General features: G+C 59.6%; 41 protein-coding genes, 1 tRNA gene and 8 pseudogenes. 19 read left to right on the forward strand and 31 right to left on the reverse strand.

Translation table 11 applies throughout. The features are described from left to right. On the reverse strand, positions 1–145 hold a 145-nt coding region (locus IVA78_RS25165), incomplete at its 3' end, for an Hpt domain-containing protein (protein ID WP_211407755.1). 199 nt (positions 146–344) lie between these two features. Continuing rightward, a complete protein-coding gene (locus tag IVA78_RS25170; protein WP_247418593.1) occupies positions 345–998 on the reverse strand; it encodes a histidine phosphotransferase family protein in 654 nt (217 codons plus the stop codon). A 203-nt stretch (positions 999–1,201) separates the two neighbouring features. Here IVA78_RS25170 and IVA78_RS25175 point away from each other — a divergent pair, with 203 nt between their 5' ends. Further along, positions 1,202–2,026, forward strand: a complete 825-nt coding sequence (locus IVA78_RS25175) for a 3'(2'),5'-bisphosphate nucleotidase CysQ (RefSeq protein WP_247468426.1) — start codon at positions 1,202–1,204, stop codon at positions 2,024–2,026. 7 nt (positions 2,027–2,033) lie between these two features. Here IVA78_RS25175 and IVA78_RS25180 read toward each other — a convergent pair whose 3' ends face one another. Beyond that, a complete protein-coding gene (locus IVA78_RS25180) occupies positions 2,034–2,528 on the reverse strand; it encodes a YHS domain-containing (seleno)protein (RefSeq protein WP_247418591.1) in 495 nt (164 codons plus the stop codon). 139 nt (positions 2,529–2,667) lie between these two features. On the opposite strand from IVA78_RS25180, the gene IVA78_RS25185 reads away from it, so the two are divergent. The 5 genes from IVA78_RS25185 to IVA78_RS25205 all read left to right on the forward strand — a co-directional run bounded on the left by IVA78_RS25185 (position 2,668) and on the right by IVA78_RS25205 (position 7,443). Further along, positions 2,668–3,273: a DUF1134 domain-containing protein gene (locus IVA78_RS25185; protein WP_247275792.1), complete on the forward strand. Its 606-nt coding sequence runs from the start codon at positions 2,668–2,670 to the stop codon at positions 3,271–3,273. Between the two features lie 118 nt (positions 3,274–3,391). After that, positions 3,392–4,690: a hypothetical protein gene (locus tag IVA78_RS25190; protein WP_247418590.1), complete on the forward strand. Its 1,299-nt coding sequence runs from the start codon at positions 3,392–3,394 to the stop codon at positions 4,688–4,690. Between the two features lie 157 nt (positions 4,691–4,847). Continuing rightward, positions 4,848–4,922 (forward strand) — tRNA-Val (locus IVA78_RS25195). Between the two features lie 1,403 nt (positions 4,923–6,325). Continuing rightward, positions 6,326–7,090, forward strand: coding sequence for an outer membrane beta-barrel protein (locus IVA78_RS25200; RefSeq protein WP_247275794.1), 765 nt, complete (start codon positions 6,326–6,328; stop codon positions 7,088–7,090). A gap of 62 nt (positions 7,091–7,152) precedes the next feature. Beyond that, positions 7,153–7,443 carry a putative addiction module antidote protein gene (locus IVA78_RS25205; RefSeq protein ID WP_247458913.1) on the forward strand — a complete coding sequence of 97 codons (291 nt, stop codon included), beginning with the start codon at positions 7,153–7,155 and terminating at the stop codon, positions 7,441–7,443. A gap of 918 nt (positions 7,444–8,361) precedes the next feature. Here the strand turns inward: IVA78_RS25205 and IVA78_RS25215 are convergent. The 4 genes and pseudogenes from IVA78_RS25215 to IVA78_RS25230 form a co-directional block, all read right to left on the reverse strand. Beyond that, on the reverse strand, positions 8,362–8,526 hold the full coding sequence (locus IVA78_RS25215; protein ID WP_247418597.1) for a hypothetical protein: 165 nt from the start codon (positions 8,524–8,526) through the stop codon (positions 8,362–8,364). Positions 8,527–8,646: 120 nt separating this feature from the next. After that, positions 8,647–9,316: pseudogene (locus tag IVA78_RS25220) on the reverse strand (DDE-type integrase/transposase/recombinase); the annotation flags it as partial. Positions 9,317–10,037: 721 nt separating this feature from the next. Further along, positions 10,038–12,422, reverse strand: coding sequence for a hypothetical protein (locus IVA78_RS25225; RefSeq protein WP_346275313.1), 2,385 nt, complete (start codon positions 12,420–12,422; stop codon positions 10,038–10,040). Between the two features lie 2,299 nt (positions 12,423–14,721). Continuing rightward, positions 14,722–15,105: a hypothetical protein gene (locus IVA78_RS25230; RefSeq protein ID WP_247275797.1), complete on the reverse strand. Its 384-nt coding sequence runs from the start codon at positions 15,103–15,105 to the stop codon at positions 14,722–14,724. A 407-nt stretch (positions 15,106–15,512) separates the two neighbouring features. On the opposite strand from IVA78_RS25230, the gene IVA78_RS25235 reads away from it, so the two are divergent. Genes IVA78_RS25235 through IVA78_RS25245 form a run of 3 tightly spaced genes read left to right on the forward strand, consistent with a single transcriptional unit; the run spans position 15,513 to position 18,370 of the window. Next, a complete protein-coding gene (locus IVA78_RS25235; RefSeq protein ID WP_247302568.1) occupies positions 15,513–16,247 on the forward strand; it encodes a response regulator transcription factor in 735 nt (244 codons plus the stop codon). Positions 16,248–16,275: 28 nt separating this feature from the next. Further along, positions 16,276–17,697, forward strand: a complete 1,422-nt coding sequence (locus IVA78_RS25240) for a type II and III secretion system protein family protein (protein ID WP_247275824.1) — start codon at positions 16,276–16,278, stop codon at positions 17,695–17,697. A gap of 10 nt (positions 17,698–17,707) precedes the next feature. Next, positions 17,708–18,370, forward strand: coding sequence for a CpaD family pilus assembly lipoprotein (locus IVA78_RS25245; RefSeq protein ID WP_247418588.1), 663 nt, complete (start codon positions 17,708–17,710; stop codon positions 18,368–18,370). Between the two features lie 43 nt (positions 18,371–18,413). Here IVA78_RS25245 and IVA78_RS25250 read toward each other — a convergent pair whose 3' ends face one another. From IVA78_RS25250 to IVA78_RS25300, 11 genes are all read right to left on the reverse strand, one after another. Then, positions 18,414–19,451, reverse strand: a complete 1,038-nt coding sequence (locus tag IVA78_RS25250) for an EscU/YscU/HrcU family type III secretion system export apparatus switch protein (RefSeq protein WP_247468430.1) — start codon at positions 19,449–19,451, stop codon at positions 18,414–18,416. Then, positions 19,448–20,269 carry a type III secretion system export apparatus subunit SctT gene (sctT, locus tag IVA78_RS25255; RefSeq protein WP_247418580.1) on the reverse strand — a complete coding sequence of 274 codons (822 nt, stop codon included), beginning with the start codon at positions 20,267–20,269 and terminating at the stop codon, positions 19,448–19,450. The genes IVA78_RS25250 and sctT overlap by 4 nt, the downstream gene beginning before the upstream one ends. 12 nt (positions 20,270–20,281) lie before the next feature. Beyond that, positions 20,282–20,557: an EscS/YscS/HrcS family type III secretion system export apparatus protein gene (locus tag IVA78_RS25260; protein ID WP_247275802.1), complete on the reverse strand. Its 276-nt coding sequence runs from the start codon at positions 20,555–20,557 to the stop codon at positions 20,282–20,284. Between the two features lie 2 nt (positions 20,558–20,559). Then, complete coding sequence (gene sctR / locus IVA78_RS25265) at positions 20,560–21,225, reverse strand: type III secretion system export apparatus subunit SctR (protein ID WP_247418578.1); 666 nt, start codon at positions 21,223–21,225, stop codon at positions 20,560–20,562. Continuing rightward, the gene (sctQ, locus tag IVA78_RS25270; protein ID WP_346015572.1) at positions 21,218–22,096 is read right to left on the reverse strand and encodes a type III secretion system cytoplasmic ring protein SctQ; all 879 of its coding nucleotides are present in this window, start codon (positions 22,094–22,096) and stop codon (positions 21,218–21,220) included. Before sctQ ends, sctR begins: the two co-directional genes overlap by 8 nt. 233 nt (positions 22,097–22,329) lie before the next feature. Then, positions 22,330–22,863 carry a hypothetical protein gene (locus tag IVA78_RS25275; protein WP_247418572.1) on the reverse strand — a complete coding sequence of 178 codons (534 nt, stop codon included), beginning with the start codon at positions 22,861–22,863 and terminating at the stop codon, positions 22,330–22,332. Continuing rightward, on the reverse strand, positions 22,839–24,107 hold the full coding sequence (sctN, locus tag IVA78_RS25280) for a type III secretion system ATPase SctN (RefSeq protein WP_346275314.1): 1,269 nt from the start codon (positions 24,105–24,107) through the stop codon (positions 22,839–22,841). Before sctN ends, IVA78_RS25275 begins: the two co-directional genes overlap by 25 nt. 89 nt (positions 24,108–24,196) lie before the next feature. Next, positions 24,197–24,817 carry a type III secretion system stator protein SctL gene (gene sctL, locus IVA78_RS25285; protein WP_247275807.1) on the reverse strand — a complete coding sequence of 207 codons (621 nt, stop codon included), beginning with the start codon at positions 24,815–24,817 and terminating at the stop codon, positions 24,197–24,199. Beyond that, positions 24,814–25,446 (reverse strand): nodulation protein NolU, encoded by a 633-nt coding sequence (locus IVA78_RS25290; RefSeq protein ID WP_247418570.1) that lies wholly within the window; start codon positions 25,444–25,446, stop codon positions 24,814–24,816. Before IVA78_RS25290 ends, sctL begins: the two co-directional genes overlap by 4 nt. Positions 25,447–25,459: 13 nt before the next feature. Beyond that, complete coding sequence (sctJ, locus tag IVA78_RS25295) at positions 25,460–26,326, reverse strand: type III secretion inner membrane ring lipoprotein SctJ (RefSeq protein WP_247418568.1); 867 nt, start codon at positions 26,324–26,326, stop codon at positions 25,460–25,462. A gap of 9 nt (positions 26,327–26,335) precedes the next feature. Next, positions 26,336–26,815, reverse strand: a complete 480-nt coding sequence (locus tag IVA78_RS25300) for a nodulation protein NolB (RefSeq protein WP_247418558.1) — start codon at positions 26,813–26,815, stop codon at positions 26,336–26,338. 185 nt (positions 26,816–27,000) lie between these two features. Here IVA78_RS25300 and IVA78_RS25305 point away from each other — a divergent pair, with 185 nt between their 5' ends. From IVA78_RS25305 to IVA78_RS25320, 4 genes and pseudogenes are all read left to right on the forward strand, one after another. Next, positions 27,001–27,696, forward strand: coding sequence for a nodulation protein NolW (locus tag IVA78_RS25305; RefSeq protein ID WP_247418557.1), 696 nt, complete (start codon positions 27,001–27,003; stop codon positions 27,694–27,696). A gap of 257 nt (positions 27,697–27,953) precedes the next feature. Beyond that, a pseudogene (locus tag IVA78_RS25310) lies at positions 27,954–28,239 on the forward strand (transposase); the annotation flags it as partial. A 44-nt stretch (positions 28,240–28,283) separates the two neighbouring features. Beyond that, positions 28,284–28,421, forward strand: a pseudogene (locus IVA78_RS25315) (transposase); the annotation flags it as partial. Positions 28,422–29,235: 814 nt separating this feature from the next. Then, positions 29,236–29,978, forward strand: a pseudogene (locus tag IVA78_RS25320) (ATP-binding protein). Between the two features lie 467 nt (positions 29,979–30,445). Here IVA78_RS25320 and IVA78_RS25325 read toward each other — a convergent pair. Beyond that, positions 30,446–30,802, reverse strand: a complete 357-nt coding sequence (locus tag IVA78_RS25325) for a transposase (RefSeq protein ID WP_247418552.1) — start codon at positions 30,800–30,802, stop codon at positions 30,446–30,448. Positions 30,803–30,962: 160 nt separating this feature from the next. Between IVA78_RS25325 and IVA78_RS25330 the strand changes: the two genes are divergently transcribed. Beyond that, a complete protein-coding gene (locus IVA78_RS25330; protein WP_247468434.1) occupies positions 30,963–33,404 on the forward strand; it encodes an NEL-type E3 ubiquitin ligase domain-containing protein in 2,442 nt (813 codons plus the stop codon). A gap of 1,305 nt (positions 33,405–34,709) precedes the next feature. Here the strand turns inward: IVA78_RS25330 and sctV are convergent. From sctV to IVA78_RS25360, 6 genes are all read right to left on the reverse strand, one after another. Further along, entirely contained in the window at positions 34,710–36,860 is a 2,151-nt protein-coding gene (gene sctV, locus IVA78_RS25335) for a type III secretion system export apparatus subunit SctV (protein WP_247468436.1), read from the reverse strand. Then, positions 36,841–37,284, reverse strand: a complete 444-nt coding sequence (locus IVA78_RS25340) for a histidine kinase (protein ID WP_247333091.1) — start codon at positions 37,282–37,284, stop codon at positions 36,841–36,843. Before IVA78_RS25340 ends, sctV begins: the two co-directional genes overlap by 20 nt. Positions 37,285–37,286: 2 nt before the next feature. Then, the gene (locus IVA78_RS25345) at positions 37,287–37,823 is read right to left on the reverse strand and encodes a hypothetical protein (protein ID WP_247418546.1); all 537 of its coding nucleotides are present in this window, start codon (positions 37,821–37,823) and stop codon (positions 37,287–37,289) included. 36 nt (positions 37,824–37,859) lie between these two features. Then, positions 37,860–38,750: a hypothetical protein gene (locus IVA78_RS25350; RefSeq protein WP_247275816.1), complete on the reverse strand. Its 891-nt coding sequence runs from the start codon at positions 38,748–38,750 to the stop codon at positions 37,860–37,862. 126 nt (positions 38,751–38,876) lie between these two features. Then, complete coding sequence (locus IVA78_RS25355) at positions 38,877–39,155, reverse strand: hypothetical protein (RefSeq protein ID WP_247418545.1); 279 nt, start codon at positions 39,153–39,155, stop codon at positions 38,877–38,879. A gap of 67 nt (positions 39,156–39,222) precedes the next feature. Further along, a complete protein-coding gene (locus IVA78_RS25360) occupies positions 39,223–39,408 on the reverse strand; it encodes a hypothetical protein (protein WP_247275818.1) in 186 nt (61 codons plus the stop codon). Between the two features lie 628 nt (positions 39,409–40,036). Between IVA78_RS25360 and IVA78_RS25365 the strand changes: the two genes are divergently transcribed. Both IVA78_RS25365 and IVA78_RS25370 read left to right on the forward strand, forming a co-directional pair. Further along, entirely contained in the window at positions 40,037–41,947 is a 1,911-nt protein-coding gene (locus IVA78_RS25365; RefSeq protein ID WP_247418540.1) for an HrpF/NolX family T3SS translocon protein, read from the forward strand. 248 nt (positions 41,948–42,195) lie between these two features. After that, positions 42,196–42,488 (forward strand): annotated as a pseudogene (locus IVA78_RS25370) (transposase); the annotation flags it as partial. A gap of 267 nt (positions 42,489–42,755) precedes the next feature. Here the strand turns inward: IVA78_RS25370 and IVA78_RS25375 are convergent. Next, a complete protein-coding gene (locus tag IVA78_RS25375; protein ID WP_247418538.1) occupies positions 42,756–42,995 on the reverse strand; it encodes a hypothetical protein in 240 nt (79 codons plus the stop codon). Between the two features lie 495 nt (positions 42,996–43,490). Then, a pseudogene (locus tag IVA78_RS25380) lies at positions 43,491–43,737 on the reverse strand (hypothetical protein); the annotation flags it as partial. A gap of 1,030 nt (positions 43,738–44,767) precedes the next feature. On the opposite strand from IVA78_RS25380, the gene IVA78_RS25385 reads away from it, so the two are divergent. Beyond that, positions 44,768–45,601 carry an effector protein NopP gene (locus tag IVA78_RS25385; protein WP_275974762.1) on the forward strand — a complete coding sequence of 278 codons (834 nt, stop codon included), beginning with the start codon at positions 44,768–44,770 and terminating at the stop codon, positions 45,599–45,601. A gap of 498 nt (positions 45,602–46,099) precedes the next feature. Here the strand turns inward: IVA78_RS25385 and IVA78_RS25390 are convergent. Then, positions 46,100–47,457: pseudogene (locus IVA78_RS25390) on the reverse strand (hypothetical protein); the annotation flags it as partial. Positions 47,458–49,476: 2,019 nt separating this feature from the next. Here IVA78_RS25390 and IVA78_RS25395 point away from each other — a divergent pair. Then, a pseudogene (locus tag IVA78_RS25395) lies at positions 49,477–49,829 on the forward strand (transposase); the annotation flags it as partial. Between the two features lie 2,304 nt (positions 49,830–52,133). On the opposite strand, the gene IVA78_RS25400 reads toward IVA78_RS25395, so the two are convergent. From IVA78_RS25400 to panB, 3 genes are all read right to left on the reverse strand, one after another. Continuing rightward, positions 52,134–53,270, reverse strand: a complete 1,137-nt coding sequence (locus tag IVA78_RS25400; protein ID WP_247302590.1) for an MFS transporter — start codon at positions 53,268–53,270, stop codon at positions 52,134–52,136. A gap of 1,107 nt (positions 53,271–54,377) precedes the next feature. Then, positions 54,378–55,229, reverse strand: coding sequence for a pantoate--beta-alanine ligase (gene panC, locus IVA78_RS25405; RefSeq protein ID WP_247468441.1), 852 nt, complete (start codon positions 55,227–55,229; stop codon positions 54,378–54,380). A 14-nt stretch (positions 55,230–55,243) separates the two neighbouring features. After that, positions 55,244–56,116, reverse strand: a complete 873-nt coding sequence (gene panB, locus IVA78_RS25410) for a 3-methyl-2-oxobutanoate hydroxymethyltransferase (RefSeq protein ID WP_247302516.1) — start codon at positions 56,114–56,116, stop codon at positions 55,244–55,246. A 1,157-nt stretch (positions 56,117–57,273) separates the two neighbouring features. On the opposite strand from panB, the gene IVA78_RS25415 reads away from it, so the two are divergent. After that, complete coding sequence (locus tag IVA78_RS25415) at positions 57,274–57,600, forward strand: Dabb family protein (protein ID WP_247468461.1); 327 nt, start codon at positions 57,274–57,276, stop codon at positions 57,598–57,600. The last annotated feature ends 71 nt before the right edge of the window (positions 57,601–57,671 follow it).

Raw genomic sequence — 57,671 nt, forward strand, 5'->3', positions numbered from 1 at the left:
TGCCCTTGATGGTGTGGACCAGGCGGAAGATGTTATCCAGGATCTTGGCGTTGTTCGGCTCCTGCTCGAACTTCACCAATTGATTGTCAACGGTGTCCAAGCTCTCGCTGGTCTCCGTCAAAAACTCCCGCAACAGATCATCCATGAAAAACAGGCCTTCATACAGGAAGGGCGCGCACGAGGCGTGATGCGCCATTTCGGAATGGGGCCAGCTTCACCGCAAAGCGTTTAATATTGGTTGAGTATGTGCAAAAGAACGGAACCAACAAAGAGATAAGGCGCTCCGGACAAGCCGAAGCGCCTCGTCAAGTTTGGATTAATATTCCGAGCGCGAAAGGGCGCGTTTACGAAGCGGTAACGGTGATGGCTTCGCCTTCCGGCGCGAGCTTCACGGTGAGCCCGCAGGCCTGCGCCAACAGCCGCGTATAATAAGGCTGGATCGCATGCGCATCCGCGGCAGGCCCGCGCTCGCCGCTCAGGAGCTCGGAGATGTTCTGCGGCAGGCGCGCATTGTGTCCCGTCGCGGTGATGCGGAAGCTCATCGTCTCGCCCTCGCCGATCGGATCGACCGTCAGCATGCCGCCGCGCGGGATCGTGTGCTGGGCAACCACCAGCATGTTGAGCAGGAGCTTGACGCGATTCTTCGGCAGCAGCAGCCGCGGCAGATTCCAGGTGATCGAGCACTTGCCGTCCTCGATATGGCCGCGCGCCATGGTCTGGGCATCACCGAGATCGATCTGTGCGCCGGAGGAGCCGGCGGCGCCGAAGGCAAGGCGGCAGAACTGGAGCCGGGCCGAGGCCGTCTTGGCGCTCTTGCGAATGAGGTCGAGCGCGAACTCGCGGTCCTCGGGCTTCGGATCGTCGTCGAGCACTTCGAGCCCGTTGACGATGGCGCCGACGGGGCTGATGAGATCGTGGCAGACCCGCGAGCACAACAGCGCTGCGAGTTCGAGCATATCGGGAGCAGTAGCGGTCGCGGGCGACGAGGCGTCAGACATATAATGGGGTCCTGGAGGGTTCCTGGAATGCACGGCGCTGGAGCCGCGAATCACGCATGCTTGACGGATGCTGCGGGTTCTAACATTCGCATGGCCGCGGCAGCTAGCTTGCGATCGATGAGAAGTGGCCATAAAGCCCCAACCGAATCAATCGGGGCGAATCAGTCGAGAAGGACGAAATTGCCGATGAATGAGGCATCCAGGTGAAGCGGATCATCGACGGCGCGGCCGCAACCGGCCTGATGGAGCCGCTCACCGCACTGGTGGTGAAGGCAGGCGAAGCGATCCTCGCCGTCAACCGTGCGGCGATGCGGGTCGAGGGCAAGCAGGACGGCTCGCCAGTCACCGAGGCCGACCTTGCCGCCGACCGCATCATTGCGGAGGGACTGGCGCAGCTTGCGGCCGACGTGCCGACCCTGTCGGAAGAACGGACCCAGTTCGCCTCGCCGCCGTTTCAGGGCAGCTTCTTCCTGATCGATCCGCTCGACGGCACCAAGGAATTCGTTGCCGGCCGCGACGAATTCACCGTCAACCTCGCCCTGGTGACTGAAGGCGTGCCGCTGCTCGGCATCGTCTCCGCGCCCGCGCTCGGCCTGCTCTGGCGCGGCGTCATCGGCCGCGGCGCCGAGCGCGTGAGCTTCGAGGGCACGACCATCGGCGCGCCCGAGCCAATTCACACCCGCAAGTTTCCGGCGCAGGGCGCGCCCTGGATCGCGGCGGTGAGCCGCTCGCACGGCGATCCGAGGAGCGAGGCGTTCATCGATGCCAGACCCAATGCCGTTCGAAAGACAGTCGGCTCGGCCGTGAAATTCGGCCGGATCGCGGAAGGCAGCGCCGACATCTATCCCCGCTTCGGACCGACCTCGGAATGGGACGTCGGGGCCGGCGCGGCGGTGGTAACCGCGGCCGGCGGCAGGGTGACCGACGGCAAGGGCGGCGAGCTCCGCTTCGGCCAGCGCAGCGACAGCGGCTTCATCATCCCGGAGTTCATTGCCTGGGGCGACCCGCAGGCGGTAGATCGCTCCTGACCCCTTGTTACTGGCCAAGCTCATCTTGGAGGGCGGGCCAGCGCTTGCCGACCTCATAGAGAAAGCGCTCCGGGTTGGTGACGAAGGCGTCGCGATTGGCTTCCCGGCTGAACAGATAGAGCCGCTGCGCCACGATCGCGAAGAAGCGGGGATTGCCGGCGACGACGACGCCGCGGGCGATATCGGCCGGATCATAGCCGCCGAATTGTGGTCCGTAGATTTCGGGATGGGACAGGAAGGAGGCCCGGTTGCCCTCGTTTCGAAAGCGCCAGACCGCGCCCCAGAGGTTCGCCTCGAACTGCGCCGTCCCTCGCACAGCCGCGCCATCGACGAAATAGGCGACGGGATCGAAGCCCTCGACGGCGACGCCGCTGAAGCGGTTGACGACGATCCGCTCGGTGGTGGCTGCCTCTGCGGGCAACCTCGGGCAGATGATCCAAATGCCCGCCAGCAGGCAGACGAGGCAAACGCGGCGGCCGATCAAGGCAATTCCGGGGCGCAAAGGGCTATCTTCCTGCCGTTGTGCCGTCATAGTTGCTGCGGATAACATCCGAGTCGAGGGGACATCCGGCGTAACCTAGAGCCGTGCCTGTTGGCGTCAGGTTAAGGAAGCGATCGGTTTCGATACCAGGGGTTCTTTTATGACTTTCGCATCACGCCTTGCTGCGCTCGCGCTCGCCGCGATGATCGGCTGGATCGTGCCGGCCTCCGCCCAGCAGGCGCCCCCGCCCAACCTGCCGCCGCCGCAGCGCGCCCCGACGCCCAACACCTATGGGCCGGACGAGCTCGTGACTGCGGGCCACCGCTTCTTCGGCAACGTCTCGCGCGGGCTCGCCTCGATCATCGAGAAAGCGGTCAGCCAATGGGGTCTGCCGAACGGCTACATTCTGGGTGAGGAAGGTTCCGGCGCTTTCGTCGCCGGCCTGCGCTACGGCGAAGGCACGCTCTACACCAAGAACGCCGGCGATCTGCGCGTCTATTGGCAGGGCCCCTCGCTCGGCTTCGATTGGGGCGGCGACGGCGCCCGCACCATGACGCTCGTCTATAACCTGCCCGCCACCAACGCGATCTACCAGCGCTTCGCCGGCCTCGACGGCTCGGCCTATATCATCGGCGGCTTCGGCATGACGGCGCTCACCGCCAACAACATCGTGCTGGTGCCGATCCGGTCCGGCCTCGGCCTGCGGCTCGGAGCCAATATCGGCTATCTCAAATTCACGCCGAATGCGACCTGGAACCCGTTCTAGGTCTCTTCTCCCAACTGGGTACGGATCAAGGTTAACGACAGAGCGGGGCTGGCTTTTTGCCGGCGCGCCATGCCATTGTCGTTGGTAAATTTTTCCTTAGCTCTGGGAGTTCTGGCCCATGGTCGAACCGATCATGTACCTGGCGATCGGTTTCCTGCTCTCGATGCTGTGCGGGCTTGCCATCGTGCCGCTGGTGCACAACCGCGCGGTGCGCCTGACCACGCGCCGGCTCGAGGCCGCCACCCCGCTCTCGATGGCCGAGATCCAGGCCGACAAGGACCAGCTCCGCGCCGAATTCGCCATGTCGGCGCGGCGGCTCGAGATGAGCGTCGAGCAGCTCAAGAACAAGACCACGAGCCAGCTCGCCGAACTCGGCAAGAAGAGCGACGCCATCAACCGCATGAAGATCGAGTTAGGGGAGAAGAACGCCACGATCTTCGCGCTGGAGGCGCGCGAGAGGGCGGTGAAGGAGCAGCTTCGCGCCACTGAGGAGGAGTTCAACGCCAAGACCGAGGCGCTGCGCGCCGCCGGGATTGCGCTGGCTGACAAGCAGGCCGAGCTTGCAAAGATCAACTCTGAATTGTCGGACCGCTCGATGATGGCGGAGAGCCGCCAGGTCGAGCTGGTCGCCGTGCGCGCGCAGATCGAGGAATTGAAGAACCGCGTCGGCGATGCCGAAAAGGAGTTTGCCGCGACGCAAGTGCGCCTGGCGCAGGAGCGGACCGAATCCGAGACCGCCTCGCGCGAACTCGCGGATGCCCGGGGCCGCGTCGAGAATCTGAGCCAGCGTGTCACCGAGCTCGATCGCCAGCTCATCGTGCAGGTCAAGGAGGCCGAGATGCTGTCGAGCCGCGTCGCCGACCTCGAGGGGCGCCTTGCCACCCAAGGCAAGCTGCTCGCCGAGCGCGACTATGAGAACAACCAGCTGCGCCAGGCCAACGAGAGCAATGAGCGCATCATCAAGGAGCTGCGCGTCGAGATCGCCGCCTTGAGCGGCGGCAAGTCGTCGGCCCCGTTCGAAGCGCTGCGCGCGGAAAAGACCGCGCTGGAGGAGCAGCTCCGCAGCGCGCGTGACGAGCGCGCCAGACTCCAGCGCGACATCAACGCGATCCAGCAGCAGGCGGAAAGCTCCTGGGCGACCGAGCGGATGGAGAACGCGCTGCTGCGCGAGCGCATCAACGACATCGCCGCCGAGGTCGCCAAGCTGGCGATGCAGCTCGAAGGCCCGAACTCGCCGATCGAGGCGCTGCTCGCGGCCGACGCCAGCCAGCCGGCCAAGCCGGCACCGCGCCCGGCCAACGATGCTGTGACCAACGGCGCGGCCACGGCCACCCTGCCCGAGGGCGGTGGAACGCTCGCCGAGCGCATCCGCGCCCTCCAGGCCCACGCCTCCCGCGCCCGCCAGCAGGGCGCCTAACCGGGCCGAAACCCGGCCTACCAGCGAATGGCATGGCTTGCGATAGGTTTTCCGGCCCTACGGCGCCTTGAAACTTGACACCTTCGGCCCGCACTTCTAAATCGCGGGCTCCAATGTGCCGGCCGGCCGCAAGTCCGGCCGCCTGCATGATGGTCCCGGGCGCATAGCTCAGCGGGAGAGCGTTCCCTTCACACGGGAGAGGTCCAAGGTTCGATCCCTTGTGCGCCCACCATTAATGCCTTGGAATCAGCCACTTAGCGACGCGGTTCTCCGAGTATGTGCCCCAAAAAAGCTGGGGCACAACAAGGGCACGAAGCGAGCAATGATGGCGCGACGGCCTCGGAGCGGCTCGGCTGCTCATCGTGCGACCGTCCGATGTTCTCGCCACCCAACCGATGTAGGCGACCTCGTTTGTCTCGATGCGCTCTTGTCTGCGACGTTCCTGCACTGTTTCTCTCTGCCTTTAGTGCTTCTCAGGCGGTGAGCGATCACTCTGCCGAGCAGCAGGACTTCGGCTGCGCGCCTAAAGAAAATCCCGCCAGCCACATAGGGCTGACGGGTTCTCGTTTGCCAGTGCGTATCCGCGGTACTCGTCACCCATCCGCGATGGCGCATCGTGCAGCCATAACGGTTGACGTTGGATTACCGCTCACGATCTTAGCGGCTTCGGTCGACGTCGTCCGTAAGACCGATGGCGACGGCAGACAAGTTGAAAGTATACACTTTCCGCCCCTCAAAAACCTCACCGAGCGGCGACGCAGGCCGCCGCGTAGTAGCTCGAAGCTCTTCAGAATCATGGACAGTCTCTGATTTGCGTTTGGGTTCTGCGAGCGCACGCAGCTGGCTGACCTCATCGGCCCGGATCTTCACTCGGGGGTCCCGGTGCCAGACATCTCGAATGCGGTTTTCGGACCAACTATCGAGCCTGCGGCTTAATCTGCGAAGCACAGCCTTCAGCGACTCGCCGGCATCGCTCGCCGGCCAACTTTCGCAGAAGGTCTGCGGCCTCGAGCAGAAGATGAAGCCAAGCCGGGCGCGACTGGCCCAGCTGATCGCTCGCCGCAGAAATGTCCGGGCCATAAAGGTCCTCGTCGAGGCGGACTGCACTGGCGGAGGTGCTCAATGCCGACGCGACCAGGCACGAAACACCATGTGCCCATTTCGATTTTAAAAATGTGATCCTCAACAGAGCGAGGACGTGGTGGCGAGCTTCAGGCGGATCGGCAGTCCGTCTGGATGGGGAAGCGTGTGGGCGCTCGACTGGATGAGGATTGTCTCCAATTGGAGACAAAATTACCGAGGGGATCGTCAGCCATACCGCGATCACCGGCATCCTAAGTACCTCGCAGATTATCGATTCCTAGTAGCTCGGTCGGAGAGCAAGCTACTGCGTGTCGTGGGCATGGAAACGAAGAACCCGATTCGCTGCGGGGCGTTTTTGCCCGCCCGCCTCCGATGTGCACGCCACCGGGATTTTACTCAACTATCTAATAACTATGAAGAATCCCGCCCGTCTTTGACCGCGAGTGTTGCAAGCCGGCTACAGCAACGTAGAGGCGAACGACGTACTCTTAATCGGGCACGGAGCCAAACGCATCCGATTCATTGAACTCGTATTTCTGGGGAGACACTCGCATGAAAAGGCTTTTAGCGGCTGCAGCCGGAACACTAACTCTGGGGCTGGTCGCTCCCGCCAGTGCGGCGGATCTGGCCGCGCGGCCATATACGAAGGCGCCTCCGATGATTGCTGCTGTTTACGACTGGAGCGGCTTTTACATCGGCATCAACGGCGGCGGCGGTTCAAGCCACAAGTGCTGGGATTTTGTGGATGCAGCCGGCATTTTCGGTGTCCCAGGCGCTCTGGTCGGCGAGGGTTGCCACAATGCTGTCGGGGGCACGGTCGGTGGTCAGATTGGCTATCGCTGGCAGTCGGCAAATTGGGTGTTCGGTTTCGAAGGCCAAGGCAACTGGGCTGACTTCAGAGGCGACAACACGAGCTTGGCGTTTGGCACTGATCGCAATCGCTCTCGCATCGACTCTTTTGGTCTGATTACCGGGCAGGTCGGTTACGCATGGAACAATGTTTTGTTCTACGTCAAGGGCGGCGCCGCGGTCGTCGGCGACAAGTATGATGTGTTTGATATTCCGACTGGCGCGCTCTTGTCGTCGGCGCGTGAAACCCGTTGGGGTGGCACCGTTGGCGCGGGCCTCGAGTATGGCTTTGCTCCGAACTGGTCGGTTGGCATCGAGTACAACCACATCTTCCTGGGCGATCGCACGATCGACTTCACCACGCCGGCTGGAGCCTTCGCAGGTAGCGACCGCATCCGCCAAGACGTTGACATGGGCTTGGTCCGCCTGAACTACAAGTTCGGCGGTCCGACGATCGCGAGGTACTGAGCAGCTTCATAAAAGAACAGGGGCCGGCTCTTAGAGCCGGCCATCTTCTTTGGAAGGCTCGAATGACAAAGACCTTCAGGCCAAACGTCCCTTCGCAGCTCGCCGTTGAGCTCAACGAGGCACTCGCTTCGGGTGAACCTCACACAATTTGCGGAGTATCGGGCAGGCACTCAGACAATTCAACATTTCAGAACTCTCAAAAAAAAACTGGACTGCAGCGTACAAGCATCTATCGCGCGTTCGGCGACCAACGGCTTCCGAATTTTTCAACAATTCTCAGTGTGCTCACCGCCATGGGCTTGCAGATCAAACTAGTTCCACGCACTGGCGGCAAGGGAGCGTCTAGGACATGATCAGGGCTCTCCAAAACAAGTTCAATCTCGACTGACGCGAGCCCGTTTCGGGAGAGCAAAAGCCCCGCCGGTTCGCGCTAGCGGGCCTGTGTGCTAGCAACTTGGCGTGCCGCGCGGATCGTGCGGAACGTCGCGGCACCGGCCGCAGGAGCTGTCATAAGGTAGCACCTGCGGCCTACATATCCGCGGGGGCTCGGACGCCGCCGCACCTGATGGAAGCCCGTTGTTCTCGTTTTGCGGAATGTTCTCATGCTGCCTCGGGTACTGGCCTGTTTCCGAGCACGGTGGCCTAGTTTGAAAATCACAGTGGCCTGATTTGAGGAACCGGCCCGGAACTTTCGCGTTTGAATTGCCGGTTACGTCATGGAGGAAGGCCATGGGAGCGCGCCGCCGATTTAGCCAGTCTTCGCCCTTGGAAGAACGACTTGCCGAAGAAGCGAAAAGCCTACGCGAGCAAGCCAAGAAGCTCCCGCATGGACCGCAGCGGGAAGCCTTACTGCGTAGAGCCCGACAAAACGAGGTTGGCGCTCACATGACCGAATGGCTTATGTCGCCCGGCTTGCAGCCGCCGGAGTAAAGCGTAAGATTCAGGTGATTTGCGAAACCAAATGGGGGGCAGCGTGACGGCGCCAGACCTCGTTTTCATAATCACCATGGTTGGATTGGGCGCTCTATCCACGGTCCTCGCGTATATGCTGGTGCTGAGCCTCTAAGGCGCCCGTAAATCTCCGAAATGGACAGAGAGTAACGCCGCCTCAGTTGGCGGGCCTGTTCTGCGGGTGCAGGTTCGCGCTGGCGGGCCTATCACCTCGTGCTCAAAGGTGACGCCCTCGGGATCGTTCTCATCGAGCCATGCCTGCGCAACCTCTTCGGTCGCGAAGACCTTCAGAACCTCGCCCTGATCGTAAATCCAAACGGTCATAATTCGCGCTCCGGGACGTCCGCTCTTGGTCTTGGATGCACGCGCGCGTCAACCAGGACCTCCGTGATGGCGTCGCGGAGGCTGTCCCGATCAAGGATCTGGATTTCAATGGTGGTTGCCGCGTCGCGCTCGCGCGTGAGATAGTCGGCCAGCGCCTTCATGGTGTCGTCGTAGCTCTGCTCGATCTGCTCGGCGGGGTGAGGCGAGCCATCTTCACGATCCTCCCGCGCTGGACTTCTTCTCCTCTTGCCGCTTCCATTTTTGGAGATAGCCCATGCGCGATCTGGCACTGAACCGAAGAAGGCACTTCTCAGGGTTTGAGAATCGGCGATAGCGCCTATCGCGGAGATCTCGCAGGAAATCGCAAAGGCTGGCTCGCGCGAAGCACGACGGAAGTCGGCAGTGACGGCTCCGGAATAGGGGACGTGGAAAAGGTTTGCGACCGGATCGTGAACTGACAGAAACCGCTGAGTCTGACGGGACGATTTAAGCCGCTTTATGATCCGCTCGCGTCGCGGGGTCGGCGGGTGAGAATTCTCAGCGCGGTGGTTGAGAGCTTTGTGGTGGCGATGGTCGATCGGTGTGAAAGCCCATCTCGCCCTTGGGTTGGTACGTGATCATGACGCGCGGCGGCGTGGCGCCGAATTTCAAGGCCTTCTTGAATAAGCCGCTGCGCAGCGCGCGAGTCTCTTCGGCGCTGGATTAAGACCTCGAGAACGAGCCCTTTCTGGTCAACAGCGCGCCAGAGCCAATGTTGTTCGGCCGCGTCGAGATAGCGATTTCGTTCAGATGCCATTTGTCGCCGCGCGCGGAGCGCGCTGGCGGATCCAAAAGGAGAACGCCTTGCCGAATTGGTTCCCCGCTGGCGCACGGTTTAATAGGTCACGACAATGCCGCGCGCCGCCAGCATTTCCTCGACAATGCGCGAGCTTAAGGAAACGGGAAATACATCCAAACGGCATAGCAGATCACTTCCGGTGGGAAACCATGACGGCGAGAAAGAACCCCGGGAGGTTGGCATGCCGCTCGTCTGCCCGCTCGGCCGCTCCAATTCGTTAATTTGACCGTGCCTTCTGCCCTCAACCCTCGGCTGCTCCGTCCTGTCAACGCCATGCAGCTGAAGCACTACACTCTTCACGTATTCAAACCGATGCGAACAATTGTTTTCGCGGCGTCTCCTTTCTTTGAGGTCAGCGACGACTCCTCATCTTGCCCCCGGAGTAGCGGAAAGGGCCGTCCACCCCAGCACGAGAGCCCGGTGCGGCTGGCCCGCACGCGTTTGGCCCTTTACACCGCATTTTGGTGCTCCGGGCCGGGAAGCCCAATCGTTGTGGGGCGCTAAGCACGGCGCCGCAGACACTTACCGAAGCGATCGGCGATGGGATCTCGAACACAAATGCGCAAAACTGCTTCATTCACGATCTGAAGCATAGCCGGGTCTTAGGCTATTCGGACCCGGCCATCGCAAGCGCGGCGACAAGCGCCGCGATGCTGTTTTTCAAGCGAAAGGAAGTCGGGGTCTCCACGCTCGCGATCGAATTTCAGTCGGACCCCGTTGTCGATCTGTTCGAGGAGCCCGCGCCGGCTTCGAGTTCATCGAGGATTTCCTCTCGGTGGCGGTCTGCTTGATGGTGTCACCACAGCGACGCTCTGGCGCGAGACACTCAGGTAACTACATCCTGAGGCGCGCGAACTGCATCGACGCGTGCTCCGCCTCGGGAAGGGAGTAGCCTGAGGCGATGCTCAACAACGACTTACAGAACGCAGGCGTGAGCTTGCCGCGGTGGATCACGACGTTCTCGTGCCCCGTGGCGGCTTGAGCGCTCTGCCATTGCCGATTGTAGCCGCGCTGTTCATGGGACTTCACGTGGCAAGCGGCGAAGTCGGCGACGCCCAGCGTGGCCAACTGCGAGGCACGTACCGGCAGCTTGGTATGGATGTGCACCCACATCGGATTTGGCGTCCTACCACTGCGCAGCGCCTTGGGCTGCAGCTTGATCTCGAACAGCGTCGCTGGCTCGATCTTCAAGGCTTGGGGTGAATACACAGACGCAAGTTCTTCGGCCGCCCGCAACTGTTCAAGGTACTTCTGCGACGGAAACGCATAGGTCTTCATGCAATCGATCGTGATCCCCGCCTTTTGCGCGTTCACTGAGTTTGCCTGTCCCTGAACCTCGGACAACATCGCCTTAAGCCGGACTATTTTGTTGTGCACTTCGGTCAATTGCGCAGGCTTGAGTAGGCCACGTCGGCGGGGCTCCTCCAGCGCGGCTACACAGGTCTTAATCTCGGTGGCCTGCGTCTGCAGGCGCTTAAGGACGAGATCCACGACGTGGTCGGCGTCCTCGGGCTTCATCTGGCGCGCTTGCGAGACGGCGCTTTGCTGAGCCGGCAGATCGAACTGCAGCAGCTCGTCCAATCGCTTGAGTAATCCCGTCAGTGCGTTCCTGGAGGGCGGAGCCTGCCACATCGCCAGGTGCCCGGTCGCCGATGATGACGCCCTCGCGCGTGCCTCCTCCGCACTCGCGAGTTTCTTCGTACCCAGATCCGAGAGTACGATAACCGTGGCAGCGTCGGGCCTGGCGAGCTGCGGCTCGCGCAGCCCGGCCGTCGAACTCCCCTCGCCTGCGGCCGGTGCGCGCTTGCCTTTCCCCTTCCTACGCGCCGCGTGGCTCTCAGCCGCTAAGTCGGTCTTTTCCGATATCGCAGTCTGGGCAGGCGGCTCCACTTGCGTCTTTGGCTGCACTGCCAATAGTCGCGTGACTTGATGCGCGGTGACCCATGCACCTTCCATGATCTGGTCCAACTGTTCCAATAGAAGGCCGGCATCCGTTCCAGCATCCCTTAGCGTGGCACCGATGCGTTCCACCCCTGAGGCCAATTCCGAATGCCGTTCCATGACTCCTTCCAGAACGGTGCAGTGCTCTGCGTCGAGTGGCTCTCCGTGCTCGTTCAGAACGGCTTTGTACGTCGAGTTGAATGCCGGAAAAGCATCCTGGATATAGGTCCCGAGCAGACGCACCCGCCCGTTCTCATCCATGAGGGCGTCCCTCACGGTTGGTTCAAACGTGCTCGCCTGAGACTCAATCAGAAGCTTCGCGAGCTTAATCCGCGCTTCCAGATACAAGCACCCATCATAAAGTGCCGAGCCGGTATGCAGGCGTAGTGCGGCCTCGATGGGCTTCCGCATCTCGGGCGTCGTGCTTGGCAACTTGGCAGTGGTCTCGCAGACGGACACCATCCGTTCCGAGCGTAACAGCTTCTTTCCCCACCACTCGATGACAGGCACATGGTCCTTCACCATACTGGAAGCCACTCGGCTCAACTGGTCGGGGGTAGCGTTGGATTTGATCCGCTGGAACAGGTCTGCCGAATTCTTTCTGCGCTCTTGCAAGTCGGAGATAATCGCTCTGCCCACAATCTTGCCTTGACGCCCCGCATCGAGCACGGCAGAGCAGCATTGACGGGCCTCAGCGTCGGACAGAATGATCGGCGCGACGGCCGGGCGCAGGCTCGCGTAGTACTCCAGAACTGCCGAGCCTGCTTTGACGAACCGATCGGCCAGCTCTAGCGCCTCCTCCGAGTTCTGGGCTTGCATGCCCGCATTACCGCAAGCGGCAAGTTCCTCACGCAGGCGGTCCATGTGTCGCCTTGCTGCGTTGATTTCTTCCTCTGACGAGGAAATGGAGACTGCCACACCGGAAGTTGGCTGGCTGGCGACCGGCGCCGTGTCTCCACCCTCCGACACTGAGGTAAAGCCGCGCCGCCGCGCAGTGACTGCACGTGGCGCAGCGGCTGCACGTGCCGCAGCGCCTAGGATTCGATCTGGGCCAACGGAGGGACCGGAAGACCTGTCGCCGAGGGCATCGTCGGCACCGCGCGCCGTGCTAGCGGAGGGCGTCCCTCTATCTTGGGGCCCAGAGCGCATCCGCTCCACAACGGAATCGAACGATTGACTGCCTTCCCCAGGGGCTAGACTTGAGTGCGAGCGTGAACTGCTCGATCCGGCTCCAGCATCTCCAGTGCGCGATCTTCCAGATCGGCCAATGCCCGTCATATTCCATCTCCAATCAAGTCGAGAATGCGCAGCCTGTCTGGATAGACAGGCTGGCTGACGAGTAGCTGACGAAGGGCGTTTTTCCGGTTGCACAGGAAACCCACACCGCCGTGGATCGTGGTCGAGTAGCTCGGCCATTTGGCGTTGCCCTCACACATCCGGGCAGACGGCTTTGGCGAGTAGGCCGGCGGACTCTCACCGCCGGCCTCTCAAGGATCCCAGCGTGAGACTCTCGCGTCACTAGGCTCCCATCAGGCGAACGAGCCGCGTATGCCGATCTTCCATTGTGCGAACAACCCGGGACGTTCGCGAGATAGTCGTTCGAGAACGCGGCCGGTCTTGGCCTTGCGACCCCATAAAGCGTTTGAACTTCCGCATCATCCAAGCCTCGATTGTCTGATTGACGTATCGAAGGATTGACCCAGAGGCGCCCGCCTAAATCGACCGTAATACACAATCCCCCGCAGGAGGGGGTTGAGCTGCCGAGCGATGTCAGCCATTGACACATGGGTCCGTTTTCGGAGGTTAAATCCCGGATTGCCGCCCGCATAAACTTCAGCGCCGAAGCGCTGAGCCGAGGCAGAAAACTGCAAAACACCGAGGCGTTTTGAGAGCTCTTTGCCTGTCGCGGCCGGAAGCAGTAGCCGAGGAAGTCAAACTTGACGTTCGAAACCGGGCATATGTCACGCGCGAGGAGCACGATCCGGCGCGAGCGCTTCCTTCAAGTTCACTTCTGAACCGGCCCCTGCAATAGCGAAATACCAGTCGGTCCCAGCCCGCTCTTATCATTCGAATCGTCTTGTCCCACAGGCAATCTTCGAACAGCGCGCTCCAGGTAATACGACGGATCATCGTCAGACGAATCCGTCTCGCAGCTCTCTTGACTATCGCTATCCTCGACTTTGGAAAGATACTTTGTAGGCCTGTCTACTCGGTGCCACTGGTCGTTCTCGTTCTTCGTCCACACTTTTGGATGCTGTTGAGGATCAAGCACCCAGTTATTGCGACCCACGAACAAAACCCATTTCCGCTAGATGGGGTTCCATACCTCCTACGCCAGGACGTGATAAGACCAGCGGATGATCGCCGTCCATTCGCAGTTCATGCTCCAGCAGGATATCGCCCGCGTTCTCGGCGAGCGGATAAGTAACGCGTAGGTCTACCACGGACGTGATATCGTTACGCCCGAACTGTTGGCGAAAATGGTCTCCCCCTGATCCTGACCGAGCCTCCGGCTCCTAAAAGCCCTATAGTTTCGTCACCCAACCTGATATCTGAAAAATCGCGCGTGCTTACCCGGATCATCGTAAGTACTGGAATAGCCTCCACCCACCGACAGTTGCAGCCCGCTCGGCTTTCTCCGAACAAAATCCGAGTACTCCTGCGGGTTACTGGCGATGTGCATGATTTCACTGGACAAGAATCTCTTCACTTTGCGCATGAAAGATTCTCAGTCGACGATCTTGATAATGGGCGGATTGGAACGCAGGGAGTATGGCGTCGCGCCCGCCGACGACGACCCACCTCGCTCCAGGCCGGCAACCGCTTCCGCAAAACGGAGCCACCGATTCTGCCATACATCAGATCGCTCCCGATCGGCAAAATGCACGCGATTGAGTCGTGCCGCGACAAGCTTTGCCGAGGAGGATATACAACCTAGCTGACCACAACCTGACCAAAGCATCTGTCCGCACTCCGATGCGACTGCCAAGCACTCTGCGGAAGACTTATTGGCCGTCAAGCTCTCTAGGATCGGGGCGCTTCGGCTCAGACGGAACAACTTGCTGACGCGCGGTCGTGCACCATGCGAATTCCGGAGCAAGTCGCCCACCGATTCCGAGATGATGCACCATTCTGATCAGACGTAGAATGACAACAACATTTTTTCCCGCGTCCGGATGGAGCAGAACCGACATTGCTTGGCGAGTGACCATCACGTGGGTTTGCTAGCCCAGAAGAGTCGGTGCCCAATGTGAGCCTTGCAGGAAGACGCCGCCATGCAAATCACCAAAATTATCGCTCGCCCCACCAGAATTGCCAGCGACAGATTGCGTTCGGTCATCAGGGCATCAGGTGCGACTAGGAGACTGAGACACAGACCTCAGACGTGTTGTCACTATCCAGGATGCGAATGCAATCCATCCAAAGAATTGATTTCACACTTCATGTGCTGCCGGGTAGGGAAAGCGCCGTGCATCACGCAACATGGTAGGTTTGCTGTCGGTAAAGCTGCGATGAGTACGTGATCATGGACGCCGCGATCGGATTGTAGGCACGGTTTTGCCCGGTGCGGCCAACTTCATGTCACCCCCCGTCTTTGGATTGTGCGGCCGTTGAGCAGTTCATTCCACAGCGTCTCGGTGATTTTATAAAAGTTAGAAAAAGGAAGGCGCGGCAGGACGGCCTCGTTATGGCGTTCTCCAGCTGAGCGTAGCCGCGCTTGGCCATCACTGTCGCTCCAGTGATCGGAGCACGAAGGAGACTCACCTTCCAGGCCGAATGAGGAAGTTCGTTGCTCAAGCACGGAACGTCTGCGGGCGTGTGAGGCTTTGCAAATTGAGGGCCGCGATGCAAATTGCCTATCATCGCTGCTCCCCATCAAACCTGCGGCCGTGCGGCTGCGCTCGCCATCGGGAGCATCGATCGTGATGAGGAGATTTAGATCCAGACCATGGAACGGCATTGTCACTGCTCCGCCATGTGAATGCATCGGTCCAAACCATCGATTTCACCAATCAATGTGTTCTCGGCAATCATCTCGAACTCAGGATGTCGGCGACAACTACCGGGATTGTTCCGGCGCTGAGCGGGGTGCTGCCCGCCTATCGATGCATTTGATTGATTGCCGCCTATGTCCCGGTGGCGAGAGCACATTCGACGTCACCAAGATGCATGCGCGCCACGTGAGACAGTGAACAACGCCAGTCGAGCTTACAATGGAATCCCGATCCAGTATGCGATTCGCCAGCACCGCTGCTCTTCGTCTATTCCGGATTCCAACGCTTACGCGGAGGCCGGACTGTTCAATTCCGCGCATGCTCGAACCTGACGTGGTGGGTGTCTTGGCGTGACTTAATAGGAGGTCGCGGAATGCGAACGCTACTCGTTGATCATGAGACAGACCCAGCGCGCGTTGTACAAGAAGCACTCTCCGATTGCGGTTTTGCCGTTGACGTAGCGTGCACCCTGGACGAGGCGGCCGCCGCTTTTTGTTGCGCCAGCTATGACATTCTCTTGCTCGAGTTGGTTCTACCGGATGGGGACGGCTTGGATTGGCTGAAGCAGTTGAGACGTGACGGACATTCGATGCCTGCCGTGATGATGAGTAACTTCAACGAGCTCGGTAGGCGCATAGCGCTATTTAATGGCGGTGCGGACGACTTCCTGCCCAAGCCCGTATCTACTGATGAACTCATCGCACGGATGCGCGCTACTCTGCGCCGATCAACGCAAATGACGGCCCCCATCGTTACCTTTGGCAATCTGCGATTCGATTCGATCGGTCGGCAAGCGTCGGTCAATGGTCGACCGCTGAAGATTGCCCGCCGCGAGGTGTGCATTCTCGAACATCTGCTCAGCCGCGCCGGCCGCACCGTGGCTCGCGCGTCATTGCAGGATAGCCTCTATGCATTTGACGACGAGGTCTCCACCAATGCGCTTGAGGTCGGAATCTATCGTTTGCGCGGTCATTTGAGTCAGTCCGGTGCGTCGCTACGGATCAAAACCGCGCGCGGGATCGGCTACGTCCTTGAATTGAAATGCGCGGCATCGACCGCGCAGCCAATCGAACTTGAAAGAAAAGACCATCTTGAGCATCATTCTTGACAAGCATGCCGGCGTCACTCGAAGATCGATCGCCGCCAACGGCCTTTCGTCCACCTTTCTTCCTTGTCTTTCGCAGCTTTTGTGCGTAATCGTCCTGCTATTCCCGGCTGCTGCCGTAGCTCAGATCAAGCGGGATGATGGAGGTGGGCCGCAGCGTACGGCTGCCGACGGCATTAGCGGAACGCTGACCCTTTCCTCTTCGCTGGGTAAGACGATTCATCTGCCAGCGCCAGCTGCGAGCATCTTTATCGCAGATCCTACGGTCGCGGACTATCAGGCACCTTCGAACAAGACCATCTTCGTTTTCGGCAAAAAATCCGGGCGGACCACCTTGTTCGCACTGAACGAGGGCGGGGAGGCCCTCGCTGAACTGCGTGTTGTCGTCACGCAGCCGATCGAGGATCTGCGCGCCACGCTGAAAGCCCAGGTCGGCGACTATCCCATCCAGGTAAGCTACACCCCGCGCGGGGCCATCCTTAGCGGTACGGCGCCCAATGCGGAGATCGTCGACATAGCGATGAAAGTGACCGAGCAGTTTCTTGGGTCTGGTGCGCTCGTCGTCAACAAGATTCAGGTGGCGGGGTCATTGCAGGTGAATCTGAGCGTGCGGGTGGCGGAGGTCTCCCGGAGCGCTATGAAGGAGCTCGGCGTCAACCTCTCCGCTTCCGGTCAAGCTGGCCCTTTCACTCTCGGCTTGGTCAGTGGCAGTGGTGGTGGATACGGCGCGCCGCAGGGCGGCGGTACGGCGAAGATAGGAGTCAACACTGGCCATGTGAACGTCAGCGCTATGCTCGATGCACTGGCTCACGAGCGCCTCGCTTCCGTACTTGCTGAACCGAACCTCACCGCAATGTCAGGCGAATCCGCCAGCTTCCTCGCCGGCGGCGAATTTCCCATTCCGGTGTTGCAGGACAATCGGCAGGTCTCTGTCGAGTTCCGTCACTTCGGCGTCAGCCTGGAGTTTGTACCGACCGTTCTCAGTAACAATCAGATCAATATCCGCGTGAAGCCTGAAGTCAGCGAACTATCGTCACAAGGTGCTGTCAACATCAACGGCATCTCCGTGCCGGCTCTCTCCACCCGGCGTGCGAACACGGTTGTCGAGCTCGCCAGCGGCCAAAGCTTTGCAATTGGTGGGCTTATCCGGCGCAACTTCAGCACTGAGATCACGACTTTCCCCTGGCTCGGCGACGTTCCGATACTTGGTGCGCTATTTCGCTCATCGTCATTTCAACAGGATGAGACGGAACTCGTGATCATCGTCACGCCTTACGTCGTGCGGCCAAGATCGAACTCGAAGCAGATGAGTGCGCCCACCGACCGCATCGCTCCGCCCTCAGACCTCGCGCGCAGTCTGACGAACACATTGGCAACGCGCTCGCCTGTTCGCAGTGCTCCCCCGATAAGCGTACCAGGCGCGACAAGGGGCACCGGCCACATCATCGAATGAGGATCGACCAATGAGATTACGATTCGTGCGCCCCCTCATCGGTCTGACGGCCAGTCTAGGTGGCTGCGCTAGCACCGCGCCGACTTACCTCGAGCCGACCGCGCAAGCGATCCTGGTTGAACAGGAGAAGAACGTCTTACTGTTACAGACCCTTGGAGGGCCCGAACGGCAGCGTCTGCGTTATTTCATAGCAAGTACCGGTCGCGGTCGGTATGACGCGCTGCATCTTGATATCGTCGGCTCACGTCGGCTCGGGGCGCAGATAGCAGCTGAGGCCCGCGCAATGGGCGTCGACGCTCTCAACATCCGCCTGTACAGTCCATTCATCGATAGGCGTGATGGCTCTGCCGCCCGAATCGAGGCGATTACGTACGAGGCGCGCCCTCCCGTTTGTCCGTCGATTGCGATCGTCGGCCCTTCAGTGAACGACAATTCTTTCGATCCGACGCTTGGCTGCTCGATCCGCAACAACTTGGCCGGCATGGTCAACGATCCGCGCGACTTGATTGACAATCAGGCCGTTGTGCCGAGTGATGGCAATCGTGCGGCCATTCCCGTTGCCACATACAAAACCTTCGCGACCGGCAATAACAGCAATTTGGGTATAGCTAACAACAAGCTGCCATCAGATCCCACGTCTGCCGGCACCCAGACCGTGCAGCCGTCTCGATAGCGAGAACATCAGTCGTTCGATGCGACCTCATTCACAACACGAACTAGACTTGGCCGGCGGCAAAGAGTGCTTTTGCGACAGCCTCGAAATACTGGACAGGAATGGAATTGCCAAGGCTAGCGTTGCAGATTAGCTCACGGACCAGGACGTGATCATCGACGATACTGAGACGAAGGCGCCTCGCTTCATCAAAGAGCCGTGAAGCCGCCTCCCCATCGCCGCGGCAAACCAGGACCGGGACGCCCGTTTCGCCACGGATGTAGCGTACCCCGACCAGCAGCTCGCGCCCAGTCAAGATCAATGTCGCGCGACGCACGCCGAGTGGAGACTCGCTCGCCTGCTCCCGCCGAAGGCGTCGGTGTTCGCGTTTCACCTCCGGACTGCCTTGCTGCTCCTTGTCCTCGCGCTTCATATCGCTCTTAGTCATGCGCATGCCGCGCAAAAACAACCAGCGTTGGACGAGGAGGTCGACCAATCCGCCGATCAGAAATGCACCACTTGCAATCCCGATCAACAGTTTCACCTGAATGAACACGAACTCGAAGCAGCCCGTGCCGCAAACCGGCAGATAGACCAGTGTCTTCCACGCGCCGGCAACGACGAGGAGAAAGATCGCGCCGAGGCCGAAGACCTTGAACAAGGTCTTGCCAAGCTCGATGAGGGAACGCAAAGAGGCGATGCGCTTCAGTCCGTTGATGGGATCAATGTTCTCGAATTTCGGCGTCATCGGCTCCGAGGAGAACACTAATCCACCATTGGCCAGGACCGTCGTCAGAATTGCGCAGGTGACCATACTCCCAAGAAGCGGGCCAACAATTCTCAGTGCAAGTTCGGGCAAGACGCCGAGCGCAAGATCGACCGCAATATTGAACGGCTTATCAAGCAGCTTGTCAGTCAGCATGAGCGCTTCACGACCTTTGTCGTAGATGGAACTCGCTTCTATCCAGAGATAGCCGAGACCGGCGCAAGCGCTGAGGGCCCTGACTAGATCCGTGCTATGCGGAACCATGCCTTTCTTGCGCGAATCGCTTAGCTTCTTTTCAGTGGGGGCGAGCGTTTTCTCTTCGCTCGTGTCGCTCACTTCAGTTTCCTTTCAAGCCTCTCCAGCGCTCGGCTCGACTGTATGATTTCGGATTGCATGTATTCGATGAGATAGATCGTATAAGTGACCATGACGATCGCAAAGCCTATATTCTTGATCGTCAACGATAGGTCCCGCGGGTTGAATTGCGGCGCAAAGCGCCCGAGCAGGAGCGCGGATATGTCGGCCAGCAAGAGGAACGCTACCACAGGTCCAGAGACCAGGACGGCGGTACGTATGATGCTGTCGAGCACGCCCCACAACTCCAGTGTCCCTTGCATGCTCAGCGTGGGTCCAAGCTGATAAGCCGGCCAAACCAGATAGCTGCCGTAAAGCCCGCTGATCATGGTTTGCAGCCCCCCCGTGACGACGAAGATCGTGATCGCGGTGGTACCGATAAGCAGTCCCGTCGCCGAAGCCTGACTGCGTGTCGCGGGATCGGCGGGAGTGACTACGCTGCTGATGCCCCGTTGCGTGTCGATGAACTCGCCGACGGCCTGAAGACTCCAGAGGGGAATACTGAGCAGGGCGCCGATCAGCAGGCCGACACACGTCTCCTTAAGACCGAGTAGCGGGATCTTGAGCAGACGGGTGTCCGGATCTAGCTCCTTCAGGCCATCGGCGATGTGCGCCAAGTATGGTAGTTCGAGTGCAACGGCCAGGCAACCGCGGATCAGGCCGCCGATCTGCGGACGCGTGAATACCGGAAGCACCAGCATAATGCCCACGGGGCGGGCCGCACCAAGGCTGGCAGCAACGACGAGTTCGATGGTTGCCTGGATCAGGCTTTGCGTGTTGGTGGTTGACAGATCATACATGACGGGCGGCTGCTAGTAGCCCGTCGTGAGCGCGGGAAAATCAGTGAAGATCTGCTTGGCTTGTTCGATGAGCGGGGCGCTCAGCACCGGAGCAAACAAACCTATAATCCCAACAATAACCAAAAGCTTCACAGTCAGTGGCAATGTCTGATCCTGGATCTGCGTTGCCGCCTGGATGATGCCGATGACGGTTTCGGCGACCGCCGCTGCAATGAGCGGCGGCAGAACCCAGGTCATGAAAAGCACCAGTGATCGGCTCATATAAGGGAGAATAGTGGCCTCATCCATGCTCACCCTCCAGGTGTTGTATAGCTCAGCACTAGCCCGTGCATAAGCCGCGACCAGCCGTCAATCGCCACGAATAGGAACAGCTTGAAAGGAACTGAGATCACTGTCGGAGACACCATTGACATGCCCATGGCCATCAGAATGGTCGTTACGATCAGATCGATAGTGATAAACGGAAGGTATAGCAAAAACCCGATTTCGAAGGCACGCTTGAGTTCTGAGATTAGAAAAGATGGGACGAGAATGACAAAATCATCGGCTGTGGCTCTGCCGCGCATCTCTTCCGGCCAGACACGTTCGGTCGAGGACAGGAAGAAGTCTCGCTGTTCTTCATTGGTGAAGTTCTTGAGATAGGCTCGCAGCGGCTCCTGCCCCTCTTTCGCAGCGGCTACCCAATCCTCGAGCGTTTGATAGCGGAGCTGCAGATCGGCGACTCGATTGTAGCTCTGCTCAAAGACGGGGGCGCTCGTGAAAGCGGTGAGCATCAATGCCGCGCCGTATAGAACGATGTTCGGTGGAATCGACTGGGTCCCAAGCGCATTGCGAACGAGGAAGAGAACGACAGATACCTTTACGAACGCCGTGGTCGTGACGACAGCGAAGACCAACAAGCCGAGCGCGGCCGTGACCGCAAGAAGCGGCAGTATTGCTGGTTCAATGTTAGTCATTGCCCGCTAACCCGCCACGCAGTCTAACGCCGAGCTCGTCCCCAATACGTACTATGTCGCCACTCCCGATACGTACGCCGTTTGCAAGGATATCGACCGGGCCATCGACCGGCCGGCCAAGTTCGAATACATATCCTTTGCTGATGCTTCTCAAGGCTCCCAGCGTGATGGGCCAGCGGCCGCATTCAAAGACAAGCGAAATCTCAATATCGTCGAGATCGGCTTCCGAAGGCGGCTGCTGTGAACCGGGTAGTGTCGTCATATGCGCATACTCCAGAGGGCGCGGCCGCAAGCGAAACGGTCCGTGCAGGATCAGGTGGTTGCCAGTGACATCTGCCGCGGTCCATAACCGGCCCGCAGTGAGGATGATCTGACCGCGGGCGAATGGCATTACATCCGGCAACAAAGCGTCGCCCTTACGCGTTTTGCGAAGAAGCGAGGCTGACGCCCGGAGGGAGCCGACCTCTCCTGCAACTGTAACGGGTAACTGTGCGGGGACCTCACACAACTGTCGCGGCAATTGGCCGAGCAGCTTGCCTAAGGCGCGGAACGCCGGCGGTATCGGTCCGTCAAGACGCGAGAAAAGAAATAGGCGACCTTTGCCCCTGACCGGACCGTAGATGATGTCGAGTTCGATATAAGGCCCGTTCTTCTCGGCCTTTCCAACATGAAGGAGTCGCAGTTGCTGCTCTGTCTCAGTCTCCACGTGCGCGAGCAACGGTTCAAGTGCAAGTTCGAGAACCAGCGAACGACTTGGCTCGGAAAGTAAAGCTAGGCCACTCTGTACTGTCGAGATCAAGGCCTCGGCAAGCGCATGCGGTATCGACAACACGAGCTCATCATCGCCGAGGCCCCAAACGCAATCGAGCATCGACAGAGCCGGAGGTTCCTCCTGCCACACAAGTCGTTCCAGTCGCACCGACAGCGGCTTGTCGCAAAGGTTACTCCGCAAAGAGGCGGAGGGCCGCACGTTTCTGTTGAGCCACGTTACGAGACTCTGCGTTAAACGCTGGGTTGGCTCGTACTTCGCGTATGCGTCCGCGCGAGTTGCAGGAGGCGGCTGTACAGGGCAGCGCATTTGCTTCCCAACTGGACTAGCTGTCATCAAATTGAACCGCCCGCCACCGGCATGGGCAAACCCCTCCCATGGCGAAGCAAGACTTCATCATCGGCCTCTAACTCGGCTGTTACTTCCGAATGGGTATCGGCCGCACGCCGGACGTCGGTCTCGATTTGTCGCCATTTATGAGTCGCTGCGGAACGCTTCGCCCAGTGCGCACGCCTCTCGGATGCGGCTGTCTCGGCCTGCTTTTGAGCGATACACGCCTCCTCAAGTGTGCGGCGTTTCGAGGTGATCTCGATCGCGAGCCTCTCAAGGGTGAGCTGGCAATGATCGAGTTCAACGACGGACAAGGTACCGGCCGACATCAACTGTTGGTAAACCTCCGCCTGGGCCTCTGTATGATGCTTTTCAGCAATTGCAAGTTCCTGCCATGCGTGCTCCGCGGCCGAGGTCGCGATATGAAGCTTGGCTTGCATATTGGACAACTCACTACGAGCACTACGCTCGCGCATATCCTTTACTTGCCGCAAGCTCGAAACGTGTATGCAACTCATGCGGTCAGATGGCACATCCATGTGACGGTTTCCTCAAAAGTGGACGCATCGTTTTCACCTTGGCGTAAAAACTCGCGCAGATCATCGATCGAAGCGACAGCTCGGTCCGTCAGCGGATCGCTGCCTTGCTTGTATTCACCAACCTTGATCAAAAATTCGGCCTCTGCATGACGGGAGATAAGATCACGGAAGAGGGATGCTGCCTTGCGATGCGGTGCAGATACGACGGCATCCATGACGCGGCTGCGGCTCGACAGTACATCGATGGCGGGGAAATGCGCCCGCGCCGCGAGAGAGCGTGAAAGAACGATATGACCATCGAGAATGCCACGCGTTTCCTCGGCGATTGGATCGCCCGTGCCGTCACCTTCCACAAGCACGGTATAGAAGGCCGTGATTGAGCCACGCTCACTCATACCAGCGCGCTCCAGCAAACCTGGCAACATTGCAAAGACAGAGGGAGGAAAGCCCCGGCGGGTCGGTGGCTCACCGGCAGCAAGCCCGATCTCGCGCATAGCGCGGCTAAATCGCGTCAATGAATCCATCATCAGAACGACGCGCAGGCCTTGATCGCGAAAATATTCGGCGAGCGCGGTTGCCGTATAAGCACATTGCGCCCGCTCCGTCGCTGAGCGATCGGAGGTCTCAACGACGACGACCGTGCGGCGGAGGGCAGTCTCCCCAAGATGCCGCTCGATGAATTCACGCACTTCGCGTCCACGCTCGCCTATCAGCGCAACCACGGTCACGTCAGCGACCGCGCCTTTTACGATCTGCGACAGTAACGTCGACTTGCCGCCACCAGGCTCTCCATAAATGCCGATGCGCTGGCCCTCGCCGCATGTCAGAAGACCATCCAAGGCGCGAACACCAAGTGGCAGAGGGCGAGCGATGATGCACCTCGTCATTGGATTTGGCGCTTTGCCGCGCAGCGGGCGCGTCTCCATGGCTTTGACTGGGCCCTTGCCATCGAGTGGACGGCCGAAGCTGTCGATCACCCGGCCAAGCAAATTGGGGCCGACCGGCACTTCGTGCATTCGGCCAGTGGCAACGACTTCTGCGCGGCCGGACATGCCTTGCAGGTCACCGATCGGCGTCAGCAACACGCCGTCCTGCAACAGACCGATCACCTCGGCCTCAAGCGACCATCCGGTGCGCGGATCCTTGAGCACACAAACTTCTCCAATACGAGCATCCGGCAAAACTGCATGGATTAACGTGCCGAGCGCCCGCGTGATCCGCCCGCGTACGGCACGCGTGTCCACATGGCTTGCCGTAGTTCGCAGACGCGCCAGCGCCGCGTGCAGAGTCCCGTCTCCATCAGGACAGCTATGGTCTGGTCTCGGCGCCGTCACTATTCGTCTGCCTCATGATCTAAACCAAAGCCCAAACGCAGTGCGCGGAGCTGCGCGTCAAGTCCGAGATGGATATTGCCAAATTCGCTCCACAGCACGCATTCGTTCGCTGACAGCGCCGGGTCCGGAATAATTCGGACCGCCGGCCGGTCCTCCCGTCCGTCACAGGCAGCAAATTCGCGCGTAAGCGCATCAGCATCCATGGGGGACGCATGAAGGGACAGTTTCGCCCCGCCATATCTGTGCGAAATCGTGTGACGAACCGTCCTCACCAACATCTCGCCGGGATCGAAATCGCCCAGTAGATCAGTTACGATGTCCATCACGAGCGCTGACAGTTCCTCCTCCAAAACGGCCTTTCGTCGTGCCACTTCCGAGGCAGCCTGCGCCACCAGCTGTGCCATTTCCTCGGCGCCGGCCCTCACCCCCTCGGCATGGCCGCGCGCACGCTCCTTCTGAAAAGCTCTGCGCGTCCAGCCGCGAACGCGCTTCAGATTTCGCTCGGCCACGGCACGCGCCTCGAGGGCGCTCTGCCAAATCTCGAGATCCCTCGCCTCTATGAGTGGCCCAAGCGGGCGGATGTGCGGAGCGACGGGCGGCGCAGTTTCGTCGGCTGTCATCCCGCTGGGGCCTCCCTCGTCAAATGGGCCAACACCGGTGAAAACAATTGGCCCGCGGCATCGCGGTGTTCAGTCCCCGGATTGTCGGCGGCCGTTCCGACAGCTAGGCGTAGAAGCACGCGGCGGCAATCAAGCGTTGACGCTTCATCGAGCCAAGCGCCGAGGCAGGCATGTCCATCGTCTTCAATCCCTATCGCGAGTTGTTGAGGATCAGCAATTAATCTGGTCGAAACCGCATGCGCTGCATGTCGGATCCCGAAAGCCTGCACCTCGGTGCCGACGTGCTCGACCAGAACGGCGACATCATGCTTTGAAATCAGCCTTGTCAGCGAACGGGCATGCCAAATGCCGCCGGCGAGCAGGGCAGCCCTGCTCGGATCATGCCCGAGGAGAAGGTCTGGCCCGAAGTCACTTCCGTTCGAGCCCATTTCATCTTCAAGCAGCAACGCTTGCAGTCTTACCTGCAGCCTAGGACTCTTCTGCAGTCGCACCAAAGTCGCGGCCGAGAGGTTCGCGTCAAGCCGCGCGGCAAGGCGGGTCGGATGAATCGTGGCAGCAAGCTTACGAATACCTACAGAGGCTAGTTTCAGCGGATCATGCCGCTCGGCAGACGGATTCGGTCTCGTCATGTCGGATACCACACTACGCCGCATTAGGCTTAATCGCTTTGCGAATCATCTCCATAGCAGAGACAGCCGAGCGCCCACCAACAGCGCTAACTTTCTGAGATGATTGCCTGCGCTGGCGCCCACGAGCGCTCAGCAAGACGCAGGACAGCACGCCGAATACAGACCCGCCGAGACCCATGCCAACCGCAACCAATGGCGTCGAAATGACTCCAGATGCTTGGGCGAAACCAGCCGCAGCCGCCGGTCGCGGCTCTAGTGCGGGCCGCTCGACTGAGACGAAAACAACAGCCACCTTGTCATAGGATAAGCCCTCGATGCTGTTGGCGACGAGCATTTTAATCTGCGGCAGCAAGATTGAGAGATTTGCCCTCGAGTCATGCCGGATGAAAACCGACGCCGAAGATGGCGTGGTGTCACGTCGCAACAGGTCGTTCTTTGGCAGAACAACGTGGACGCGCGCCGAGAGGACACCATCGATATCACTGATCGTGCGAGATAATTCCTCGCTCAGCGCATAGACGTAACGGGCGCGCTCCTCGATCGGCGAAGCAATCAGACCCGCCGCGCTGAACACTTCGCCTAGACTCTTGAAAGCGTGGCGCGGCAACCCTTCGCCATTCAGCAGGTCGATTGCGGAAGCAATCTGAGTCTGCTCGACCTGGATCGTGATAGTCCCGTCCTTAGCAGCAACGCGGAGCGCATCGACCCCGTTCTTGAGGAGGACCGCAAGCATTTCATTGGCCTCACGCTCCTGAACTTTCGTGTAGAGATCGGCTTTGCAACCAACCAGGGCAAGCAGGAACGGCAGCAGAGCCAGAAGTTGAAGCCGCTTGCGGAATGGGCGCGCCTGACCGCTTTCGCGATCGATTAAACCAATCATTCGCCCCACTCAGCCCGCCGATATCAGCTTATTCAGAGATGAACCGAGGCTACCGATGCCATTTGAAATGAGTGTTACCTGGATGACGCTGTCAGAAACATCCTTCAGATTCGCCAACATCGCCTCGAAGTCACCTGCGCCACTGGGGGCGCCCGGCACACCCGCTCCCGCTTTGCCCGGCTGCAGCAATAGGGGCTCCGACGTCGACCCGGTCTCCGCACCTTTTGGAACTGCATTGACCGGATACATCGCAGAAAGGTTCTGGAGGATGCGATCGCCCAGCGGGCTCGCCTGTGTTGTTGCACGCGATACCTCGGATATCGGCGGAACGGGCGCCGCTCCCGTTACTGGAGGCGCAAGGTCTGGAACCGAAGTCGCTTGCAAGAGGCTCTGCTGAAACTGGACCTGCTCGTCGACCGCTGTTGCCGAACAGGCCTTGGACAGGCCTTCTAGATTGTGAGAGATCGGCGCAGCGCCTGACATCATCATGGAAAGACTCGCTCTCATCGAGATGTGATACGACCAGCCGTTCAAGCCGATTAGCGGCTCAATGTCCTAGACAGGCCAGCTGACGACAAGCTGACGAGTTCGCCCGCACATCGCCATCTAAAGATCACGTTTCGCGTTCACGTACCGAACGTACTCCTGTTAGTTTAAGTCAACGAGAACCATGAATGCTCATCCGATCCATAATCCCGCACGTTTTGAACGGAGTTCTGTGTGTCGCCGTTTTCGTTTCCGGCGGAACACAGATCGCGCGCGGCGCTCCCCTGTCGCTGCCCTTGACCCCTTATCGGTATACGGTTCTGGATCAGGAGCTTTCTGCCGCGCTGCAGGAATTCGGCAACAACCTCAATATTAAAGTCACCATCAGCGCCGAGGTGAAGGGTCGGATTCGCGGGCACATGCCGGACCTGCCACCGCGCGAGTTCCTTGACCATCTGACTCAACTCTACAATCTTCAATGGTATTACGATGGGCTCGTGCTTTACGTCTCTACCGCAAAGGAAGCGCAAACTCGTCTGCTTGTCCTAACTTCAATCAGCTGCGACGCGCTCAAGGCAACCCTCGATGCGCTCGCCATTTCCGACGAACGCTACATCATGAGATCGGCTCCGGGAAATGGCCTAGTCCTTGCGTCCGGTCCACCACGCTTCATCGCACTCGTGGATCAGACGCTCAATGGTCTTGTGGCGGAGACGCAGGCGCGACCTCGCTCCGTCGAGATGCCGTCCCGGGAATCTGTGCTGATGTTATATCGCGGCGCCTCCGCGACGATCGTTCGGGATGGGCGAACTGAAGGCCCGTACTCTTCAGACATGCCGCGCCAGGAGGGTGCCTTGCCTGCGCAAGGGCCGGGCCCAAGATGATACAGCTCAATCAGCCGTTACGCGGGTTGTGCAAGGAGCCTGGACCGATCGTCCGGTCAGACGCCGCACAAGCACGGCGAGACGTGCGTGCCGTAAATCGGCTCCAGAACACGAGAATTGCCGCTGCGCCACCTTGTCCACCAGTATCCGGATGTCCGGTGGTAGTGTGCGGGAGGTTCTGCAAAACCTGAGCGGCTGAAGCGGTCACAGTAAATCCGGTATTTGCGAAGATCACCGCCCATAGCGGAGCAAGGACCATCACGACCGTGACCAAGATTAGGACGGATGGCTCTGCCGTCAAACAGCTTATTGCGTCGGACAGGGATCCTGAAACCCCTGATCCAGGGTGCGGTGCAGGAAGCTATCGAAGCCGCGATGGCGGAGGCGCTGGGCGCGGCGAGGCGCGGCTGGGCTATCGCTCCGGCTACTATACCCGCTCGCTGATCACCCGGGGTGAAGGTGCCGCAGGACCGTCAGGGGCGGTTCTCGACCGAGCTTCAACGCTATCAGCGCTCGGAGAAGGCACTGGTAGCGGCGCTGGCGTTCGGACATCAGTCTTGAATGCTCGCGGTTTTGCGACTGCACCACATTTTGCGGCTTGGACGGGGTTAACACCGAGGGCACAGTCGAGCGGCGGGAAAGAAAGGTTCGGGGCGGTATCAAAGCGTGGAAATCGGCAACTACGGACGCTCTTGATCCTTGGTGCGACCTCAATCATCAAGCTTGGCAAGCGAGGCTTGAAAGTCCCGCTCTGGATTCGGATCATGCTGCAAAGACGGCCGTCAAGCTCATAGCGGTGGCGTTCGCCAATAACTTGCGCGCACCATCTGGGCCTTGCTGTCAGAGGCGGCATCTATCATGCGCCGCCTGCAATGCTGAAAACCTAATCTTAAGAACTCTCCGGCGGAAGAAGAAAGCTGCCAAGGAGGCAAGGTGCAAATCTGGATGGACCGCGAATGACGACATTCCCGGTAGCAATCAGACCGCCTGACTCACTGCGCTTCGAGCGCGAGAAATTGATTGGGCGATTGCTTCCGCGGATATCATCGTGGCCAGCGGCCAGGCGCCGCGTTTACAGGTCGAACATATGACCGCACCGTCGTCCCTTGTTCAACCAGAGAAAGATCTTGCAGCCCGGGCCGTTCCACATATGAGTCAGAGCCCCTTTTGGATGCCGATCGGGAGTCCCAGTCCAATGCCGATCGAGACCCGTGTCAGCCACGACGGGCTCGTGTGGATCAGTGGGAACTATTACAGCATACCCGACCATACGCGGCGCATTGTCGAGGTGCAGCAATTGCCTGATGTAATCCCATTCTCGATCAAGGCGCAATCGTTGCCGTCCTTCCCGTTCTGGAGAAGGCCGCCGGCGACCTCGCGTCGCGCCCGAGCATCGACAGGCGGCCAACCGGTCCAGGTCGCGACCTGGCGTATCCGAAGCCCTCGTCGATCGGGCCGGCGATCACATGCCAAGCCGGTCGCTGGGGTTTTACCAAGGTGTTGCAAACGGCTCCCCCAATCGGAAGGCCGGCCATCACCATGCACGCGCAGCCGGCAGCGACCGACAACGTCAGGAAAGGCCTAGTCGCACTCAAGATGCCACGTGCGCTCAGAATGCTGGACACCACCTGCGGCGAATTGAAAGACGGTGAGGTCACCTGGATTGAGGCGCTCGATCACGCTTATCGAGGAGCTGACGGTGCGCGACAGTCGCCGTGTCAGCACCGCGCTGAGAATGTCTCGCCTGACCACCGTCAAAACCCTCGCTGGCTTCGACTTCGCGTTCCAGCCCTCGCTCGATCGCAATCGCATTCTGGAGCTTGCCGAATTGAATTCATCTGCTTGCGACATCGGCAAGAGCCATCTCGCGACGGCACTCGCGGTCGAGGCCGTGAAGGCGGGAAAGAGCGTCGCGTTCGCCACGCTCGCGGACATCGTCATCACCACTTTGCGCGAGCACCTGCGGTTCCTCGCCCGCGCCTCCCTCCTTGTCGTCGACGAGATCGGTTACCTCCAGGTCGTACCTGGCGGCGGCAATCTGTCTTCCAGTTGGTGAACGCCCGCTATGACAAGGGCGCGGTGATCCTCACTTCGAACCGGCCACAGCAATTGCTTGATCGACTGCTTCACCACACAATTGTTATCAAAATCGAGGGATCGAGCTATCGGCTCCGCCAGCACGCCGCTCTCGGCCCGGAAAACGTCCGCTCGCCAACCCGCCGCAGCCCAAGCGCCGCGGCCGCCCGCCTGGAAGGACCAACGACGATTCCGATAGCGGCTGATCCCGGAACCACAATCGCCGTCACCCAGGGAAATCTGGACATTCTCACGGAAAGTTCGCTGCCGTTGACAGATGTCCATGATCTCCGCCAGGTACAGCAGCCATCTGCAATCGAACGTAAGTGATGTCGGCGAGCCAGATCCGGTTCGCTGCTGCGGCCCTAAAGTTACGATCGATGAGGTTTGGCGCGATCGGCAGGCCATGACGGCTGTCGGCAACGCGGTGCGGCCGGGCCATGATGGCGCCGATGCCGTGCCGATGCATTAGGCATTCGATCCGGCCACGGCTGGCGCCAAGTCCCTGTGCCCGCAGCGCGGCATGGACCCGTGGGTTGCCGTCCCCGCGCGCCGCTGTCCTGATGAACTCGAATGTCAGTAAAGAGCGCAGCATTGGTGGTCGTGCGTGCTCTGTCCGGACGCTCGCGCCAGGCGTCATAGCCGGCCCGCGAGACCTCGACCGCGGCGCACATCAGCCGCCGGGCAGGTATCGCGATGGTCCTCGATGAAGCGGAAGCTCGTGTCCGCGTTCCGGCAAAGATCGCGATCGACTTTTAGAATGTCCGCTCGATGGGCATCCGCTCGTTCTCCTCGGCAAACGGGCGATCTCGGGAGCCTGGTCCGCCGACATCGGCGCCGTCTGCGTGCTGTGGCGCCGCGTCGCCGATGCCGGCTCCTGCCGGAGCTTCTCAACGCAGCGCCGCAACACCGAACCGCGCAGACCGAGTTCCTTGCCAACGGTTCTGATCGATCGGCCACTCGACACCAGAAGCTTAGCCGCCTGTCGCTTGTACTCCTCGGTAAACAATCGACGTTGACGTACTTCCATTCGACGCGTCCTGGCTCTCTGAGCCTACTACAGGTGTCCACTCATTCGGAGGAGGTTCGCGTAGCTGCGCACCGTCAGCTTCTCGAAAGCTAAGTCTCCTAGGCAGAAGGTGTCGATCTGGGCCCGGCGTTAGCTGTTGGATCTGCCAAAGGAGAATCCGATGGATCCGTTCCACAATCTCGGCCAATTCGAGCCTCCGGATTTCGCCCGGACGGACTACGACGAGCTGCAACAGCTCCCAGTTGACCAAGCGGGGTTTCAGCAGCACCTAAACGAGTTGCACCTGCGCGAGCGCCCGCCCCGCAATGCAAATCGTCGCGGCGACCCTTATAATGTGTCGAACAGGGATGCGGACTGGTTGGACCACGGGGAAGGCATCTCGCGGTCGACGTGGAATCCGCCCACCGAATCTGAACAGGGGAGCAATCAGCATGTGCTTTTTGCGGCCGCAAGTCGCGGTGGCCAGTTGCCAGCCGGCAGTTTCAGTCCGACGGACGTTTGGCACGGCCTGGATTCAGCGGTCCACTTGCCGACGCATAGTGTCGACCAGCAGGAGTATTCGTGGGCGAACGCCGATGATGATTGGCCAACGACCTCCACTGTTCCTTGGGAGCAACATCACGGGGGATCCTTCCTCGACCCGCGGCCATGGCTCGGCGATGGCAATACTTCAGAAGAAGGGCACTGGTTAGCCCCGGCAGAGGCGCAGTGGGTCCAAGCATTGCGCGACGGGCGGGTCTCCCCCGCCGCTGGCGGTCCGACGAACGTTGAAGGCCCCGTCCTCCAGCAATCGCAGCTTGATGAAATCCTGAACAGTTGGGCTGGCGAGGAGGAGCAGACAGAAGACGAGGACCGGCAAGAGGCGGTAAGACGAATCAAAGCCTGGGGAGAGGCCGGCGACGTCTATGCACGGCTGGAGCTACCATACCTGTGCCTAACGACCTTGCCCCCCGCCTTTCCGCCCGATCTCCGGACGCTCGACGTCAGCGAAAACGAGTTGATGCACCTACCCGACAACCTACCGGCCGAACTCCGGACGCTCGACGCCCGCGGCAATCGCATGACAAGCCTGCCTGAGACCTTGCCGGCGGCACTTCAGTTACTCGCCATCGGCAGCAATGAGCTAACCAGCCTGCCCGTAACACTTCCGGATGGCCTTCAGACACTCGCCGTCGCCAGCAACCGGTTGGCCAGCCTGCCTGAAACCCTGCCGGCCGAGCTCCAGCAGCTCGATGTTCGCAGTAACCGGCTGACCAGCCTGCCGGAGACCCTTCCGACCGGACTTCAGTTACTTGAGGTCGGCGGCAACAGGCTGACCAGCCTGCCCGACACTCTACCGCCCGAACTCCAAGAGCTCGAAGCCGACGGCAACTGGCTGACCCGCCTGCCCGACAGCCTCCCCGCCGAGCTCCAGTTGCTCTTCGTCCGTGACAACCGACTGACTAGCCTGCCCGAGACGCTCCCGCCTGAGCTCCAGAGGCTTCATGCCGGCGGCAACAGGCTGACCAGCTTGCCCGAGACCCTCCCGGCCGAGCTTCAGGTGCTCGAGGTGCGAGACAACCGGTTAGCCAGCCTGCCGGAGACCCTGCTAACGCAGCTAGATTCTGGGTGTATGGTTTATCTGGAGGATAATCCGCTGCCCGAGCGGGTGCAGACGAATCTGGCGACGGCCCTGAATGCGCGAGGCTATACCGGCCCTCGGGTCTTCTTCTCAATGGGCCGGGAACCGGCGGTGAATCATGAGCGGCCGCTGGCGCAAGCTGTGGCCGACTGGGTCGAGGGGGAGCCGGAGTTTCTGGCCGCCTGGCAGAACTTCGCTGACGAGGCGGGTGCGCCGGAATACGCGCGCTTCCTCGACAGGCTGCGGGACACCGTAAATTCTGGCAATCCCCAGTTCCGGCAGGCCGTGATTGAGGATCTGCGGCAGGCGGCGACCAGGCCGCAATTGCGCCAGCAGTACTTTCAGCTGGCTTTCGAAGCGAGCGAGAGCTGCGAGGATCGCATCACTTTAACCTGGAACGGCATGCAGACCGCACGCTTGAACGCTGAAGTCGAGGATGGCGCCTATGACAATCGGCTTGACGATCTCGTTCAGCAGGGCCGCGTCCTGTTCCGCCTGGACGCGCTCGAGCAGATCGCCAGGGAGAAGGTCAACTCGCTCCGCTTTGTCGATGAGATCGAAGTCTATCTGGCCTATCAGGTCAAGCTGCGCGAGCGGCTTGAGTTACGGCACATCGCCCCGGACATGCGCTTCTTCGGCGTGTCCTGGGTCACTGAGTATGACCTCAGCACGGCTGAGATGCGGGTGGGCGACGAGGAGGAGACGGGGTTGGCCGACTATCTGGCAACTCGGTGGCAACCCTGGGAGACGGTGCTGAGCCGGATCGCACCCGAACCCCATGCACAGATGCAGCATCGGCTGCTCGAGGCGATGGGGGAGGAGTTCGACAGCCGACTCCAGCAACGGCTCGCCGGTCATGAGCTAATCGGGAACAGCGATGCCGAGCGGCAGTTCGGAGCGCAGATCCGCGATGAGATCGTCCGCGAGATCAAGGGCGCGCTGACGCGTCAGGTGCTCGCGGACCATGCGCTTGAGCTGTGAAGCGGCCATCGCGTTGCAAGGAGCTGTCAATCCTGTTTTCACTCAGGCGTCGGCGCGTCATGGTCGGCTCCAGACGCCCGCGCGGAGGCGCGGAGGGACCATCTGTGAAAATGTAGTGCTCGGCCGGCACGATCTAACCGCACGGCGGCGCTCGATCTTTTTTCGAACGATTGCCGCGGCGGGCGCGCCCGGCACCGGCGCAGGTGCTTCATCACCTTTCGCAACATCGACCGACTGCCGCCATCGTTTACGTAATCTGCCGCCAGGCAATCAGGCTATTCCATCCGGGGTGAGACGAGGACTGGTTGACTGGCTCATCGCATAGGTGTTCGGAATTTCCTTTGTACCTCCTGACGAGCCCAGCGGGTGCCGAGTCGCTCGGCGGCATAACGATGCGGCAAATCCCTGCATCACACCTGGTATCGGCCATGGCGTATGCAGGAAAACCCCAATCAGCCGATCAATTGGAGTTCACGCTGAGTGCTATGCCGGATAAAGCGTGACGTGAGACTTCCTGCCCACGAGCAAGCCAGGAGACGAACACAGGGATCTTACGAGCGGGCTTCGACACCCCTTTTCCAAGCACCACGCTTGCCGCACGCAACGGGGCTAGCGCAAGAGAGGCGCGTCGCAAATCAAACTGTATCACATTTCTCTTATGCCCCAGCAGTTCCCTGCCGCACTTAGCACCCACGGGGGGTTCCCAAAAAGGCCCTGCTCACCTAGTTGGTAATCGAGACAACAGAACCAATACGTCCGCTACTATTAGCTATGCCGGGTCACTTCTGTAGGGCGGCACGCCAGCGCAGCGGGCGGGTGCTTGCATTGCGCGATATCGTGCACCGATCGTTGCGGACAACGTGATTTGGTCCGCGCAATCGGAATACGCTGCGCTGTCGCCATTGCTTGTATTGCAGTTGTGGCTCATCAAGCGTCCCACGTTGTCGAGTTAACGCATTTAGTCTTGAGCGCATATAAATCGCAGGTCCAGGCAGACGTTGGCGAGCACTCAATGCGAGGCACTTTCGCATCGACACGCAACACCGATCCGCTGCATTGATCTTCCGAGCATTTTTGCTTCAACGCGTCGCGCAAAGCTCCTGGTCAGGAGTCCGGCCGATCGCGCACTCAATGCGTTCGCGCATAGCTGGATCGATATCTTTGGCGCCGAGCAACTTTGGCGCCGGCGGCTCTTGCATTTGAAGAGCTGGTCTATCCCAGCTAGCGCAACTGCAGAGCCCCAGAGTAGCGAAGAGAGCCGAGCACGAAAGCAAACAAAATGAACCCAAGCGCCACCGCACTGCCTTACGAGGTGAATTCATGCGGTCCTTCTTGGATTGACTGCTGCGCCTGTGAATCGGCTGCAAGGAACGTGTTGCTGAGTTCCTCGGACGGCGCGTGGTCGTCCTTTGCAGCTGCGAGTGTAATGGATCCAACAGGCTGGATTGTGAAGTCCGAGGCAAGGTCCTGATAGGATAGAACAGCAAGATCGATCCCATTACGGGTGAGAAAGCCGCGGACAAAGCGTCGTATATCCATCGAAGCAAGGATAACGGGCCGGATCTGCCCCCGAACTACGTTCGAATGGATCTGACGCATTTTTGAGAGCAGCGCCTCGCTTTGCCCGTCGCTCAAAACCAGGTAGGGTCCTTTGGCAGTCTCTCGAACCGCGCTGCGCACGATATCCTCGGTTTGACGTTCGATGATAAAGACCGGAACGACGCGGTGTGCGTTGGCATACCGGTGGCAGATTTGCCGTCTCAGACCGGAGCGAACATGTTCCGTGAGCAAGACGACGTTTTGTTCACGTCCGCTCCATTCGGCTAATGCTTCCAAGACCAGCCGTGTGTTCCGGATCGGAATACCCTCCTCCAGGAGGCGCCGCAAGACGTCGGCTACTTTAGGGATCGGCGTCGTACGCAACACCTCCTTGACCAGATCGGAATATTCCGTCTCCATGCGAGCCAGCAACTGGCGCGTCTCCTGGATACCCACCAAGCACTGTGCATAGCGGGTCAACGCCGAATGGACGCGCAAGGCCAGGATTTCAATGGGACGGTGGTGCCCGATGCCGGCTGCTTTGAGAGCCGGTGCATTGCTCTGTTCAATCCAGATTTGATCCGTCTCCCGGTCATGCCGAAACGGGATGCCACTCAATTCAATGTTGGCCGGATCGTCGCGGAGTGCGAGCTGCGTTGGATCAATTAACTCCTGCTCGACGGGCACGCCCTCGACATCCACCCTGTACTGCAAGTCTGGCAAGCGCTCGTCGACCTCGATGGGGATGCGCGGAATTGTGATGCCGAGATCAGACGAGATCAGTCCCGAAACGCGTGCAATGTGCTGTTGCAATTCTTCTTTGTCGATCGCCCGTGTCAGACTTGACGCAAGGAACAATGCGATGGGAAGCGCCTCCGCAGGCACGGTTTCCTTGTTAGACTGTGTGGGAGCCGGGCGAGAGATATCAGCGCTTTTCTTGCCGCTTTGGGTCCCACCGTCGGCAAAGCTCGCTGCCGCAAAGACTGCAGCCAAGACGAGAAAGACAGGGAGCGGAAAACCCGGAATAGCCCCCATTACAACGAGGACGCCGGCAGACAGCCGCAATGCGTGCGAGTTTGCTGTGAGCTGGTTAACGATGTCGGTCCCAAGATTGAGCCTTACAACCCCATTTACTCGAGTGATGATTGTCGCAGCTGTAATCGAGAGCAGCAGCGAGGGAATTTGTGAGATTAACGCATCACCTATGGTCAGCAGGGTGTATTGATGCAGCGCCGCCTGGAAAGACATTCCCTTGGAGAGCAGGCCGATGGTGATCCCGCCCAGCATGTTGACGCAGATAACCACCAATCCTGCGATGGCGTCGCCCTTCACGAATTTCATGGCGCCATCCATAGCCCCGTAAAGCTGACTTTCTTTCTCCAATGTAGCGCGCCGGCTGCGGGCTTCATTCTGATCGATATGGCCATTGCGCAATTCCGCATCGATTCCCATCTGCTTGCCTGGCAGAGCATCGAGCGTGAACCGCGCCGCCACCTCGGCCACGCGTTCAGCCCCCTTTGCCACGACGATGAACTGCACCATGGTCACGACTAAAAATATGACAATGCCGACGACGATATTTCCCGATATGACGAAATCACCGAACGTGCGAATGATGCTGCCCGCATCCCCCTCAGCCAAGATCAGCCGCGTCGTTGAGACGGTGAGCGCCAGACGGAATACCGTGGAAATCAGAATGACGCCTGGCAAGGACGAGAACTCAAGTGGAGTGCTAATATAGAGAGCGACCATCAGCAGCAATATGGCGAAGCCCAGATTGAAGCCGACGAGCGTATCAATCGCCACTATCGGGATCGGCATGATCATCATGCCGACCGTCAGAAGCAGCATCAACGCGACCATCAAATCGGAGCTGGCCGACGCGCGCGCAATGATCTTACGCAGGACGCTGGTCATGGGGACCTTCCGATCGTTGATTGATCAGGCCAGTGCTCTCACGCAACGAGACATAGCGTTGGAAAGCGGCGAGCGCCTCGTCTATGAGGCCGGCCCGCCGCAGGGCGTGGCTACGCAACAGCATCAAAGAGATACGCGCCGAGGGTTCGTCATCAAGTGCGTTCAGTCTATCTAGGACCTGCAACGCCTCACCTCCGAGGCCTTCCAAGATGAGGGCATAGGCGAGAATCCGTAATAGATCGACATCTCGCGAGTCGTTGCCGACGATGAGTCGCAAGAGAGCCACGCATTCTGCGCTCTGCCCACATGCAAGGTGAAGATAGGAAAGTGTACAGAGCAAATCGCGCTCCTGTCCGGAACTCAGTGAGACGTTATCGGATTCGGAAACGTTGGTCGTCCGTTGCGCTCCATCGGAGTTGAACATTGTTAGGCTTCGATTAAGCTATTCCGATTCTGGCGGAGCAGCGCTAGCCAGTGCAGTCCCTGCCGTAGGACGACGATACCGTCCCCCGCCATCGAATCCGCAGGCGCGGCCGCCAGTTTATGGACGAGACGTTCCAGAACAATGCTATACCGCTCTGCCCGCAGCATGTCCGGATGACGTAGGCTTGGAGTGACGAAGGAGAGTAGATCGTGCGCGATATCGCGGCCGTAGAGCGATGCCACCCCAGCGGGCTGCTCGATCTCATAAATGCGAGTGCGCATCTCGTTGAGACTGACACGCCAGACTGCATCAATATCTTTGGCCTCCGATGCGGCTTCGATCGCTACATCCAGCGACATAGAAGGCGTGTTCAGCTCGCCCCAGATCGACGCACGCTCCTTCTCGCCATTTGCACGAGCACCGTCCGCCTCACCTTTATTGGGTTGGATGGTCGGCCCTATCACTGGTTCATGATGGTCCTCGCTGAGTGTCTGCGAAGCAGCGCCAGGCCCGACATCGTAGCGGGAAACCTTTGACATGACGATCTCCTTATCCTTCCTTCGGGCCAGGAAAGCCTAATACGGAACGGCAACAACGCGGCCATTGCGGCTTAGCAGCACACGCCCATCCTCGATTCGAGTGACCGCCCATCCCTCGGCCAAGAGAGCGCCGACGAAATACTTCTGCCCACCGACAAGCAGATAGGGCTGGGATCCGCGCGAAACAGCTTCGATCGCGATTGAGGATGGCTGCTTTTCCTCCTTGACGATCACTCCGTTCACCAGTGTGACCGCACCGTATGTACGACCATCGAACCATTGCTGGAGCTCCTGCCATTTCGCAACGGTTGCAGGCGTGACTTTTCCCTCAGCGCTAACAAAACCCGGCCCCGAACCAACCCTGATATCGAGCAGGCCCGCCTTATCAATTTCCTGTTTCAGCACTTCGGCTGCAGCCTGAGCTCGCCGATCGTCAGGCCGGTTCGTGCCCAGCTTGGGTACAAGCTCTGCGGCAGGCGGCGCAATGCCGGTCGGTGCACTTCCGGTGGCTTTGAAGAAAATGGTCGAGAGACCGCCTACACCAAGAAAGCTGAGGAGCACGAGGGCGAGAGCTGAGATCCAAACGCGCGAGAGGCTGATCGACCGAGCCTCAACTGCATTCTGCATCGACCAGCGAATAGACATGGCGCCCGCACGAATGACGGCGGGAAGAAAAAGAACAACACGTTCACCTGCGGCAATATCCCCTTCGCCCTCTGGGGTGCTTACGGCTGCAAGAGCCTCAAGCTCGATTGAATTGCCAACGAGGGTGATACGTAGGTGATGCGGCTCAAGCCCTTGTTCGACGAAAACCATATCCGCGTCGAGGCCGCTACCGATAAGGCTCGTTCCGGCAGCCGCCTTCCCGCTTAGCCCGACATAAGGTCCCGACAGTACCTCGAAATGTAAGGAGGCGGCCTCATTCACGGACAATTCTCCGAACCATGACGAGCACGGCAGGGCGATTGGTCGCACGACTCATTCCTAGGCCGCACCACTCACATCACCCGATGACGGGAAAGGCGGAGCGACGATTCGCCCCGCCTTTGACCGTTATCCGTTGACGCGCTCGCTGGCCGCCTTCCTCTCACTCGAGAGCTCGGTCGTCAGTGCACGCAACCGTATGTCCTGCACCATGGCCTGCTGGTTAACCGCCTTCAATTCGTCGATCAGTTTCTCGAAAGTACCCGTCCCACCAACGTTATCGGCCGCCGAGCTACCGGAACTCGCGGACTTGCTATCAGTCTTGCTATCAGTCTTGCTATTTGCCTTGCTGTCATGGGTGTCGTGGGTACCACCAGTAGAAGAGCTAGTAGAACTTGTTTTGGTCATATCGCTTCACCTTCCGTTTTTTTGCCGCCATCAATGGCAACACTCCACTGACGTCGAAGAACCGGCGTCAGGTATCCTCTTCTGTTTCAGCTATAGCTTCGCGAAGATTTGACATGTTTCGCTCCATCGCCTGCATCGCGACGCTGGCAAGAACCGAACCGAAAGCCGATTCGAACTTCTGACGATCAGTTACCGACTGCGAGCTGCCACTGTCAGAATTGGTATGGATCACGCCTTCGATTGCCCCGGCCATCTGGTGCCTCTCACTTCAATTCCGCCAAAACGGTGGCATCACCACCGAGCGATTCACATTGCTTACGCTACTGGGACTAGCTGTCGAGAAGCTGACGAGAATGAGAACAACCTCACTATCGTCAACGTCAACCCAGCTGAGAGCGCGCATTCGCAGGTACATGCCGCGACTGCCACCGCGCGAATTTCTCGGCTCCACTTTCAATCTCTACATTATGCCGACGAGCGCCAGATCGCGGCGCCTGCCCGACGCACCTCATCACATTGCTCGATCAGCAATGGTGTGATGGCAAGTCAGAGGCAAAACCGCGCGCAGTTGGAAATGCTACCGCGGGAATCGGTGGTGATGTTGTTTCGTGGCTCCACAGCGATCGTCATTCGGGACTGACGACCGCAGGCGCCTGCTTTGCGAAAGCGTCAGAGCAGCTTTGTGCCTGCACATGCTCTGAGCCGGAGATGAGTTTCATGAGCACGATGACGCCTCTCCGGGATGTTAAGACGACCGACATTGGCTCGTCCTGCTCCGTCTAAAAGTCGTCAGCTTCTCGAAAGCTCGCCCCCTTAACATGAAAGCTCGATCTTACGACGCCGACGCCAAGTATTTACCGCAATGGAATGGAATGAACCTAATGCAGCTCAACAGCGTTTCGCTGCCCGCCAGTGCAGATCCAGCTCAGTTCGGGCTTGTTCCGGGGGCTTCGTCGGCCTTGGGATCATCCGCGCAGACCCCCGGCCAGATTCGGCAAGGCGAACCTTCGATGTTCGAGGCAATCGTGTCCATCTGCTCGCGGGAAGAGAAATCCGACGTTCCCTCCACGCCGCCGGATGTGCTGCAATCAGAGCTACAGATACCGCAGGATTCGCTGGACCAGTTGTCAGCGCACGCGAAGGCGGCGATCGAGGCGGTGATGAAGGATCCGTTTCTTTCTTCCTCGGTCGATTCTTCCTCGGTCGATTCCTCGTCGGTCGACTCCCCTAGTGCAGACGCATCGGCGACAGCTGCTCCATCGCCTGACGTTCCGAGCACTCCGGTGCCAAGCTCTAGGATCACGTGGGACGGCGGCACGCTGACCAATGCCGAGTTGCAGATCGTGGCAGTGTTGAACCGGCACAAAGACCAATGCCCACTCAGCTGGGACTCGCTGGCAGCCAAGGCCAGCGATCCCTCGACGCCCCCGGATCTGAAGGAGGCGATCGACGGACTGCGACGCGATCCAGAGCTCTTCTATGCGATTGGCTCCCAGGGGGACGGCCGCTGCGGCGGCAAGATCAAGGCCAAGGATCTGTCAGAGTTTTCCGCCAGCCATTCGCAGGTTGCTACATTCCAGGAGCAGCAAGCGCATAGCTACGAGCAGAACTATATTCCATCCGACGGCACCTCGAATGGACAAGCGTCGGTCATGACCTTGAATGATGCATTGCGCGAGTTTTACAAGTATTCTGACTACCTGCCCAAGAGTTTGAGCCTTGACGATTTCAAGCGGATCGTCGACGGCAACGCCGACATCGGTAAGTGTCCGCCTCAGCTGATCGCGGCGGCTCAACACTTCCTCGATCACCCGGACGCCTGGAAGCAGTTGTGCGGTGGTGCGACTGATAAAATCCACAAGGAAGACTTCTTGCAAGTCGCCTCGTCGTCGATGAATTCCACGCAAAGCGAGCTGAACACGCTCGACACGATCAACAAGAATCAGAATGCCTTCTTCGGGGACGGCGACCTGACACGACACAAGTTGGCGAGTATGGTGGATGACAAGACTCTCGACCCGAAGATACGAGAAGCGGCATCGCAACTGCTCTCGGACCCGCTCTTGTTCCGTTTGCTAAACAATTCGATTACGGGCTACAAAACCCATCAGGAGTTCTTCGACTTAGGCGGCGGGCATACGGTCGACTCTGGTAATATCAGCAACAACGACTTCAGGCACTTCTATAGCAACATGTCACCTGCGAACCATACCGTTCAGCAGATCAAGACCCATGTCCCCAAGACCGCCGCTGAACAAAATGCAGTCACAGATATGGTGATGGGGGTATCCGACCAACCCGATGTCGCGTCTCCGAAGAAGAATGGCGGGGTCCTCATGCATGCGGTCGATGACGTAGCCAAGGTGGGCTCGAAGGTGCTCGACTGGGAGGCCACGGCAGTAGGCCTGCTCGGCGTCATTCCGGGACTGGGCGAGTTGGCCGATGGCGTATCGATGGTGCTCGAGCTCGAGTCGCAAGCATTGAGCCTTCTGCATACGGGCATTAGCGGGGGTGATATGAAACAGGCCCTGAAAGAGGCTGGCCTTAATCTTGCGGGGCAGGCCATTAGCTTTGTCGCTGGGCCCGAGGTCAAATTCGCGCTGCGCGAGGGCCTCGCAAAGGAGATGCTCGAACAGACCGCGCAGTTCGGCCTCGATACGGCGATCTCGAAAGTGCAATCCTATGCCGAGGACCATTTGGACGACCTGAAGGCACGCCTTACCGAGCCCATGCAAGCCGCAGGCGTTCCGAGTCAGGTCGCTACGCCGCCGTCGTCTCAGACGGTGGCCTGAAAGGCCAGTTTTGCGGGTAAGGTGCGGATTCGTATCTACCTTTTCAGGGACGGAGGCTTGCACCTTCTGCACCGCTCGACAGCACGGCGTCGAGAAACTCGGTATGTGCCAGGTCGTCAGGGCGAAGCCGCCACTTGGCAAACGGCGGCGGAAGAACGCGCGCTGCACTCGAGGCGCACCCCAAGCACCTGGCGCCACTCTTCTGAGAAGCCGGGTCCGCAATTTGAACAGGTCGATAATTGGAGTTTCTGCCTGAAAGCGGCGATGATCGCCGCGAACAGGAGAGACCAAGAACAGACGAACCGCGCAGGAATCACAGCCCGGCTTTCAAGGCGAAGGTGGCGCTTGCCGCCGTCAACCGACCGGACGACAGGCCAATTGGCCGAGCACTTCGACGTCTACCCCCTCAGGTGACGGCCCGGAAAGCTCAGCTTGAGGGGGCTTCTGACGTGTTCGGCGCGGGGCCTCCGCGACGGTAGCGGCCGCGGTCGACGTAAAGTCACTGCACGCGAAGATCGGCGAGCTGACGCTGGAGAACGATTCCTAAGAATAGGCAGCACCTACTTTGGGCTCCAACGGCTGGGGAACAAAGCCGAATGCCTTGGCATGCCGATGCAAATTATTGACCACTCGCGTCCGGTAACGCGTCTAGTAAGACGAGGCCCGGGATAGACATAGTCCATTCCATCGCATAGCGTTGTAGAACAGAACTGCGATCTTGCGGGCCGTGGCGGTCACGGCCTTGGCCTTGCCGATGCGCGCTGAGAGCCGCCAAAGGCGCCGAGCGCGGTGTCTGTACGGCCCACGGTCACGGCAGCAAGGCGCAGAAGTGCCGCCGCCCTACCGCCGGATCCGCGCCTTCGGGACGAGAGCATTCTGCCGCCGAAGACCCTGTTCTTCGGCGCCAGTCCCAGCCAGGAGGTAAAATGCTTTGCACTTGGCCAAGGGACATGTCGTCGCCGCATTCAGCGATCAGCTTCAGCGAGAGGTAAGGACCGACGCCGTCGATCGTGGTGATGCTCTTCCCGAACAACGCGAACAGCGCCACGCGGACGTTCGTAAGCTAGGGCGTTCGCCTGATCGGTTCGATTCCGACGCGCCTTCAACACGGCTTCGATCCGGGGCGTCGCAGACAGATGCTTTCTCGCGGTAGGCGTCCTAAAGCGCAAGTGCCTGCTCGAGCGCAAACAGACGCTCGGCGCGATAGCTTCCGGTGAGCGCCTTCACGATCGTCTCCGCACTAGCGTGGCAACTGTAAATGGCGCAAGCACGCCAGCGCCTCAGGATCGCGCTCGCCGGCAAGGATCGCGCGGATCAGGCGCAGCCGGTGGCGCCGGTGATGTCGGCGAGACGTGGTGGAGTTGAAGCCAACTCCGTCAAGGCCTTGTGCATATGCTTGACGTGGGAGGCCGCGTACCCAATCAGACGCTCGCGCTGGCGCACGTAGGATCGCAGCTCCGCAATCAGTCCTTTGGGCCGAAAGCCGGCTCGCGACCGTCCAAACGAATGGAGCCGCTGCGGCCACTGCGCATCGGTGATATCGGGCTGCCTCGAGCATTGGCACCACTTCTGACTCAAAACACATCGGCCAACCGGTCCGGCCGGCGACGGCCGCGCCCACCTTTCTTCTGCGATGGTAGGCGGGGTTGTTCTCGGTCCGATACGCGGTTGACGGACTAAACGACGCCTTGGCGGCGGCCACTGGCGGGCTGACGGTACTTCGTGTAGAGCCTTCTGTCGTTGCCGCCTGTGATGCAAGAAGTTTCTGACCCGTTCGGCGTGTGGACGATGCGGTCTTCTGTCAGGCCTTCCTTTACGGCGTCCTCAGAAGCCGCTGGCCGGTATGGTGATCCGCGGATCAAGTCCAATTCTCATCTCCGAGCACCTCGGCGCTTCGGCTCTAACTGGTTTTCCTGATCCAGATCTGTTCGATCGTTCCGCCCATTAGGGTCGTCGCCTGCTCGCACCCTTCACCAACATCAGGCTCTTTCGTGCCGCATTCGTCATGATGCCGTCACTGCCTGCGCTGGGTTCCCGATAATCCACCTTCCGATTGGCCTGGCCCAAATCGTCCGAGCCATCTTGGTCGCGAAGGCGATCGCCACGAGCATGCGCGGCTTCCGCGAGAGCGCTTCGGCGAGCACAAGAGCTGCGTTTGCGCTCAGGCAATCTACCACTTCGCCGGCGGCCAGACCGTCGTCCGCCAATAATCCCAGCAGAGCTGGCTCGAGACCGGAAGACGAGCCGCGGGCATGTAGTCGATGGCTCAGCTCCGGCTGCCTGTCTTTCCGACTCGGCTTCGGAAGGCGGAGCTTCCATGAGTTCGGGCGCGGCGCGCCCCTTCCTACGCCAACCGCCGATCAGGCGCTCGTCGAACGGCAGTGCCACGTAGCAGGTGACGTCATCCGGAGTCACTCTCGCGATCGCGTTGCGCGCCACGCGCCCACCCGAATATCCGGTCGACACTGCGTGCAGTTCGCTGCCTCGGACTGGGAGTGCCACCAGGTCGAGCAAGCCATCCAGCGCACGAGACGCTCGGGCGGTGGAAGTCGCTTTCCTCGCGGCGCGCTCGACGCCTCGGCGGGTCCGAGTGTCCCGCATCGTGTTCCCCTTGCGACGCGCCGCTTGCACCAGTCCGGCACCTCCGCGCCTCGTTCTGGGTGGATAACGTGGAAGCCTGCATCGCGCAACGCCTCGACGATACGCGGTCGAGCTGCCCAAAGGGGTGGCGGGATTTTTCCTTTATGCGCTGGCGTCAGCTCACGGACAGCTAAGCTGTCTATCAAGCGGGTAAGGTCTAACGACCTGAAACAATGCAAGATGTATGATCCAGGTGCAGTCGTCATGTACGGTCGAGTTAACAATTGGCCCGATATTCCGGCCGAAGAAAGATATCATCGGGCAGCCAACGCTGAGGAAGCGGGTGCCGAAAGCCAGGGCTTCGCCGATGCGTTCGCTAGAACGCGATTGCAGGAGTCTGCTGGCAGCTCACCTTCGCAACCGAGTTATTCCCTCGTTCGGAAACCTCCTGTGGTCGAGATCGACAGAGCTACGTTCAGGACTGAAGTGAGGACCTTTCATGGCGACGCAATCAACCGCATCGCCAACAATCCACACGAGTACTCGGAATTTGTATCCGCAAGAGCTAAGCGCACAGCAGAGGTCGCTAAGGAATACGGTATCAGAAGAGATTCAGAAGACGCCCGATATTACAGCTACCAATTAGGAAATGTGAGCGTCGGCCTCCAAAGAACGGAGGCCGGATTCAACATGACTGAGTTCGAAAGCGATAAATGGCGAGAACAGTTCCCTGGACGAAGTGAAGTCACCTCAATTGTGGATTTTCAGGTTGCTCATCCGCTTGTCGCAAACGCCGGCGATATTCTGCTCGAACATCAACTTCGGCAAGACGGCGAACGACCATTGGTGAACTGGCGTCCTGCTAATGCAGAAGCGAAGGCCCGCGCAAAGACAATGGGCTTCGTTGAAGTGGATGAGGACGACATGGTACTTGACCCCACTCAGTCCGCCCAGTGGACAAAAAACAGCCTTGGTGAATGGCAGCGCGCAACTAAATCTCAGCTTTATCTCTCCAAGGTCGACAGTGATACTGAGGTTGCAGCAGATTCCGAAGAGGATGGTGACTTCATGTAATGCCCAGATCCGCTGGCATTCATGTGTTTGGGCAGGCGGCGGAGCAAGGAGCGAAGGCAAACGGACAGCTGCGGCAAAGGTCAAGCCTCAGCCGAGCGAAACCGACAATTCGACTGGATCCGCGAGGTGCTTTGTAACAAGGCACCAATGTTCACCATCAGGCCGGTCCGAAGTGACTTCGCCGTTTGATGCGCCAATCTGAGGGAGATAAGGTGTCTCGGCCAAGTCGAAGACACCAAATCAGGAGAGATGTCGAGCGAATTGAGCCACAGCAGCCATGCGCTCTGATCCTGGCGCTAAGCTCTGCGCCGCTGCCGCCGACCTTAAGGACGGACGTGTTGACCGGCGCGATGTGGCCCGTCCTGAACCAGCTTAATGCCAGATGCGATCTCGACAAGCTTGTGTGCGGCGGCTTCGGAGCCGAGATAGCTTGATCGGCGGTAATCTCATCAGGCTCGGACTGACTCGCTGCCGCCAAGCATCGTGGAATCGTCGCCGCTAAGAAGGCGGTTTGAGCGCCTGCGACCGGACACCTGCTTGCCAGAGGATGATCAGGATTGATGTCAGCAAATCCCTCGGCCAGGCGATCACGCGGCCGAGGTTGTGGCCGACGGCGGTGAGGATGACGTTGCTGGCGTCGCTCTCACGCCCCTTGCGATGGCAGCGGCCGAGGTGGCCGTCGCTCTTCATGTGGCCAATAATGGGCTCGACGCGGCGCCGGAGCTCGCGCTCGATGAGGCCGAAGACGCCCCGTTTCTGCCCGGAGATGAAGACGCGGCGCGGTATATCGGTGTTGTGGCCGCGACAGCCCTTGTCGACATAGGCGCGCTCGATCGCGCAGCCGGTTAGCGTTTCCGTCGCCTCGATGATGGTGCCGAGCGAGTGTACGTCATAGTGATTGCAGGCAGTGCGCGAGCGTGCAGCACGAACTGGCCGCCCGGCGCGCGGCCGTTGGTGGTGGCGACAGAGGCCTTGATGCCGAACTCGTAAGGCGCTGCCGCCTTGCCTTTGCGGATGTACTCGACCTCGGGCGCATGGAAGGAATAGAGTTTCCTGCGCTGCCGCTGCAGTTGCGATCCGCGGGCGACCGGGTCCAAGCTGAAGCAGATTTCCTGCGGTCGGGCCAGAACCGCATCGGACATATGTGGTCAGCTGCCAGCCGCTGATGCGGCGTCGTCGGTGCACTATAAGATTTACGGACGCGTGCGCCATCGCGGTATCAGCTTGAACGACGGCTGCAAGAAGTTCACGAACAGGCGCACTGAGCGATAGAGTTCTGCGAGCAACGCAGCCGCCTCAAGTCCTTCAACCGCCGATAGCCGACGATGCGTCGGACCACGGCCCCGTTCTTCTGTTCGACAAACGTCTGGTCGTTCTTGCGGTAGGTCGGCAACGCGTGAACTCGATGTTCGTCTGCTCACATGCCCTGCAGCGAGAGCGGCAGCTGTCGGCGAACTCTGTCATCACGGTGCACAGGAGCGTTTGCTCGCGCACCAGCAACGGCGCACGCTCCGTCCAACAGGTCGCAATATCCGTGAGCACCAGCGTCTGTATAAAAACTGGCGCGCGCCGAGGGGCCCACTGTGAGCGACTAGATCGGCTTCGATAAGCCGGGCGCCGGATCCTTCCAGCCGGCGGACGTCCGTACCGGGATTCCGTCGCAATGCGCTCGCCACCGGGCGGTGCCGCTGGCGTCCACCTTCCTCTCGGATCTTGCTCAGCGCCCCATCGATCATCGACGCGCTCCCCGCCAGCAGCTTCGCACGGATTTCAGGCGCCAGGCCCATGTGACCGTTCCGTTCCATCGACTCGATCAGGAGCGGCAGCAGCGCTTTCAGCCTCTTGCCGCAGATCCGGCCGCATGGCACACAGGCGGTGCCAGACTTCCTGCTCGATGTACTGGACAATAAAATGCTGCTGCCGAGTCCGCAAATGGCTCCCCAGCCGGTCTCTATCAACGGTGAGACCTACTCCATTGCGTTGCGACGCGACCGATGGTGAAGACGGAATGAACTTTGTTGACGTGCATGGCTACGCCGCCTGAGCGGAGGACCGTCGACGCGAAGAGACGTCCAATTCCACGGCTAGCCGACGCCTTCGCGTGCATGGCGGAGAGCCACAGAGCTGCCTACACGAGTTGCTTGCCTATCATTACGACTCCTTCAAGCCATACGTAGCCACGCTTTCGGATCGATGTTGTGGAGACACGCCGCCATGATGAGCGTCATCCGGCGGGAAGTTCCGATCCGGACGTTTAATGACTGAGACAGCCCGCCGCCGGGCTTCTGCGAGGTCGACATGGTCGTCCCTGGCGTGGTGGGATCGTTCATCCAGACCATGACGATGGCCGATTCGCGACGGGCTGGACGAGTGCCTGCCGTTGCTGGAGCCATTTGCGCCGGCGCTTCGTCAAATTGGCCCGCAACACGCCGATCGCCGAGGCAGCCGATGGGGGCCTCGAACTATACCTACGCCGAGGCCTGCCCAAGCGTAAGCGCGAAGCCGATACCCTGGCTTCAGAGTTAGAATGAATGTGCGAAGAAGCCTCCGACTTGGAACGGAGGTTTGTGATGGGATTGGACGGCAAAAAAGACGCCCATTTGGACGGCTCAACAGTTGGGTCTGGAGCAGTCAGCCGGCTTGAAATGCTTAGCCGCAGCGAAGTTCGCGAAGGCCCTCGGCAAGACGGTGACGGCCGGCGAGCCGCGTGCCACGCAACGCCGCGGCCGTCGGCCTTATAAGACCCGGGTTCGCACGCCGTCCAAGCTCGACCCGCATTTTGCTACGATCGAGGGCTGGCTCATCGAGGAGCCGCAATTAACTGCGGTCGCAATTGCCTGCCGGCTGAGCGAGAAATATCCCAACGAGTTTGGGACGAGACAGCATTCGATCGTGCAGCGTCTGCTGAGGGCGCTCAGACCGAAGGCTGCCGAACAGCTCATCGCTCAGGAGCCGCTCGACGACGCGATGACAGGTGCCCCATCGCCCCGGGTTGTGGACGGCTCGGGCTATGTAGGGCCCGACCCGCCCACAGCCCCTCCTACGGAGCCAACTTGGAAAGCCACCTGGCGCGGCCAATCACTCAACATCGGGTCGACCGCTGCAAGGTCGCCATCAGGCTAACGTTTGCAGATGAGGCACTACGCGGGGTGAAATTTGCAAACGACGACGTAATTGCGGTCAGCGCCCGGCGCACGAAAGCTCCGTTATCGTCGAGCTCTCGCAATCAGGCGATTTGGAGGAGCTGTCATGAGGCGATACGTCGGCCTGGATGATCGCAAAGAGAGACTTCGCTTTGCTGGTCAACGAGACCGGTCAAGCGATTCTTGAAGGAAAGGCCAAGGGTGATCCCGGTGATCTATCTAAGCTACTTCGTAAACACGCGCCATTGGCGGAGCGCATCGGCTTTGAGACGGGGCGATTGCAAGGTGGCTTTGGCACGAGCTTCGTAGAGTTGAGCTCCCCGTGGTTTGCATCGATGCTAGGCATGCACACGCAGCACTATTGGTCCGCATGAACAAAGAGCGATCGGAATGATGCTCGGGGCCTTGCCGAACTGGTGCGGGTCGGGTGGTATCGAGAAGTGAAAGTTAAAAGCGAGGAGAATCCGCGCGATACGCGTCGCGCGATCCCGGCTGGTATCCATGCGCCGGTAACATCGAGAACCAGGTCCGCAGTTTGATCAAGGAATGTGGGTTGCTATTCCCTCGCGCCATTGCCCGACTGTCCGCAATCAGATAAGCGAGCTATTGGGCGAGGATCATCAGCTTCTCAGCGTGATTGCGCCGCTCTTGTCGATTCATGAGCATATCTGCCAGCAGCAGAGTAAATTCGACGACGAGGTCCGCCGATTGGCGAAGTCTGACGAGACGACGCGCCGCCTGATGCGGTTCCTGGTGTCGGAGTGGTGACCGCCTTGACGTTCCGCCATACGATCGACGACCCGTCCCGCTTCCGATCGGCCTCGACAGTCGGCGCCTATCTCGGCCTCATACCTCGGCGTAACCAGTCTGGTACTGGTGGCAAGATATCCAGATGGGGCGACAGACTTCTCCGAACTTACTTGTTCGAGGCAGCGACCGTCCTTCTCTATCGGACCAAAAAATGGTCCTCCCTCAAGGCCTGGGGAATGAAGCTCGGGCGGATCGGTATGAAAAAGGCAAAGGTCGCCATTGCCCCCAAGATCGCAGTGATCCTCCACTGCATTTGGGTCGATGGCACGTCGTTCGACTGCGGCCACGCGCCGGCCTTACATTATTTTGCAAGTTCCTGGCCCGGTCCGCCGGGCCGGCGATGTCCCGCCGGGACGGTGGTCGTGGTGACCTCGGTCGATCGGCTGGTGGCGGCTCGTCCGCACGCCGGTGCAAACGAGAGGCACCCCGATCCGGACATCATCATGAGGCGCTTGCGACCTCAGAAAGGATCATGACAACAGCGACGGGCAGCTGATCGCATTGAGATTTAGGTGACGGCTAATCGACCGATACTACCGAGCTGGTTATCGATCTACCAGCCGCGCTCGCCCCGTCCCGCAACCCTACCCGCTCCGACGCGCCGAGCGCTGCCGTCTTGCCGAATGGCTTCAAAAGGAGAATTGACATCAATCCGCAATTAAAGGGCCGATTGACAGACAAGCGTCAATGGCTGTTCCCGCTGGGTACCAGGTGGTGAAAAAGGCAAGGTCATTATCGGCGATGCGACGACGGATCAGTAGACCGCGTATCCACAAACCGTCATCTGGCAGAAATTCTGCATAGACGCGAAGAGAGAGTGCGATTCGAATGCAATAGCGATTCTAGACTCGCACCACCGATCGGAGGAGGATCGTCTGTTGTCGGTGGGCGAAACGGGCTACAGGTGAGCACATCTAGACGCTGCGCCTACATGCTTCGCTCTGCTGCCTATCAATGGTGACCAGGCCCCTCTTTCACTCACCGCTGACGTTTCATCGCCTGCGCCGCGCGATCTCGTCAGCGACTGCGCTCGCGGCGCGCACTAGCCGTTCATGCAGGGTCTCGAACATGTCGAGGATCTCATCATTGGGTTCATCCCTGCCCTCTTCGAGAGCCTCGGCAGCCAGAGCGCTTGTTACCGACGCCTTGCGCGGGCGGTTTCAAGTGGTGCTGGCGGAGGCGACGGATCGTCTCTCACGTGATCAGGAACACATCGCTAGCGTGTTCAAGCGCATGGCCTATGCCAACGTAAACATCGTCACTTTGGCCGGATAAGCTGCTGCAAAAGCTGCAGCGCCGCATCAAATCCTGACGCAGCGAGCAGGCAAGCGCGATACTGATTGGATCGGCAGATCATGCGGAGCGGTTCAACGAGGCAGCGGTTGTGCCGTGACAGCGCCCGCTTCCGGTACAGGGGAAGCCTGTCGTTGCGCAACCCCGGCCAGCTCCACGACCGGCCTCCCCCGTACCGACCGTCCGTCTTCTCGGGAGCAAAATAGATGAGGCAACGATCGCGTCTTCGGGAACACTCCTTTATGAGGCAATACGCGCTCTCATCCTGATTCTCGTGCCATAATGTTGCCCCGAACGGACCGGGCCGCGTACCAACTCTGAAAACCAAAGGGTGCAGGCGCTTCGTGATAAATGCGGGGAGCGTCGGTGGTCGAAATTGATCTCAAACCCGACAATCGTCGCCGCCAATGTCCGGCAGTACCTCGTCACGGTCTAGGCTCGACTAGTGGCCAGACACACGTCCGCCTTGCGAGGAGCGGTTCATCTGCAGGGTTTGCAATAAGCGCGGCACCATTCTAAGGGAACGAAGTGACCCAACCATGCCCATGAGAAAGCGTACGGACTAAGAACTGCAACTCATCTCCACATCGTGTACGCGTCTGTAGCGCATCACTGCGCGCTCAGTAGCTAACCTGGTTCTGGCCATCATTGAGCTTTCCATCGGGTGCTGACTTCGAGACTCTTCCAAGCGATATCGCTACTAAGGCCGATCTCGTGGTTTCTCATCTGTCGCAGACGTTATCGAGCACCGCCCGCACCGACGGCGTTGTCTCGGCTTCGAACGTCGGGCGAGTCCCGAGAAAGAATGGATGTCAAATCGACTAGGCTTGCAGAATTCGAAAGGTTAAGGCCACCGCACAAACCTGTCCATGGGCTGCGAGATACCAGACACCGGTGTTTCCAAGTCCCTTAGGCATCAACGTCTGCTCGGCGAACATCCGCTTTGCGCAATCGGGTTGAAAACTCGAGCTTGCGAACAGCCGAAAGCGCGCATTCACTCAGGTATAGAAGCCTGGGATGAAGCAATGATTGGGCGAACAGCAAGCGCATCAAGCGACCCATCGTAGGCATGAAGGCAGATCTCTGGAAGAGCGCGGACCACCAATCGCCGGGCCTGAATCACTTCCGGAGAAGCGCACCGCTTTGGGACCAGCAAAAAGTAGCCGATCATCGGCGCCAGGCAGATATCAGCTAGCCAACTCATTGCCGTCTGCTCGATCAGAGACAAGCCGCGATCGAAGCTTCTCTTGCGCACCAGGTGCCGCTCTGTCACTTTTCAAACGCATTCACCGTGTGTTCGCCGTCACGATGGGCGCCAAGAGCACGACGAGGCACATGAGCCCGGCTAGGACCCCAAATGCGGCCGGCAGTCCCACGTACTTGGCCAGTAACCCCATACCAGCCGGTCCAATGAGAATTCCGGCATAGCCAACCGTCATGATCGCGGCAATCGCCGGACCAACGGGCATCGCCTCCTGCGTGCCGGCGCGCCGGAACAGAATCGGGGCGACATTCGATAGGCCAAGACCAATGAGCAGCAAGCCGGCCATCGCGATGACGGCTACCGGTGCGGCCAGCAGAGCTCCGAAACCGGCCAAGGCCAGTAGACTTCCGAACATAAGTGTCGCGCGGTCCCCCGCGCGTTCGACGACGGCGTCGCCAGCAAGGCGTCCCACCGTCATGGCTATGGAGAACAGTACATACGCTAAGCCGCTCTGCGTCTTTGGAGCAAGACCAGCGCCGACGACCAACAACGCAGCCCAATCGAGCATCGCGCCTTCGATAAGGAAGGCGATCGCCGCAATCGCGGCTAGAAGGAGCACGATGGAACGCGGCAGAACGAACGACGGTCCCTGGTCCGCCTGCGCCGTTGGCACCAATCGCGGCCACGCCAGCATGATCGCTATCACTATCAATCCCGAGCAGACCACAGTCGAAACAAATGCATCAATCTGCAGCGAGAGAAAAGCGGTCATGGCTGCAGACCCCACAAGTCCCCCGATGCTGAATTGAGCGTGGAAGCTGGACATCAGCGGGCACTCCGCCGTGCGCTCCACCTCGATCGCATGAATGTTCGCGGCCACGCTAATCGAGCCTATCGAGGCGCCTAAGGCGAATAGCGCGACGCCGAGCGCCAACTTGCTAGCTATCGTGAGGCACGGCAGGACGATCGCCAGACTAAGCCCACCCACAAGAATGATCAGCCTGACGCCGTAGCGGGCGCTCAAAACACCGGTCAGAAGCATCGCGATGATGGATCCAGCACCCAGGCAGAGCAGTAGTAGGCCAAGCACGCCGTCATCGACCGCCAGCCGGTCTTTTGCAAATGGTACGAGCGGGGCCCAGACCCCGAAGCCGACCCCGGGAACGAAGAATGCAAGACACGTTGCTAACCGAGAGGATGGTTGACCAGCAGACGCCATGACAGGGACCTTATTGATAGACGACCCGCGGGCGCTGTACCAGCGGCGGACTCCCGAGCGACAGAGAGTGCGCAGGTTCGGCGGTCGAGAGGACATCGTTTGTTGGCGCAATCCGCCATGCCGGACGTTCAGCGCGTGATATCGGATCGCGTCGATCGTCACTCTTCTAGTTCGATCCGCGACGACATCTTTGATAGCAAATACGATGCCACCGCGAAAACGCACGTGACGTCTCGATCCGAACTCGATACGATCGGGCAACTGTGCCGGCTAGGCATGGAGCGTTGGGGGCTCTCAACAAGCTTGTTACTTGCTGATTGATGAGCGCGGTCGCGCACTGAAGGAGCACGAACCACCCGAGTGCGCCTCGAGACTGCGCCGTGGCGCCCTTCAACGCGGCCTCGCCTCCCGTAGTCATATCCGCGACAAATCAATATGGCTCAGTCGCAAAGCTGACAACAAGATGAAATTCCATCTGCCGATCGCAATCGGTCTCAATGCGAGGCGATGGGTTTGCAACCCGGTTACTCTGGGCTTGCGTAGCCTGCCAAAACGTTGTGGCAACCGACAGCGCGGTGTAGACGCCGACATAAACACTTTGATCATGGAAGGCACGCAGCTTATGTGCCTGGTAGACTCACGGCTCGCCATTGACGACTCCAACAAAGAAGCCCACGGCGTCGCGTATCTTCGGCCGGCGCTCCACCAATCATCAAATGCCGAATCATGGTCGCCCATAGAGTCAGAACCACCCCGAAAATTGCGACTGTAGTGCTAGACACGGTCGCCAAATGCATCGAACTCCGTCCGGATCGCCTGTCCCGTGTTCGGTTACGCGCCTATTCCCTCCTTCAAGAAGCAGCAGTGCAAGATCGGCGAATACGCCCTGCCCCAGAAGTCGTGCGTCATTTTCAGTCGGAATTGATTGCGGAAGCCCTGGTCGACGCGGGCTACGTGCGCATTAGTTTCGACCACTTCGCCCTACCCCGCCGACAAATCTTGCCGCGGCGAAGCGCGAGGGGCGGCTGCGTCGGAACTCCCAGGCACCGACGACGCGGGCGAAACGGATAAAAAGAAAACAGTTTATCGATTTGGTTCTGAATTGCGCTACAGAGTTGGCAACGCGAGCAGTACGTTGTCGATCAGCCGGGTCGAACCGACGTAGGCTGCGGCACAGAGCGCCGCCGGAAGCCGCAGCGGACTCGCGGCGCGCTTGAGCGTATCACCATCGACAAGTTCAAGGTATTGCAGCCGATCAACTGTCTCAAGATGCCGCTCGGCGATCGCAATCAGCTTGTCCACCTCGCGCACTCCTGAGCGGAACTCATCCGCCGCGGCGAACAGCCCACGACTGATGGCAACGGCTCGTCGACGTTCTTCCTCGCTGAGATACCGATTGCGACTGCTCATCGCGAGCCCGTCCGGTTCCCGAACGGTTGGCACGGTGACGATCTCGATGGGAAGATTGAGATCAGTTGCCATGCGACGCACGACCGCGCATTGCTGAAAATCCTTTTGCCCGAAAAACACGACGTCCGGATGCACCATGTTGAACAGCTTGCATACGACGGTTGCGACGCCGCGAAAATGCCCAGGCCTGAAAGCCCCGCATAGTGGCTTAGCCAATTCGCCCGGTTCGACGAAGGTCTCGAATTGAGCCGGGTAGACTTCCTGTGCACCCGGCGCGAAGACAATCGCAACACCGGCATCGCGGCACAGTTTTTCATCGCGCAGGAAATCGCGAGGATAGCTGCTGAGATCCTCGTTTGGTCCGAACTGAGTCGGATTGACGAAGATGCTAACGACGGTGACGTCGCATTGCGCTCGGCTCGCCTTGACCAGGGCCAGATGGCCATCGTGCAAATAGCCCATTGTCGGCACGAGCCCGACGCGTTTGCCCGCGCTGCAAGCCTTCGCGAGCTCACGACGAAGCTCAGCGACCGTCGTAATCGTCTGCATCGTAGCACCTTACATCAGGTTGGGTTGGGAGGAGCCCAGTTTGCGATGATGTTACCCAGGCTTTCAGGAAGCCGATAGGACTCTTGCGGCGCCGGGAACGCTCCACTGCGGACATCGGTAGCCCAGCGCGACAGCGCGTCCTGCAACAGCTGAAAACCATCTGCATAGGCGCGAACAAATTTGGGCCGATGACCTTCGGTCAGCCCCAGCACGTCATGGAATACGAGCACTTGGCCCGAGCACCCGGGACCCGCGCCGATTCCAATAGTTGGTATCGACAGCGATTCGGTCGCTCGCTGGGCTAGCTCGGCCGGAATGCCTTCAAGCACCAACGCGAAGCATCCGGCCTCCTGCAGACGGTGAGCGTCATCAAGCAGCCGCAAAGCGTCATCGGCTTTCCGGCCCTGCACCTTGAATCCCCCCATGATATTGACGCTCTGCGGGGTGAGGCCGAGATGGCCCATGACGGGAATTTCGCAATCGACCAGGGCACGCACGATTTCCACGCGCTTGGCTCCGCCCTCGAGTTTCACTGCATCTGCGCCCCGCTGCAGGAATCCTCCGGCGTTGCGTATCGTCTCCTCCGGACTGAGGTGAAAGCTAAGAAACGGCATATCGGCCACGAGCAGGGCACGGGGCCTTGTGCGCGCAACAGCTTCGAGATGATGGTTCATCATCGCCATGCTGACTGGCAACGTGTTGTCGAAACCGAGGCAGACATTGCCAACACTGTCGCCGACAAGAATGATGTCGACGATGGGGTCAGCGATGCCTGCCGTAACCGCATCGTAGGCGGTGGTCATGGCGACACGCCGCCGCTCCTGCTTCCATCGCTGCAGGATTGGAATCGTGATCCGCTCAACTGACACTTCCGAAGCGTGGCTCATTTTCGATCCGTTCCGTCAGATGGCCTCAGGTCGATTTCGCAGCTCGAAGCGATACTGATTTGATCTCACCTGTGTCGCCTACGATTTTGAAGCCACAGCCCTCACGAAGTCCCCGCGTCACCGAATATGCTAGCCGAACGGTAATCAGATTCTTGCGACCGAAGCCGTTGAGCCCGCGTGACCACCCTTTTTCTATGGCGGACGAATGAAAACTGTCAACCGTGAAACGGAAACATACGTCTCCAAAGTAGCAGGCGCGTGCATAAAAAATCCAATGGTCGCGCGACCATCAAGCAAGAACTCCCCAGATTGAAATTGTCATTTGGAAGCGCCTTGCGTCACGCTGGGCCTCAGGACGCGCCGAGCGCGTTGGGCTTTCACGCGCACGCAAGCGACGCGGTTCAAGTGAAGGCAGTCTAAGAGTGCTCGATCAGAACCGCGACACCTAGGGCGGCCATTTTGCCAAAACTTCGGCGAAGGCGGAGCAGCATTTCAGCGACTTTCCGGAAGGGAGCGCAGCCTTCCGGTGCGATGCAGCTGCGCGCTGAAAGCGCCTCCAGGCAAGATGTGCACGAGGTACTACCTTTCTTCGTTGCTTCGCGACGAGCAGCGCCGAAACGATAAGCTCCTCCCAGGCGCCATGTATGGCTGAGACTGTCGCCACGTTCCGCGATGAAAGAGTTTCACGATCGATCTCTCTGCGGTGATCAGCCGAACAGCGGATTCAACCTTGAAGTCACGCGACGATGTCAACCCAGGGGCTGGCGGCGGCCTTCCCCCTTCTGTTTTATGACCCAGTCTGTATTCAACGAAAGAGCGCATTTTGCTGCAGTTCTTATGCGGCGATCCTGCAAGTGAGACCGTTTCATGCACGAGATCCGCGCGAAGCTAATGACCGGAAGCATCTACTGAAAGTTGTCCTAGCGACTGATGATCAGGCGGTTCCTTACTTCGATGCAGAAATTCGTCTCAGAGATTGTCTACCTTGCGTAATAGCGGAGGAAGAATCGAGCTAAACACCCGCCAGAGCGATCGCGCAGGGAGCTGCCGTGCAGTGGCATCTGAGCGGCTGCCCGAGCCTTGCAGACTTTGCGATGAGGCTTCTGTCGCTTTGGGCGAAGTCAAACCGCAATGTTCGCGATTATCGACGGTCATCTATGATTCGACACATCGTATTCTTCACTGCAAAAGATAAGGCGCATGTCGACAAAATAGTCGACGGCCTTTCCGTTCTCGCCAAGATCCCGCACGCACGCCGGCTTGAGGTCGCTCGCAACCGCAAGAGTGACCGGCTTGGCAACGAAATTGACGTGGTCGTCTACGGTGAATTCGACGACGAAGTCGAACTCGAAGCCTATAAAGCGCACGAGCTTTATCAGGAGTCGATCCGGCAGGTCAGACCGCTCCGAGAGCTACGTCTCGCGGCCGATTACAGCATGTCAACAGATGCGGAGCCATTTGGCAGGCCCTACCCGCGGGCGTAATTAACCTGGCAGGCACGTAGGGGTTTTTGGGTGCCGTGAGGCTCGCCTTCCCCGGGCGGGATTACAATCAG

This window comes from Bradyrhizobium sp. 137, from assembly GCF_023074095.1.
In the GTDB taxonomy this organism is placed as follows: domain Bacteria; phylum Pseudomonadota; class Alphaproteobacteria; order Rhizobiales; family Xanthobacteraceae; genus Bradyrhizobium.

Coding starts and splice junctions, on each gene's coding strand:
- IVA78_RS25245 (WP_247418588.1), top strand. CDS start 17,708: ATGAGATTACGATTCGTGCGCCCCCTCATCGGTCTGACGGCCAGTCTA.
- sctR (WP_247418578.1), bottom strand. CDS start 21,225: ATGACTAACATTGAACCAGCAATACTGCCGCTTCTTGCGGTCACGGCC.
- IVA78_RS25200 (WP_247275794.1), top strand. CDS start 6,326: ATGAAAAGGCTTTTAGCGGCTGCAGCCGGAACACTAACTCTGGGGCTG.
- IVA78_RS25275 (WP_247418572.1), bottom strand. CDS start 22,863: ATGGATGTGCCATCTGACCGCATGAGTTGCATACACGTTTCGAGCTTG.
- IVA78_RS25225 (WP_346275313.1), bottom strand. CDS start 12,422: ATGACGGGCATTGGCCGATCTGGAAGATCGCGCACTGGAGATGCTGGA.
- IVA78_RS25345 (WP_247418546.1), bottom strand. CDS start 37,823: ATGTCAAAGGTTTCCCGCTACGATGTCGGGCCTGGCGCTGCTTCGCAG.
- IVA78_RS25385 (WP_275974762.1), top strand. CDS start 44,768: ATGTATGATCCAGGTGCAGTCGTCATGTACGGTCGAGTTAACAATTGG.
- IVA78_RS25170 (WP_247418593.1), bottom strand. CDS start 998: ATGTCTGACGCCTCGTCGCCCGCGACCGCTACTGCTCCCGATATGCTC.
- sctQ (WP_346015572.1), bottom strand. CDS start 22,096: ATGCTCGATTGCGTTTGGGGCCTCGGCGATGATGAGCTCGTGTTGTCG.
- sctL (WP_247275807.1), bottom strand. CDS start 24,817: ATGACAGCCGACGAAACTGCGCCGCCCGTCGCTCCGCACATCCGCCCG.
- IVA78_RS25340 (WP_247333091.1), bottom strand. CDS start 37,284: ATGTTCAACTCCGATGGAGCGCAACGGACGACCAACGTTTCCGAATCC.
- IVA78_RS25360 (WP_247275818.1), bottom strand. CDS start 39,408: ATGGCCGGGGCAATCGAAGGCGTGATCCATACCAATTCTGACAGTGGC.
- sctT (WP_247418580.1), bottom strand. CDS start 20,269: ATGTATGATCTGTCAACCACCAACACGCAAAGCCTGATCCAGGCAACC.
- sctV (WP_247468436.1), bottom strand. CDS start 36,860: ATGACCAGCGTCCTGCGTAAGATCATTGCGCGCGCGTCGGCCAGCTCC.
- IVA78_RS25205 (WP_247458913.1), top strand. CDS start 7,153: ATGACAAAGACCTTCAGGCCAAACGTCCCTTCGCAGCTCGCCGTTGAG.
- IVA78_RS25415 (WP_247468461.1), top strand. CDS start 57,274: ATGATTCGACACATCGTATTCTTCACTGCAAAAGATAAGGCGCATGTC.
- IVA78_RS25330 (WP_247468434.1), top strand. CDS start 30,963: ATGGATCCGTTCCACAATCTCGGCCAATTCGAGCCTCCGGATTTCGCC.
- IVA78_RS25260 (WP_247275802.1), bottom strand. CDS start 20,557: ATGGATGAGGCCACTATTCTCCCTTATATGAGCCGATCACTGGTGCTT.
- sctJ (WP_247418568.1), bottom strand. CDS start 26,326: ATGATTGGTTTAATCGATCGCGAAAGCGGTCAGGCGCGCCCATTCCGC.
- IVA78_RS25290 (WP_247418570.1), bottom strand. CDS start 25,446: ATGACGAGACCGAATCCGTCTGCCGAGCGGCATGATCCGCTGAAACTA.
- IVA78_RS25215 (WP_247418597.1), bottom strand. CDS start 8,526: ATGAAGGCGCTGGCCGACTATCTCACGCGCGAGCGCGACGCGGCAACC.
- IVA78_RS25400 (WP_247302590.1), bottom strand. CDS start 53,270: ATGGCGTCTGCTGGTCAACCATCCTCTCGGTTAGCAACGTGTCTTGCA.
- IVA78_RS25230 (WP_247275797.1), bottom strand. CDS start 15,105: ATGCCGTTCCATGGTCTGGATCTAAATCTCCTCATCACGATCGATGCT.
- IVA78_RS25235 (WP_247302568.1), top strand. CDS start 15,513: ATGCGAACGCTACTCGTTGATCATGAGACAGACCCAGCGCGCGTTGTA.
- IVA78_RS25325 (WP_247418552.1), bottom strand. CDS start 30,802: ATGGAAGTACGTCAACGTCGATTGTTTACCGAGGAGTACAAGCGACAG.
- IVA78_RS25185 (WP_247275792.1), top strand. CDS start 2,668: ATGACTTTCGCATCACGCCTTGCTGCGCTCGCGCTCGCCGCGATGATC.
- IVA78_RS25305 (WP_247418557.1), top strand. CDS start 27,001: ATGCTCATCCGATCCATAATCCCGCACGTTTTGAACGGAGTTCTGTGT.
- panC (WP_247468441.1), bottom strand. CDS start 55,229: ATGCAGACGATTACGACGGTCGCTGAGCTTCGTCGTGAGCTCGCGAAG.
- IVA78_RS25190 (WP_247418590.1), top strand. CDS start 3,392: ATGGTCGAACCGATCATGTACCTGGCGATCGGTTTCCTGCTCTCGATG.
- IVA78_RS25355 (WP_247418545.1), bottom strand. CDS start 39,155: ATGACCAAAACAAGTTCTACTAGCTCTTCTACTGGTGGTACCCACGAC.
- panB (WP_247302516.1), bottom strand. CDS start 56,116: ATGAGCCACGCTTCGGAAGTGTCAGTTGAGCGGATCACGATTCCAATC.
- IVA78_RS25300 (WP_247418558.1), bottom strand. CDS start 26,815: ATGATGATGTCAGGCGCTGCGCCGATCTCTCACAATCTAGAAGGCCTG.
- IVA78_RS25365 (WP_247418540.1), top strand. CDS start 40,037: ATGCAGCTCAACAGCGTTTCGCTGCCCGCCAGTGCAGATCCAGCTCAG.